Raw genomic sequence first — 56548 nt, 5'->3', positions numbered from 1 at the left:
TCGGTCGTGTTCATGTCATTTCGTGAGTGCAGTAAGACCTGATCCGGCCCCACCCCCCACGCATTCCCCCACAGCCGTGCACCGTTGTGCGGCAACACTCCGCTGGGAGGCGGCACGTGAAGAACCGAACGGTTCGACAGAGATTCACCGGACTGTCCACTGTGGTGCTGGCAGCATGCCTGGGCATAGGCCTGCTCTCCGCACCCAGCCAGGCCGTCGAGCGGCACCCCACCGCATCGACAGCGACCGGTAACACCCGGACCGGCGACGCCGGTCCGGTCCGTACGGGCAGCGGCCCCTCCGCCGAGGCGCTGACCGCACCTGCGGACGACGCCGCCCACGTCGGCCGCAAAGCCCTCAAGGCCGCCGACCGCCCGCCGTTGTCCGCATCCAAGGACGCACTGCGGCGGGACTACGACGACCCCGGCGCCGCGCTCCCGAGCCACTTGGCGCCTTCGATGAAGGCCGACTCCAAGGCCAAGGCCAAGGCCGGCTCCAAGGCCCGGACCGCTGCCGAGTGCAATGTCAGCGACTTCACCAGCCGCACCGGAAGCGACCTGGTCCAGCAGATCAAGTCATCGACGACCGACTGCGTCAACACGCTGTTCCGTGTCAAGGGCAACGACGGCAATCTGGCCTTCCGCGAGGCGCAGATGGTCACTGTCGCCAACGCCCTGCGTGATGGATCGGCCGCCTACCCCGGCGACAGCAGTACCGGCATGCCCCAGCTGGTCCTCTATCTCCGAGCCGGGTACTACGTGCAGTTCTACGACCCCGACACGGTGGGCAGCTACGGGCCGGAGCTGCGTACGGCGATCCAGGGCGGGCTCGACGCGTTCTTCGCCTCCTCGCATGCCTTCGACGTCACCGACGCCAACGGAGAGACCCTGTCCGAGGCCGTCATATTGATCGACAGTGCCGTGGAGAACGCCCGCTACCTGTCTGTCGTCAAGCGGTTGCTGGCCAACTACGACTCCTCGTACAACAGCTCCTGGTACATGGTCAACGCCGTGAACAGCGTGTACACGGTCATGTTCCGGGGCCACCAGATGCCGGAGTTCATCAGTGCCATCGAGGCCGATTCCAGTGTGCTGAACTCCCTGCACGACTTCGCCGCGAACCACCTCGACCTGCTGGGCACCAAGCAGTCGTTCCTGGCCTCCAACGCGGGACTCGAACTCGGCCGCTTCCTCAAGGAGGACTCGCTGCGCGCCAAGGCGAGCCCGCTCGCGGCCGACCTGATGAGCAAGACCTCCATCGACGGCCCCACCGCCCCGCTCTGGGTCAATCTGGCAAAGATGGTCGACGCCTACGACAAGGACAACTGCGCGAACTACGGCGCCTGTGACCTCGCGGAGCGTCTGGAGAAGGCCGTCCTGCCGGTGAAGCACACCTGTAGCGACAGCATCACCATCCGGGCGCAGGACATGACCGCGGAGGAGCTCGAAGCCAGCTGCACCAGCCTGCGCGACCAGGACGCCTACTTCCACGAGGTGGCCCGGGACAACGGCGCGGTCGCCGACGACAACAACAAGACCATCGAGGTCGTGGCCTTCAACTCCAGCACCGACTACCAGACCTACGCCGGAGTGATCTTCGGCATCGACACCAACAACGGTGGCATGTACCTGGAGGGCGACCCCAAGGCCGAGGGCAACCAGCCCCGGTTCATCGCCTACGAGGCCGAGTGGGCCCGCCCCGACTTCCAGATCTGGAACCTCAACCACGAGTACACGCACTACCTCGACGGCCGCTTCAACATGTACGGCGACTTCGCCGCCGGATTGACCACCCCGACCGTCTGGTGGGTGGAGGGCTTCGCGGAGTTCGTCTCGTACTCGTACCGCAAGGTCACCTACGACGACGCCGTCGCCCAGGCCGCCAACCGCACCTACACCCTGCGGACCCTGTTCGACACCACCTACGACAACGCCGACCAGACCCGCGTCTACAACTGGGGCTACCTGGCCGTCCGTTACATGCTCGAATCCCACCGCTCTGACGTCGACACCCTGCTCGGCCTCTACCGCAAGGGCGACTGGGACGGCGCCCGCACCCTGCTCACGTCGACCATCGGCAGCCGTTACGACGCCGACTGGGACACCTGGCTGGCCGCCTGCGCGGCTGGCGCCTGCGGCAGCGGGTCCACCAACCCGCCCGGTGAGATCACTGAGTGCAAGGACACCGACACCAGGCTGCTGGGCCGGAACTGCATGCGCAGCGAGCTGAAGGCCGTCAAGGGCGACTACGCCTACCTGGCCGTCGTCATTCCGGCCGGCACCACCCAGTTGAAGATCACCGCCTCCGGCGGCACGGGTGACGCCGACCTCTACTACAGCGCGAAGGAGTGGGCGACCACCGAGGTCTACACCGACAAGTCCGTCGGGGCGGGCAACGAGCACACCCTGACCGTCAACAACCCGGCGCCGGGCTACCACTTCATCAGCCTCTACGGCACTGAGAAGTTCGACGGCGCCAAGGTCACCACTGAGTTCTGATCCCTACGACCCCCATGGTATCGGCCGGCCGAGTGATGACCCCGCTCGGCCGGCCGGTGCCGCCGTCCGGGCCGCGTCCGCCGGACACGGCCCGGGGCTCACGACAGCCGCAGCCCGCCGGGCGCCGTTCCGTTCGTCAGCGCCTCCACGAGCAGGTCGAACAGGGTCGGTCCCCGCCCCGCCAGCGCCTCGTCCAGCCGCTGCTGGACCGCCGCGCGGTTTGTGGGATGCACCCGGCTCAGGCTCTGCCGCAGCCAGCGCGCCGTCTCCTCATGGCCCAGGGCCTGCGCGGAGGAGGTGTGGTCCCGCCACTCGAAGACGAAGTCGCCGTCGTCGGGCGTGCCCATGCCGCCGCTGAGACAGTCCGCGAGAGCGTCGAGGTTGCGGCCGAAGTACCCGCCGGGGCCGTTCACGGCCTCGCCGATCACTTCCCAGAACTGCTCCAGGCCGGTGACCCGGGAGCCGTCGATCACATAGGTCACGGTCATGGGTGGAGGGTACAAGTCCAGCCGCTTCCGGTGGTCCGTGATCCGCGCCGCAGGTGGGGGGCTACGGCGCGGATCGGCTCGGAGGGCCGGGCTTCAGCAGCCCTGGTCGATCAGGTCGAACGTGGCGTAGTGGTCGCTGGTGTAGTAGTCCTCCTGCACCTCTTCACCCGTGACGATGCGACGCGCACCGCGGGTCGGGGAGCCGGGGGTGATGACCGTGTACTCGTGGTAGTAGCCGGTGCTCTGACCGGGCAGAACGCCTTCACGGTTCTGGAAGACGGCACCGTCTTGCGAGTAGGGGAACGGGCCACCCGCCTCGATCAGGTCGAGGGTGTCGTGCGCCTGGGAGGGCAGCGCCGAGTAACAGATGCTGCCGACCGAGGTGGTGGCGGCGGTAGCGGCCGTGGTGACCGGGCCGCCGACGAAGAGGACGGACAGGAGGGCGGCAGCGCCGCCGAGCGTGGTGATCCGTGGGGGGATTCGCATAGTCATCATGATGACGCGCGTAGACATGGTCCCGTCAACGCCAACCAGTGTGAATTTTTTGGAAGTTAACCGGAAGGGCAGGGATGTGACATCGATGTGTCCGCCGCCCCGGCCGTGCAGCCCGCTCGCTGTTCACTTATTGATGAGTCGACAAGCGTGGCGGCCCGTCTGTGGGGCATGCATCCGGGGACGACGAGAAATCGCGAAGTCGAGAAGGGGGCGATTCACTGTGCGGGCGGGGGAAATGATGGAGCGTCAGGGAGATGCCGATTCCATGGCAGACGGGGCGGCGCACGAGCCGGAGGCGCAGGGACAGCAGCCGGTCCGGCTGCGTCGCAGACTGGCCCACACAGATCTGGCGGCCGTGAGTGAAGTGCGGTGTGCGTTAAGGGAGTTCCTGCGCTACCGGTGGCGGGCCGAGCCGGCCGAGATGGCGGAGCTCCTGCTCAGCGAGCTGGTGACCAATGCGCTGATCCATACGAGGCACGGCGCTGTCGTCACAGTGAGCGTGGCACCCGCGAAACTTCGGGTGGAGGTGCGGGACTTCGTATCCGGAATGCCGCTGTCGTACGTACCGAACGCCGACGACGGTACGCATGGCCGAGGGCTGATCCTGGTGCAGAGCCTCGCGGACGCCTGGGGAGTCAGCGCACACGCGCTGGGCAAGGTCGTCTGGTTCGAGCTGGACGGCGAAAGGCCCTGAGAGCCCGGAAGGGACCGGGCCGTCAGGGCCTTCTGCGGCGGATCAGCCGAACTGCTGCTCCAGATCCTTAAGTTTCCGCTCAAGCGAATCGAGCCGGGGCAGTGCCTGGGTGTCGTCCTCGGCAGTGAGGTCGACGGTGATCGGATCATTCAAGTTCCGGTCTGAGGCGCTGGAGCTCGGACCCGTCACGGCTTGCAGGGATGGCCGGGGGCGCAAGGGCAGTTGTCCCGGCTCGGATATGGCGGGCTCCACGACGGACTGCGTGGAGCCCGTCGCCGGCGCGATGGCCTGGACGTCCACCTGGGTGCCACCCCGGCCGACCCGGCGCCAGGCACGGTTCTGTCGGTTCAGCGCCTTGATGTGGGCCCGGTCCAGCTTCTCCTGGTCCTTCCTGCGGAGACGGTTCTGCTCCTTCTCCCGCCGGTCCTCACGTACCTCGTCGACCGCTTCGTCAAGGGTGCGTACGCCCTCCAGCAGCATCAGCGACCAGGCGCCGAAGGTCTCCCGGGGGGCGCGCAGCCACCGTACGATCCGGATCTGCGGCAGCGGACGGGGCACCAGGCCCTGCTCGCGCAGCGCGGCCCGGCGGGTCTGCTTCAGCGCCCGGTCGAAGAGCACGGCCGCCGAGAGCGACATCCCGGCGAAGAAGTGCGGGGCGCCCGCGTGGTCGATTCCGCGCGGTGCATGCACCCAGTTGAACCAGGCTGCCGCGCCGGCGAACGTCCATACGAGCAGCCGTGATCCGAGCGCCGCGTCACCGTGGCTTGCCTCGCGCACCGCGAGTACGGAACAGAACATCGCGGCCCCGTCGAGGCCGAACGGAACGAGATACTCCCAGCCCCCGGAGAGGCCGAGGTTCTGCTCGCCGAAGCCGACGAGCCCATGGAAGGAGAGGGCGGCGGCGACCGCCGCGCAGCAGAACAGCAGGACGTACGAGGCGCTGGCATACAGCGTCTCCTTGCGTCTGCGACGCTCCTCGCTGCGCTCCCAGCTGTCGTCGGCCGCGGAATTGTCAGCGGCGCGCTTGCCGCGTGCGACCACCGCCATCGCCGCCAGGACCCCCACGAGCAGCACGGCGCCCGGAAGCAGCCAATTCAGCGATATGTCGGTCAGTCTCATGCGCGGTCCCTTGCATCGCGTAGGGCATTTCGGGCGCCATGATTGCCGAAACCCCAACACGCTCAGGGGGTTTCGGGGCAAGAGAACGCCATTGGGTTGGCAAGGCATACGGATAGCCAGGATCTGATCGAATATCCGTACACGGCCAGTGATCTGCGTTCGAATAGTACTACCCGCGCGGACGGTGTGGATCAGTGAGTGGGTGTCAGTTTCCGTACCCGGTCGGCGTCACAGGTGCGCGGGCAGGTGACGCAGGTGTCCTCGGGGCGCAGCGTGTAGAAGAGGCAGCAGCTCGCCCGGTCGCGGGTGGGCAGCGATTCGCCGTTCGGCCCGGTCAGTTCACGGAAGCCCGCCGAGCCGACATACGGCTTCGTGGTGCCCGGCAGGAGCGCCTCCAGCTCGGCCATGGCCCGCCGTTCCTCGCCGAGCAGGTGGGCGATGTACCAGAGGCCCTCGACGACCTCGTCCGTCGCCATGCCCCACAGGGCCCGCCTGCCGCGCCGCATCCGCGGTCCGAAGCCGTCCAGCACCGGACCGAGGTGGTCGGCCACGGCGGCGAGCACCTCGGCCCGCAGCGCCACCTCGTCGGGGACCACTCGGGCGCCCGGCAGCCCGGCCGCCGGATCGTCCGGAAGGCAGGCGAACTCCCGTACGCGGACGGTCAGATGACCCAGCGCCCGCTGGAACGCCACGTCACCGACGGGGATCCGGGGCACCCGCCGGTGCAGGAACCACGGCACCGTCACCAGCAGACAGGCGGGCCAGGCGTACCGGTGCAGCCCGAAGCTGGCGACCACATCGGGGCGGGGCTGCTGCCCGTAGTCCCGCAGCACCTGCGCGTGGTCCCAGGCGAGGAAGGCATCGAGTGCGGCACCACCCGCCGCGAGCTCGTCCGCACCCACCCAGCCGGCACCGCGAGGGGCGGCCTCGCCATCTGTCAGCACCTCTGCGCGCAGCCCGGGGAAGACCTCGGCCAGACGTGTGTACGCGCCCGTCACGGCGGACACGGTGGTGCCGGGGAGCAGGGTGGGGAGTGTCATGCAGGGACCACCGAATCGCGATCGTTTGCAGGTAAGCCTTACCTTACCCGAACGGATCGATGTTTGAACTGCGGCCTCCTCCGCCTATCGTGCACAGGGGCATGGCGCACGCGAGCCGCGCCCACGGCAGGCCGAGGAGGTCCGAGTGGAGCAGGGCAGAGCGCGTGAGCAGGCGCGGCCGTCGTACGCGTCCGTCGCGCCCGCGACCACCCCGGCGTCCGTACGCGTGCCCGAGCAGGCACGCGTCGAGCAGGTACGTGGCGAGCACACCCACAGTGAGCCGCCCGCCCCGCGGCCAGTGGTGCAGCGGCACTCCGTACGCGGCCAGATCCTCGACGCCCTGCGCGCCGCCCTGGTCGACGGCCAGCTGGTCCCGGGGCAGGTCTACTCCGCCCCGGCTCTCGGCGCCCGCTTCGGGGTCTCCGCGACCCCGGTGCGCGAGGCGATGCAGCAGCTGGCCATCGAGGGTGCCGTCGAGGTCGTACCGAACCGCGGTTTCCGGGTCTCCCAGCGGGGCCCACGCGAGCTGGCCGAGCTGGCCGAGGTACGTGCCCTGATCGAGGTCCCCGTCATGCTGCGGCTGGCCCGCACCGTGGCCCCGGCCCGCTGGTGCGCCCTGCGCCCGCTGGCCGACGCCACGGTCGCGGCGGCCGCCGTGGGCGACCGGGCGAGCTACGCCGAGTCCGACCGGGCCTTCCACGGCGCGGTCCTCGCGCTCTGTGGCAACGAGCAGTTGGTGATGGTCGCCGACGATCTGCACCGCCGCTCCCAGTGGCCCCTGGGGAACACCCCCGCCACCCGTCGCGCCGACCTGCTCGCCGACGCCGCCGATCACACCGCCCTGCTCGACGCGCTCATCGCCCAGGACCTGGCCGTCGCGCAGTCGCTCGTACGGGAACACTTCACCGGCGCCGAGAGCTGACGCCTGACCGGCCCATAGAGGCTCAGTTCGCCCCGGCCGTCTCCGGGGGCGGCGGGTCCAGGTGCGGAGCCAGCCACGTGGGTACGCCCCCGAGCAGCCGGAAGAGCCGGCCCGCCTCGGCACGCAGCCGGGTCGCCGCCTCGGGCTCCGGCTCGGAGTCCGCGAGGGCGATGAGGGCCGGAGCCGTGCCGATCAGGTAGCCCAGCTCCTCCCTGATCCGCAGGGACTCGGCGAAACCGTGCCGTGCCTCCGCCAGTTCGCCCTCGCGCAGGGCGAGCAGGGCGAGATGGCGCCAGGTCGAGGAGAGCAGCAGCGCGTCGCCCTGGGCGGTGGCGCCGGCGTGGGCCCTGCGGTACGCAGCACGCGCGGCCTGCGGCGAGTCGGCGATGTTGTGCGCGATCAGGCCCCGGCGGAAGTCCAGCAGCGGGCGGCCCGGCGCGGACGGGGCGAGCAGCGCGGCGGCCCGGCTCAGGGCGACGCTGGCCTCGTCCGCCCGGTCCCGTACGCCGAGAAGCGTCGACGCATACGCCAGATGGCCACGCTCACAGGCGGCCGCGCCGCGTTCGGCGTCGTCGTGGGCCAGTGCCTCGGCGGTGCGCAGGGCGTCCTCGGCGTCGGTCCAGCCCTGCCCGGTGTACAGGCACCGTTCGGTCAGCAGGGCGGTCCGCTGGAGTGCCGCCGCCGGATCGGTCGCGGCGTCGTGTTCGAGCAGCGCGGCGGCGTCCGTCCAGCAGGCGCGTGACCGCAGCCGCCATACCGCTGTCTGGAGCGGCGGATCGTCATCTGCTGTCGTTCCGGAACCAGACATGGCGGTATGCGCCACATTGCCCTCCCCGAGCGCGCCATTGAGCTGTTGGGTCTGGCCGCATCTCAGCACGGAATGGCACGCCGGGCCAAGGGGTCGGGTCAATGTCAGGTGAAATATTTCACAAACAGCCGGACCCGTCAGGAGCCGTGGCAGGGCCCGGAAGTCAGCTCATACGCAGGGCGAGGAAGAAATCGAGCTTGTCCTCCAGGCGCGAAAGGTCACGCCCCGTCAACTGCTCGATTCGCCCGACCCGGTAGCGCAGTGTGTTGACGTGCAGATGGAGCCGGGACGCGCAGCGGGTCCAGGAACCGTCGCAGTCCAGGAACGCCTCCAGCGTCGGGATCAGCTCCGCGCGGTGGCGCCGGTCGTAGTCGCGCAGCGGGTCGAGCAGCCGTGCGGTGAACGCGCGGCGCACGTCGTCGGGGACGAACGGCAGCAGCAGTACGTGCGAGGCCAGTTCGTGGTGCCCGGCCGCGCAGACCCGGCCGGGGCGTGCCGCCGCCACCCGGCGGGCGTGCCGGGCCTCCTCCAGGGCGCCGCGCAGACCTTCGGGGGAATGCACGGCCGCGCTGACACCCAGTGTCAGCCGGCCGTCGTCGGCGAGGCCGGCGGAGAGCGGTTCGCGGACGGCGGCGAGCAGCACATCGGCATGCAGCGCGGGGTCCTCCTCGGCGGTCGCCTCGGCCTGCGCCGCATCGGGGCCGGAGTCGTGGGCCGGTGCGGGCGCGGTGACGGCGGGCAGCGGTACGAGGGCGACGGCCTCGTCGCCCGTGTGGGCGACCGCGATGCGGTCCGCGGAGTCGGGGCCGGTGACCGCGGGGTCGACGAGGATCTCCTCCAGCAGCGCCTGGGCCACCGGACCGCCCGCGACGGCGGAGCCGGAGCCGCCGGCCGGGGTGCCCGTGGTGGCGGAGCCCTCCGCGCCGCCCCACTCGACCCTCGCCACCACGACCTGCCAGTGCGGCGCGGTCCCCAGACCCGGGAGCAGCACCGGGGCGGCGACCCGCAGCCTGGCGGCGATCTCGGCGGGCGGGGCGCCCGTCTGGACCAGTTCGAGGACTTCCTGGGCGAGCCTGCGGCGTACCGTACGGGCCGCGTCGCGCCGGTCGCGTTCGACCGCGATCAGCTGGGTGACGCCCTGGAGCAGGTCCAGCCGGGCGGGCGGCCAGTCGCTCGCGTCCGCCTCGACCGCGAGCAGCCAGTCGGAGAGCACCGACTCGCGCACGTCGCGGGAGGCCGGGACCGCGCCCCGCCCGGCGTTCCGGATCGGGAAGAGCGAATACGTGGTGCCGCCGACCGCGGCCCGGTGCGGGGCCCGGCGGCCGGTGCGGGTGGCGGCCAGATGGTGGCCGGCGAGCGCCGCGCCGACCGGCCCGGCCAGCGGTGCGTCACCGGCGCCCGCGATCTGCCGGCCGGTGGGGGAGAGCACCCAGGCGTGCAGGTCGAGGTCGGAGCCGAGCAGATCGAGAACCACCTCGGGGCCACCGCCCGCCGGGCCCGAGGTCATGAGCCTGCGGTGCCGGTCCACGACCGCGGCCAGATCGCCCGCCCGCTCGCCGGACACCTGGCGCACCACATACTCGGTGATCGTTGCGAACGCGACGGTCTCATGGACGGCGAAGAGCGGCAGCCGGTGCCGCGCACACGCCTCCACCAGATCGCCGGGGATGTCGCCGAGCTCCGCCTCGCCCGCCGCCAGCCCGGCGACGCCGGCGCCCGCCAGGATCCGTACGAACGGCTCCGAGTCCGTCGCGTCCCGGCGCCAGGCCAGGCCCGTCAGGACCAGCTCGCCGCCCGACAGATAGCGGCTGGGATCCCGCAGGTCGGTGGTCATCACGCCGCGGACGGAGCGGTCCAGCTCCTCCTCGCCGCCGAGCAGTCGCAGGCCCAGCGCGTCGGTTTCCAGCAGTGCGCGCAGCCGCATCTCGTCGCCGCCGATCTCTTTCGTTGGTGCGGGTGAAAACTGGGTATTGCGGTGAGGTTACTGATCCCCGCCATTCGTTCGAATCTACAAGACGAGGATGGAGACCAGCCAACTCCTTCATGGTTTCGGTGACTGCACCGCGTGGAGTCCCGGTTGTGTACTGGGCCACACACCGCGTTAACAGCACATGAACAAGCCAATCGAGGGCCGGCCGTCCCCAGCCCCAGCGAACGACCCGAATGAGAAGAAGAGAGCCACTCATGGACTTCCTTCGCCCCGCCAGCTGGGAGGAGGCGCTCGCCGCCAAGGCCGAGCACCCTACGGCTGTGCCCATTGCGGGCGGCACCGATGTGATGGTCGAGATCAACTTCGACCACCGGCGGCCCGAGTACCTCCTGGACCTGAACCGCATCGGTGAGCTGTCCGAGTGGGAGGTGGGCCAGGAGAACGTGCGGCTCGGCGCCTCCGTGCCGTACAGCCACATCATGGAGCACCTGCGGGCCGAGCTGCCCGGACTGGCGCTCGCCTCGCACACCGTCGCCTCGCCGCAGATCCGCAACCGCGGCGGCGTCGGCGGCAACCTGGGCACCGCGTCGCCCGCCGGAGACGCCCACCCGGCGCTGCTCGCCGCGGGCGCCGAGGTCGAGGCCGAATCCGTACGCGGGACCAGGATGATCCCGATCGACGCCTTCTACACCGGCGTCAAGCGCAACGCCCTCGCCCCGGACGAGCTGATCCGGGCCGTGCACATCAAGAAGGCCGACGGGCCGCAGCAGTACTCCAAGGTCGGCACCCGCAACGCGATGGTCATCGCGGTCTGCGCCTTCGGCCTGGCCCTGCACCCGGAGACCCGCACGGTCCGCACCGGCATCGGCTCGGCCGCCCCCACGCCCGTACGGGCGAAGGAGGCCGAGGAATTCCTGAATGCCGCGCTCGAAGAGGGCGGTTTCTGGGACAGCCGCACGATCATCACCCCGTCCATCGCCTCGCAGTTCGCCACGCTCGCCGCCGGTGCCTGCAACCCGATCGACGATGTGCGCGGCACCGCGAGCTATCGCAGGCACGCGGTCGGGATCATGGCCCGCCGCACCCTCGGCTGGACCTGGGAGTCGTACCGCGGCAACGGCCGCAGCACCGAAGGAGCTGCCTGATCATGCGCGTCAATTTCACGGTCAACGGCCGCAGGCACGAGGCGGACGACGTCTGGGAGGGCGAGTCCCTCCTCTATGTGCTGCGTGAGCGGATGGGCCTGCCCGGCTCGAAGAACGCCTGCGAGCAGGGCGAGTGCGGTTCCTGCACGGTCCGTCTGGACGGTGTCCCGGTCTGCTCCTGTCTGGTCGCCGCGGGCCAGGTGGAGGGGCGTGAGGTCGTCACCGTAGAAGGCCTCGCCGACTTCGCCGCCCACCGCTCCCAGGCACACCCCGGCAGCGGCTGCGCCTCCGGCGCCTGTGGCACCGCACTCGACAAGGCCCGGCAGTGGGAGGCCGAGCCGGCCGGCGAGGAGACCCGGGACACCGGTGAACTCTCCCCGATCCAGCAGGCGTTCATCGATGCCGGAGCCGTCCAGTGCGGCTTCTGCACCCCCGGCCTGCTGGTTGCCGCCGACGAACTGCTGGAACGCAACCCGGAACCGTCCGACGCGGACATCCGCGAGGCGCTCTCCGGCAACCTCTGCCGCTGCACCGGCTACGAGAAGATCCTCGACGCGGTCCGCCTCGCGGCCGCCCGCGCGGAAGAAACGGTCTGACGATGGGCGTTACCGGCAACCCCACCAGCATCAACCAGGGCACCCGCACCAAGGGCGGCATCGGCGAGTCCACGCTGCGCCCCGACGGCATCCTGAAGGTCACCGGCGAGTTCGCGTACTCCTCCGACATGTGGCACGAGGACATGCTCTGGGGCCACACGCTGCGCTCGACGGTCGCGCACGCCGAGATCGTCTCCATCGACACCTCGGAAGCGCTCGCCACGTCCGGCGTCTACGCCGTACTCACCTACGACGACCTGCCGACCTCGGTGAAGAACTACGGGCTCGAGATCCAGGACACCCCGGTCCTCGCCCACGGCAAGGTCCGCCACCACGGCGAACCGGTGGCGCTGGTCGCCGCCGACCACCCGGAGACGGCCCGCCGCGCCGCCGCGAAGATCAAGATCGACTATCGCGAGCTGCCCGTCGTCACGGACGAGGCCTCCGCCACCGCCCCCGACGCGCCCCTCATCCACGAGGGCCGCGACGACCACCACGCGGGGCACGTACCGCACCCCAACATCGTCCACCGCCAGCCCATCGTCCGCGGCGACGCGGACGCGGCGGCGGCCCGCGCCGATGTCATCGTGAGCGGCGAGTACGTCTTCGGCATGCAGGACCAGGCATTCCTCGGCCCCGAGTCCGGTCTGGCGGTGCCCGCCGAGGACGGCGGCGTCGATCTGTACGTCGCCACCCAGTGGCTCCACTCCGACCTTCGCCAGATCGCCCCGGTCCTCGGCCTGCCCGAGGACAAGGTCCGCATGACGCTCTCCGGCGTCGGCGGCGCCTTCGGCGGCCGCGAGGACCTGTCGATGCAGATCCACGCCTGCCTGCTCGCCCTGCGCACCGGTAAGCCGGTCAAGATCGTCTACAACCGGTTCGAGTCCTTCTTCGGGCATGTGCACCGTCACCCCGCCAAGCTCTGGTACGAGCACGGCGCCACCCGCGACGGCAAGCTGACCCATATGAAATGTCGCATCGTACTGGACGGTGGAGCCTATGCCTCCGCTTCGCCGGCGGTCGTCGGCAACGCCTCCTCGCTCAGTGTCGGCCCCTACGTCATCGACGACGTCGACATCGAGGCCATCGCGCTCTACACCAACAACCCGCCGTGCGGCGCCATGCGCGGCTTCGGCGCGGTCCAGGCCTGCTTCGCCTACGAGGCCCAGATGGACAAGCTCGCCGCCGAACTCTCCATGGACCCGGTCGAGTTCAGGCAGCTCAACGCCATGGAGCAGGGCGCCCTCCTGCCGACCGGGCAGGTCGTCGACTCGCCCGCCCCGGTCGCCGAACTGCTGCGCCGGGTCAAGGCCAGGCCACTGCCGCCCGAGCGCCAGTGGGAGACGGCCGGCGAACAGGCCGATGTACGGGCCCTGCCCGGCGGACTGTCCAACACCACCCACGGCGAAGGCGTCGTACGCGGAATCGGCTACGCGGTCGGCCTCAAGAACGTCGGCTTCTCCGAGGGCTTCGACGACTACTCCACCGCCCGGGTGCGTATGGAGGTCATCGGCGGCGAACCCGTCGCGACCGTGCATACCGCGATGGCCGAGGTCGGACAGGGCGGCGTCACCGTCCACGCCCAGATCGCCCGCACCGAACTCGGCGTCGCCCAGGTCACCATCCGCCCGGCCGACACCCAGGTCGGCTCGGCCGGCTCCACCTCCGCATCCCGGCAGACGTATGTCACCGGCGGCGCCGTCAAGCACTCCTGCGAGGCCGTCCGCGAGAAGGTCCTGGAGATGGGCCGCCGCAAGTTCGGTACGTACCACCCCGCCTGGGCCACCGCCGAACTGCTCCTGGAGGGCGGCAAGGTCGTCACCGACGGGGGCGAGGTGCTGGCCGATCTGGTCGACGTACTGGAGGGCGAGGCGGTCGACATCGAGCTGGAGTGGCGCCACCGGCCCACCGAGGCGTTCGACCTCCGCACCGGACAGGGCAATGGCCATGTCCAGTACTCCTTCGCCGCCCACCGCGCGGTCGTCGAGGTCGACACCGAACTCGGCCTGGTCAAGGTCATCGAACTGGCCTGCGCCCAGGATGTCGGCAAGGCCCTCAACCCGCTGTCCGTCGAAGGACAGATCCAGGGCGGCACCACCCAGGGCCTGGGCGTCGCCGTCATGGAGGAGATCATCGTCGACCCGAAGACCGCGAAGGTGCGCAACCCGTCCTTCACGGACTATCTGATCCCCACCATCCTCGACACCCCGACCATTCCGGTCGATGTGCTCGAACTCGCCGACGACCACGCCCCGTACGGGCTCCGTGGCATCGGTGAGGCCCCCACCCTCTCGTCCACCCCGGCCGTCCTCGCGGCGATCCGGAACGCGACGGGCCTGGAGCTCAACAGGACGCCGGTGCGACCCGAGCACCTCACCGGCACCTGAGTCGCGGCTCCCTCCTGAACTCTCCGGGCGGTGCGTGCCTCCCAGGAACGTCACACTTCCGCCGCCCGCACCGCCCGGAGAACCCAGTAATACGTGGCATTCCACTCTGCATGAACAGTTCGCCTCGGGCCGTCCCCCGGGTCGTGCCGCCAGCGCAGTCATCCCAAATCCCGCATATCGATTCTTCATCGCGGGTGTCCCTGTGAACCTTGGGAGTCAGGCATCATGACCCAGCAGTCAGTGGAGCCCAGGACCAGTGCGGAGGATGCGGGCCCAGGCTCGCGCGTCCCCGCCGGAAGATCCTGGCTCGACCGGTACTTCCACATCTCCGACCGTGGCTCCACCGTCGTACGCGAAGTGCGCGGTGGCATCACCACCTTCATGGCGATGTGTTACATCCTTCTGCTCAACCCCCTCCTGCTGTCCGGGCCGGACGTGGCGGGCCACCGCCTCAGCCACGCCGGGCTGATCACGGCGACCGCGCTCGCCGCCGCCGTCTCCACCCTGCTGATGGGCTTCATCGGCAAGGTGCCGCTCGCTCTCGCCGCGGGGCTCTCCGTCTCCGGTGTGCTCGCCACCCAGGTGGCACCCCACATGACCTGGCCGCAGGCCATGGGCATGTGTGTGATGTACGGCGCGGTGATCGTGCTGCTGGTCGTCACCGGGCTGCGCGAGATCATCATGAACGCGATACCGCTGGCCCTGAAGCACGGCATCACCATCGGCATCGGCATGTTCATCGCGCTCATCGGCCTGGTCAACGCCGGCTTCGTCGGCAAGGGCGCCCCGGTCACGCTCGGCGTGGGCGGGCAGCTCTCCGGCTGGCCCGTACTGCTCTTCTGCGTCACCCTGCTGCTCATCTTCATGCTGCAGGCCCGCAATGTGCCCGGCGCGATCCTGATCGGCATCGTCGTCGGCACGATCCTCGCCGTCGTCGTCAACGCGGCCGGCGACATCAGCCCCAAGGCATGGGGCGGCAGCGCACCCGAACTGCAGGGCAGCGCCGTCTCGATGCCCGACTTCGGGCTCTTCGGGCATGTCGAGTTCGGCGGCTGGGGCGACATCGGCGTCATGACCGTCGGCATGATCGTCTTCACCCTGGTGCTGGCCGGTTTCTTCGACGCGATGGCGACCATCATCGGCGTCGGTACGGAGGCCGGGCTCGCCGACAGCAAGGGCCGGATGCCGGGCCTGTCCAAGGCGCTGTTCATCGACGGAGCGGGCGGGGCGATCGGCGGTGTCTCCGGAGCCTCCGGTCAGACCGTCTTCATCGAGTCGGCGACCGGCGTCGGAGAGGGGGCCCGCACGGGGCTGTCCTCCGTCGTCACCGGCGTGCTCTTCGCCGCCGGACTGTTCTTCACCCCGCTCGCCCAGATCGTGCCGGGGCCGATCGCCGCCGCCGCGCTGGTCGTCATCGGCGCGATGATGATGCAGAACGCCCGCCATGTCGACTGGAGCGACCGCTCCGTCGCGGTGCCGGTCTTCCTGACCGTGGCCCTGATGCCGTTCACGTACTCCATCACCGCCGGAGTCGGCGCCGGAGTGATTTCCTTCGCCGCGATCAAGGCGGCGCAGGGCAAGTTCCGTGAGGTCGGCGCCTTCATGTGGGTGCTGACCGGCGTGTTCGTCGTGTACTTCGCGCTCAGCCCGATCGAGAGCTGGATCGGCGCCAAGTAGGACCGGCCCGTACAAGGCCCTCCGCCCCTCCGCACACCCGTAGAAGGAGAAACGCCATGCTGGACATCGCCGAAGAGCTCAACCGGTGGGTCGAGCAGGGACGCGACTTCGCCGTGGCCACCGTCGTGGCGGTCGGCGGCAGCGCGCCCCGGCAGCCGGGAGCCGCCCTCGCCGTCGACCGCGAGGGAACGGCGATCGGATCGGTCTCCGGCGGGTGTGTGGAGGGCGCGGTGTACGAACTGTGCGGGCAGGCGCTGGACGACGGCACCACAGTGCGCGAACAGTTCGGCTACAGCGACGAGGACGCCTTCGCCGTCGGACTGACCTGCGGCGGCGTCATCGACATCCTGGTGACACCGGTCCGTGCGGACGATCCCGCACGGGCGGTGTTCGCCGCCGCGCTCGCCGCCTCCTCACGGGGAGAGGCCGCGGCGGTCGCCAGGATCACCGACGGGCCCGCGGAACTCCTCGGCCGCCCCCTGCTCGTCCACCCGGACGGCTCGTACGAGGGCGGGCTCGGCGGACACCCGGAGCTGGACCGCACCGCTGCGGCCGACGCCCGCGCCATGCTGGACGCGGGCCGCACCGACTCCGTCACCATCGGCGCCGAGGGTTCGCGCTGCGGGCAACCGCTCACCCTGCTCGTCGAATCGAGCGTCCCACCGCCCCGGATGATCGTCTTCGGGGCCATCGACTTCGCCTCGGCGCTCGTCCGGGCGGGAAAGTTCCTCGGCTACCACGTCACATTGTGCGATGCCCGCCCCGTCTTCGCCACGAAGGCCCGTTTCCCGGAGGCCGACGAGCTGGTTGTCGACTGGCCGCACCGCTACCTCGCGACGACCGACGTCGACGTGCGCACCGTCCTGTGCGTCCTCACCCACGACGCCAAGTTCGATGTCCCGCTGCTGGAACTGGCGTTGAAGCTGCCGGTGGCGTACGTCGGAGCGATGGGCTCGCGCCGCACCCATCTGGAGCGCAACGACCGGCTGCGCGACGTCGGCGTCACGGAGCTGGAACTGGCCAGGCTGCACTCGCCGATCGGCCTCGACCTCGGCGCCCGTACGCCCGAGGAGACCGCGCTGTCGATCGCCGCCGAAATCGTCGCCGACCGGCGCGGCGGCAGCGGCGTACCGCTCAAGGGCGCACACACCCCGATCCACCACGAGGGCGGCCGGCCGCCGACCGGACTGATCACGTCCGTGGCCTGAACCGTTCCGCGAACCATGATTGTCCGTGGGCGGGTTGCCGCCACGGCGGCTTCACGCCAGGTGTGAACGCAACCGTGGCTGTGGTTTTGCCTTTAGAACAGCTGCATGACATTCACCCCCTCCTCCGCTTCCGGCCGGGCGAGACCCGCTCGTGCGGGACGCAGGGCTCTGCTCATAGCGACTTCGGTCGCCCTGGTGAGCGGCGCACTGCTTCCCGCGGCGGGCTCCGCTTCCGCTTCCGCCGCCGCAGGCCAGTCCAGGCCCGTCGACCGCCAGGCCGCCGATCCCGTCAAGGAGTACGACATCACCCTGCTCACGGGTGATGTCGTGCACTACTCGGACGGCGTCGGCAAGCAGGACACCGTCACCGTGGACCGCCCTGACGGAGCGGTCGGCGGCGTGCATGTCCAGCAGGCCGGTGACGACCTCTACGTTCTGCCCGACGAGGCCAACTCCCTGCTTGCGGCGGGGAAGCTGGACCGCCGGCTGTTCAATGTCTCGGCCCTCGCCAAGATGGGGTACGACGACAAGAAGTCGGGTGGCATCCCGCTGATCGCCACCTACTCGGCGAGCCAGGGCCGTTCGCTCCCCGCCGTCCCTCGTGGCGCGACGAAGATCCGCACCCTGGACAGCATCCACGGCGCCGCGCTGAAGGCCGAGAAGGACACCACCCGGGCCTTCTGGGACGACATCGCCCGCACGCCCACGGCCCGTTCGCTGGACAACGGCATCGCCAAGCTCTGGCTCGACGGCCGGGTGGAGGCCGCGCTCAAGGACTCCGTTCCGCAGGTCAACGCCCCGCAGGCGTGGGCCGAGGGCTACGACGGCAAGGGATCCAAGGTCGCCGTCCTGGACACCGGCATCGACGCGACCCACCCGGACGTCAAGGACCGCATTCTCGAAACAAAGAGCTTCGTGCCGGGCGAGGAGGTCGTCGACAAGAACGGCCACGGCACGCACGTCGCCTCCACGATCGCGGGCTCCGGCGCCGCCTCGGAGGGTGTCAACAAGGGCGTCGCCCCGGGCGCCGGCCTGATCATCGGCAAGGTGCTCAGCAACGCGGGATCCGGCGCGGACTCCGGCATCATCGAAGCCATGGAGTGGGCGAAGGCCGAAGGCGCCGATGTCGTCTCCATGAGCCTCGGCTCCAGCATCCCGGACGACGGCTCCGACCCGATGTCCCAGGCCGTCGACGCCCTTTCCGCCGACGGCGGTCCGCTGTTCGTGATCGCCGCGGGCAACGCCTACGGCGCGGGCACGATCGGCTCGCCCGGCTCGGCGGAGAAGGCGCTCACCATCGCCGCTGTCGACAAGCAGGACAATCGCGCGGACTTCTCCTCGATGGGCCCGCTCGTCAGGTCCTACGGCCTGAAGCCCGACCTGTCCGCACCGGGTGTGGACATCAACGCGGCCGCCTCGCAGTCGGTCCCGGGCATCAGCGGGATGTACCAGTCGATGTCCGGTACGTCGATGGCGACCCCGCATGTCGCGGGCGCCGCAGCCATTCTGAAGCAGCGTCACCCCGACTGGTCCGGTCAGCGGATCAAGGACGCGCTGATGAGCTCGTCGAAGAAGCTCGACGCGTACACCCCGTACGAGCAGGGCACCGGCCGGCTCGATGTGAAGGCGGCGGTCGACACCACGATCGAGGCCACCGGCTCCGTCGCGGTCGCCTCCTACGACTGGCCGCACTCCGCGTCCGACCCGGTCGCCCAGCGGACCATCACGTACCGCAACACCGGTACGAAGGATGTCACGCTCGACCTGGCCACGGACACGGACGCCGACGCCTACACCCTGTCGACGAAGCAGCTGACCGTCCCGGCCGGTTCCACCGCCGAGGCCGTGCTCTCGCTGGACCCGTCGAAGGTCGCGAACGACACCCAGTTCTCCGGTCAGGTCATCGCCAAGGACGCGGCCGGCACCGTTGTCGCGCACACCGGCTTCGCCCTGAACAAGGAGCAGGAGCTGTACGACCTGACGCTCAGGCTCCGTGACCGCGACGGCAAGCCGATGGACGGCCAGGTCGTCCTCGGCGCGCTCGGTGACCCGAACCTGGGCATCGTCCAGGTGTCGGGTGAGACCACGCTGCGGCTGCCGCCGGGCAACTACAGCGCCTGGACGTCCGCGGACATCGCCGGTGACCGCGCCGACTCGAAGGCCCTGGCCTTCCTCGCGGCACCCGAGACGATCCTCGACAAGGCGACCACGGTCACCCTCGACGCGTCCAAGGCCCGCAAGGTCAGCGTGCGGACGCCGCAGGAGACCGAGACCCGGCAGCTGCGATATGACATGGCACGTACCGCACCGGATGGCACCGTCCAGCGCGACGCTTACCAGATCCCGTTGACGTACGACCAGCTGTGGGCCAGCCCCACCAAGAAGGTCACACAGGGCAGCTTCTCCTTCCTGACCCGCTGGCGGCAGGGCGAGAAGCAGCTGGACCTGACGGCCGAGGGCCGTGATGTGCGGGTCGCCGCGCAGGGCGGTGCGGCCATTGCCGAGAACAGTGAGAAGAAGCTGGCCGGTGTCTTCGCGGGCAACGGCGCCGTGGCCGACTACAAGGGCCTGAACGTCAAGGGCAAGGCCGTCGTGATCCGCCGCAGTGACGCGGTCGTTCCCGCCGACCGGCTCGCCAATGCGGTGGCCGCGGGCGCCGAGGCGCTGTTCGTCGTGAACGACGGCGACGGCGTCCTGATGGAGAGCTACACCCCCTACGGAACCAAGGGCACCATCCCGGTCGCCTCGGTCCAGCGCCTGGCGGGCGAGAACCTGATCAAGTCCGTCCAGCACGGTGCGAAGCTGACGATCGATCAGCGTCAGTTCGCCCGTTACATGTACGACCTGGTCGACCGCCACGACGGCGTCATCCCGGACCGCTCGCTGGAGTTCGCCCCTTCGCCCCGTCAGCTGGCGAAGGTGGAGAACACCTTCTACGGCCACAAGGGCGTGCTCGGCGCGGGCTTCCGCTACGACATCCCGGACTACGGGCCCGGCCTCGGCTTCCAGGAGTACGAGAAGTTCCCCGGCACCCGTACCGAGTGGGTGAACCCGCTTCCCGGCGCTTCCTTCTGGTACGAGGACCACTCGATCTTCAACGCCACCGAGACGGACTTCGCGCAGGAGATGCGCAGCGGCGACCTGGACTACACGGCGGGCCGCACCTACCCCGCCGAGTGGTTCGCGCCGATCACCCGTCCGCGTCTGGGCACCGGCTACTGGGGTCCGTTCCGTTCCGTCCGCAACGACATCCAGTTCAACTTCACCCCGTGGACGGACTCGGGTGCGGGCCACTCGGGCTCCATGTACGCGGACGAGTACGAGACCACCACCACCGCCTTCTACCAGGGTGACACCCTGATCAAGAAGGTTGCGGGCCGGGCCGGATACGCCGGGGACGTCTCGCCCGAGAAGCTGCCGTACCGCTTCGTGCTCGATTCCACCCGGGACGGCGATGTGTGGAAGACGTCCACCCGTACGCACACCGAGTGGAACTTCGTCTCGGGTGCCATGGACGAGAACGGCCCGTACCAGGCCGACATGCCGATGCTCCAGCTGGACTACAAGGTCGACACCGACCTCGCCGGTGACGTCGAGGCCGGCCGGTGGACCGAGATCGGTCTCTCCTCCGGTACGCAGGAGTGGCTGGACGGTGCGGTGAAGGCGAAGAAGGCGTCGCTGTCGGTCAGTTACGACGACGGCAAGAGCTGGAGCGCCGTCGATGTGCGCAAGACCTCCGAGGGTAACTGGACCGCCCGGTTCAAGACGCCCGCGAAGGCCGGCGGCTTCGTCTCGATCAAGGCGCACTCCGAGGCCGGGGGCGGTCTCGGCATCGACCAGGAGATCATCCGGGCGTTCGGCCTGAAGTGACCTGCTGAGGTTCGCACTTGAGGCGGCCGTATACCCCTGAGCGGGGCGTGCGGCCGCCACTTCTGGCGACTGGTGCGGCTCCCCGGAATGAAATTGACAGGCCATCACCATGACGTGGACCGGCGGGTATTCCCCCACCCGAGCCGGGGGTTTGCCCCATGGTCGCCGCGGACGCCCGTGGATAGCGTGCGCTGTGCACCGGCCCCGAGTGGGCCGGAGACCAGGCTGATTGGGATCCAGGGGGAGATTCATGCGTCACCGGCTCAGGGCGTTCATGGCGACGACGATGGTGGGAAGCGGTCTGATCGGGCTCGGCGCGTGCGGCCTGATCGACTGGAACACCTTCGAGGACGACGCCCATGTGGCGCAGAAGATCACCTCCGTCCGGCTGGATCTCGGCTCCGGCCGGGTGAATCTGCGGGGCGGGGCAAAGACCACCGAGGTGTCGCTGCACCGCTCGGTCCGCTATCGGGGGGACAAGCCCGAAGGTGCGTCGCACCGGGTCGAGAACGGTGTTCTGGTGCTGGGCGGCTGCGGCCGTCAGTGCTCGGTGTCGTACACCGTCGAGGTGCCCGAGGACATCCCGGTCTCCGGCGGGGCCTCGTCCGGCTCCGTGGTTCTGGCCCGAGTGGGGCCGGTGAACGTGACCACGCACTCCGGACGGATCGAGCTGGACGGAGTGACCGGCCCGGCCGATGTGCACACCTCGAACGGCCGGATCGAGGGGCGCGGCCTGGCCGGTCCCGTCCGGGCCCGGACCTCCAACGGCCGGATCGAACTGACCCCGGTGAACCCGCAGGATGTCCGGGCCAGGACATCCAACGGGGCCATCGTCGTCACTGCGCCGGCGGGCAGGTACGTGGTCGCCGCCAGCACCGACCACGGTCACGAGGACATCGGCATCGCCAATGACCCGGCGGGCGACCACAGGATCGATCTGGCCACTGCCAACGGTTCCATCACGGTCAGGAACGGTTGATCGCGCCGCGCGCCACCGCAGCCGCACACAGCAGCGCAGGGACCGCCGCGACCGCGAAGCAGACGGCCGGCGGCAGGCGGCCCACCAGCAGACCCACGGCCGCGGTGCCCGCCGAGGACCCGGCATTGACCGCGGTGTTGACCCATGCGCCCGCCTGTGTGCGGCTGTCCGCGCCCACGGACTCGTCCGCGACGAGATACGCGGTGGTCAAGGCCGGCGCGACGAAAACCCCGGCGGCCGCGACCACAGCGACCAGCACATACACATGGGGCGACATCCCGGCCACAACCATCGCCACACCGAGGCCGACGGCCGGCACCGGCAGCCGTACCCGGTTCGACGCACGCCAGGAGACCGCACCGTAGGCGAGTCCGCCGACCGCGCTTCCGGCGGAGAGGGCGGCCAGCACCCACGCCACCGCCGCGCCCCGGTGGTGCTGCTCGGTGAACGCCACCACCAACAGGTCCAGCGCACCCAGACACAGCCCCACGGTGGCTGCCACGAGCGCGGCGTGCCGCAGCCCGACAATGCCGAGCAGTCGCTGCCCGCGCGGCCTGTCCTGCGGCGCGGCGGTCTTCTCCGTCGACGGTGTCGCGCCGATTCCGCGCACCGCGGGCGAGGACACCAGCGCCAGCGCGCCCACCAGCACGAGCGCGGCACTGATCGCGACACCTGCCGCGGGGACGGTGAACCTCATCACCAGGCCCACGAGCAACGGCCCGGTGACGAACAGCAGTTCCTCGGCGACACCGTCCAGGCTGTACGCGCGCTGCAACAGCTCCCGTTCTGGGACGAGGCTGCTCCACAGGGTCCGCATCACCGGTCCCAGCGGCGGAGTGCAGGCGCCTGCCGTCACGGCGAGCACCCACAGCAGGAGCGAGGAGGCGCCCGGCCGCCAGGTGATGTATGCCAGGGCGGCGAGCAGCGCGGCGTAGACACCGGCCATCGGCGGCAGGGCCCGGCGCGGCCCGTATCGGTCGATCAGCGCGGCACGGGCGGGGGACAGGAAGACGCTGGCAGCCCCGAACAGAGCCATGACGGCGCCCGCGACGGAGTACGAGCCGGTGGCATCCTTCACCGCCAGCATCAGGGAGAGGGAGACCATCCCGTACGAGAGCCGCCCCAGCAGAGCGGCACCGAAGGTGCGGGAGGCGTGACGGGTACGCAGGACGGTGGCATACGAAGGGGCGCGCGAAGGCGCGGGTGAGGGCGAAAGCATGAGGACGTTCCTCGTGAGGGCAGCGCGGCATACAACGCTGCGGGCATGCGGGGACACCGAAGTGCCGCACCCGGTGGGACGGGGTGCGGTCAGAGCGGGGCCCTACGCACGGGGGAGGAACATGCCCGCCAACTTAGCAGGGCGCGGAATGCGGGTGGAGGGTCGTTCCAGTGCCGCATCGGCCGAAAATTGCTGTGAGGTGTGACATCGGCTCGGGTGGCCTCGGCGCCCATGTCGTCCTCCCCTTCCCGAAATCGCTCTCCCTACGACGCGGTCGAGTGGACTCGGCTCGTCGGCTGGCTCGACATGTAGCGGGCGATCGCCCGCTGGAAGTGCGGTGGGCTTTCGGAAGCGGACGCCCATCGGTCCGTCCTCCCGTCCTCGCCCCACATGGCAGTGGGGGGTGTCATGTCACACCTTCGATGGGCCGAGCACGTCCGGTACGAGGTGGTCCTGGTGGGCCGCCCGGCCGCGGGCGGGTCGTGCTCGGCGGCGGTGACGACGATGTCCACGTCGGAGAAGGGGGGCAGCTCGGCATCGTCCGGCAGGCCGACCGTCGAGCCGCTGAAGTAGGCGCCGCGGAAACCGGGATCGGACCGAGCATGCTCGTTGACCCACCGCACAGCGGCCGCTCGGGCCGTACCAACTCTCACGCCGAGTCCCTTCACCGGGCCCAGGCCACCCACCCGGTCGGAGCGCCGGGCTGATGGAATCCAGGCATGACGAACCTGTTGCGCCGAGTCTTCCAGGCCCTCGATCGCTTCAACGCCGACCACCCCTGGGACCACAACACCCACTACCACCGATGGATCCTGCGGCAGCTCCCCGGCAGATGCGACAGCGCCCTGGACGTCGGTTCCGGCAGCGGAGAACTGGCCCGACTCCTGGCGACACGGGCCAAGGCGGTGCACGGAATCGACTCAGACCCCGACATCGTGGCCCGGGCCCGTGAACTGACCGCCCCGGCCGCCCCGGTGACCTTCACCGTCGCGGACGCGCCGACCGGGATACCGCCCGGCCCGTACGACGTCATCATCTGCGTCGCCACCGTCCACCATTTGCCGTTCACCGATGCTCTCACCCGTTTTCGTGAGCATCTGGCACCAGGTGGAACACTGGTGGTGGTTGGCCTCTCCCGGGAGGCGACCCTCGGCGATCACCTGCTGAGTTTCACCTCCATTCCGCTGAATGCCGTCATGGGCTGGCTCAAGAACAAAGGGCGCAGGGCGCCTCGCCCGGATTCGATGACCGCCAGGACCCGGCCGGCGGAGATGACCTTCTCCGACATCGTTCGCGAGGCGCGTCAGGTGTTGCCGGGTGTGAGGCTGAGCCGTCGGCTGTTCTGGCGCTACACACTCGTATGGCGCGACGGCTGCGGCGAGGGCTGACTGCGACGAGTAGTGAGGACCGGACTGATGAGAAAGATCGTTCTGATGATGTCGATGTCCCTCGACGGCTTCATCGAGGGACCGGACCGTGAGATCGACTGGCACCTGGTCGACGACGAACTGCACAGTCACTTCAACGAGCATCTCAGTACCATGGGCGGCTTCCTGGACGGCCGTGTGACCCATGAGCTCATGGCGGAGTTCTGGCCGACCGCCGACTCCGACCCGTCAAGTACCGGACTCGTGGCGGAGTTTGCCGCCATCTGGCGGAACATGCCCAAGATCGTGTTCTCCCGGACGCTGGAGCGGGCCGACTGGAACACCACCATCATGCGGGAGGTCGACGTCGACGAGATGATGGCTCTCAAGGCGCAGCCCGGCGGAGATCTGTCGCTCGGCGGTGCCGATCTCGCCGAGTCCTTCATGGGGCACGACCTGATCGACGAGTACCGCATCTACGTCCATCCGGTCCTCATCGGACGCGGCAAGCCCCTGTTTCCGGCATCGGATGCCCGGACCGGCCTCCACCTGGCCGAGACCCGGACGTTCGGCAACGGGGTCGTCCTCCTGCGCTACGAGCGCCCCGAGGTCTCTTCACCGGAATAACCGAAATCACCGGAATGAGCCGCCCTTGAGCCGGTGCCGCTCGTTTCGAAGCCGCTGCGCAGAATCAGCAGGAGCCGTTGCGCGTGATCTGCTCCGGTGCTCGCGATGGCGGCCGCGCTCGTCAGGGCGAGGAGATCGTTCGCGGTCAGATCCGGTCTCACCGCATCGACGGCGCGTGCCCTGAGCAGCAGTTTCTCGGCGGTGGCGGTCATCGACGCATGCCATCGGCCGAACAGCTCGCTACGGCGGACGTCCGGCCCCTCCGTGATGGCGAGAGCCAGGGCGCGCCTGGTCGCCACATGCACGACGAAGCTGTCGAGCCATACGAAGAGAGCCTCGGCCGCATCGGGCTCGTCGCGCAGCAGTGCGGCACCCTGCCCGCAGAGCGCGTCCACCTCGTCCGCGTACACAGCGACGAGCAGGTCACCCCGGGTGGGGAAATGCCGGTAGAGGGTCGCGTTGCCGAGGCCGGCCCGGCGGGCCACATCGTCCATCGCGGCCTCGGGGCCGTACTCTCCGAAGATCTCCTTCGCCGCCGAGAGCAGCAGCCCGGCGTTCCGCGCCGCGTCCGCTCTGCGCGGTCGCCCGACGCCGGCCCGCCGGTCTCCCGTGTGCTGCATCGAAGGCTCCAGGTCGTTGTTGAGCGGGGGCGTCCCCGCTACTCTACCCAGTTAAGTGGGGAGCTCCCCACTTAACTGCCGCACCGTCGCGAGAACTCACGAAAGGACTGGCGATGACACTCGGCGCCGAGGACCGTACGGCCATCACGGAACTGATCTCCCTGCACGGGCACCTGGTAGATGACGGTGAACTCGACCGACTGGACGAGCTGTTCACCGCCGACGTCGTCTACGACACCGCGGAGCTGGGCCACGGATCGATGCACGGGCTGGAAGCCTTCCGGGAAGCGGCCAGGGCCATAGGGGAACGCGGCCCCGTCAGTCATCACGTCACCAACATCATCCTCACCGAGGTCGATGACGATCAGGTGCGCGCCCGGTCCAAGGGGATCGGGATCAAGGCGGACGGCACGAGCGGAAGCGTGACGTACGAGGACGTGATCGTGCGCGGTGAGCAGGGATGGCGCATCAGCCGTCGCAAGATCACCGTACGACGCACGCCTCCCGGCGCGGGCAACGCGAATAAGCAGCCTGAATAAGCGGCCCGAATGACATGTCACATGCATCGCAGGTGCCTCCGGTGGATACTGCCGCGTCCATGTCGGTCGACAGCCACGGAGCACCATCCGCACACGGTCAGGCCGCCGAGGCCGCCCGCTTGGGCGCGGCGGTCGGCTCCGGGGCTGGCAGGTCGTCCCGGTGTCTCTCCCTCGTCAGTGAGATGGCGACGGCGCTGATCACGCAGACGCCCGCCAGGAACAGCGAGACGGTGCCGGTGTTCGTGCCGCCGCCCGCCGCGGAGAGCAGGCTGGTGGCGATCAGTGGGGCCAGTCCGGCGCCGAGCGTGGTGGCCAGCTGGTAACCGAGCGAGGCGCCCGTGTAGCGGGCCCGGGTGCCGAACATCTCGCTGATGAAGGCGGCCATCGGCCCGTACATCGACGCCTGGAGCAGCGGGTTGCCGATCAGATAGGCCACGGTGAGCCAGCCGACGGAACCGGAGTTGACCATCCAGAGCAGCGGGTACGCGGCGAGCGCCGAGGCGATGGCGCCCGTGATCATGACCGGCTTGCGGCCGATCCGGTCGGAGAGTGCGGCGAAGGCCGGAATGGTCGCGATGTGCACGGCGGAGGAGATGGCCTGCACGGTCAGCACGGTGGAGCGCTCGAAGCCGATGTCCAGGGCGTGGCTGAGCAGGAACGTGGCCAGCAGGGACTGCAGGACCAGGGCGCCGCAGCCGCCGAAGCAGGCGAGGAGGATGTTCTTGGGGTAGCGGCGCAGTGCGGTCAGCAGCGGGGCCTCGGCAGCCTTGCCCGCGGTCTTCGCCTCTTCGGCGGCTGCGTGCCGGGCGGCCATGAACGCGGGGCTCTCGGTGACCTTCATCCGGATGAAGAGGCCGAGCGCCAGCAGCAGCACGCTCAGCAGGAACGGCACCCGCCAGCCCCAGGAGAGGAACTGGTCCTCGGGCAGTGCGGAGAACACGGCGAAGACGACAGTGGCCAGGACCGCGCCTGCGGGCCCGCCCATGTTCGCGAAGCTCGCCGCGAGGCCCCGCCGGTGCGCCGGTGCGTGCTCCATCGCCATCAGGGCGGCGCCGCCCCACTCACCGCCGACCGCGATGCCCTGCACGAGCCGCACCGCGACCAGCAGGACCGGGGCCCAGATGCCGATGGTGGCGTACGTGGGCAGCACACCGATGATGAAGCTGGCCAGGCCCATCAGGCTCATGGTCAGCACCAGCATCGACTTGCGGCCGACCCGGTCGCCGAAGTGGCCGAAGACGATGCCGCCCAGCGGGCGCGCGACATAGCCGGCCGCGAGGGTGCCGAACGCGGCAATCGTGCCGGTCATCGGGTCGAGGCTGGAGAAGAACAGTTCGTTGAAGACCAGCGAGGCTGCCGCTCCGTAGAGCAGGAAGTCATAGAACTCGATGGCGCTGCCGACAAAGCTCGACAACGCGACTCTGCGGGCCTGGGAGTGACGCACGGCATCGTCGGTGGACATCTGGCGGCTCCGAATCATGGACATCGCGAAGGAGGCCCCTGGCGGCCTCGGTGTGCATATTGCGCACGCTTGCGTGTAGATAACGAACACCATCGGGGTGTCGTGGTGCCCTGTCAAGGGTTGTGGGGCGCGCGGGTGATGCGCGGCACGACACAAGGAGGCGCGAAGCGGCATGCGAAAGGCGGGGCGGCGCGCGATCCGCACCACCCCGCCCCGAGCCCGTGAGGTCTTCGTCAGCGCCCCGCCTGCAGCGCCGCCCAGGTGTCCGCCCCCACGACGCCGTCGGCCGTCAGGCCCCGGCTCGCCTGGTAGCCGCGCACTGCCGTAGCTGTCGTCGGGCCGAAGCTCCCGTCGATGCCGACCGTCGAGCCGAGCGCCGCGGTCAGTGAGCGCTGGAGCCGCTTCACTCCGTCGCCCGAGTGGCCCTGCTTGAGGGGCGTTGCCGGACCGGCCGACAGCAGCGCGGTCCAGGTCCTGTCTCCCACGACGCCGTCGGCCGTCAGTCCATGGGTCGACTGATACGCCATCACCGCATTCTGTGTGGCCGGGCCGAAGCTGCCGTCCACCGCGCCCACCACGTAGCCCTGCTCGCTCAGCAGCTGCTGAACCGCCTTGACCTGGGCGCCCGTCGAGCCGCTCCGCTGGGTCGCGTACGCGGTGAAGCTCAGCCCGTCACGGCTGGTATCGCCACCGGTGTCCCCGCCCACCAACTGCATATAGCGATTCCAGTCCCAGTACGGGCCCGGGTCCGTGTGGTCGTTGCCCGGCGCCTCGCTGTGCCCGATGATGTGCGCCCGGTCCTTCGGAATCCCGTACCGCTCGCACAGATACTTCGTCAGGGCCGCCGAGGAGCGGTACATCGTGTCCGTGAACCACGACGGGTCGTCGATGAATCCCTCGTGCTCGATGCCGAGCGCCGAGGCGTTCGCACTCCGTGCGTGGTACGCGGTGTCGCTGTCGCGCACCATCTGGGTGATCTGACCGTCGGAGGAACGCACCACGTAGTGGGCGCTCACTTCCGCCGTCGGGTTCTGGAACCAGCTGATCGAGCCCGCGTACGAGCCCTGCGTGACATGGATGATCACCTTGTCGATCTTCGCCGACCGGCCCGCGGTGAAGTTGTTCGCATGGGCCGGAACCCACAGCGCCGACGGGTAGTCGGGGCTCTGGGTGAGTACGTCGGCGGTGTCGAGCGACCCCTTCTGTGGTGAGACCGGACGGGCCGTCACCGAGATCTGCTCACCGCCGGGGGCGGTGGCGTAGAGCCCGTGGGCCAGGAAGGTGTACACGGTGTCGGCGTAGAGAGCGGCGGCGCTCCCCGTCGAGCCGCTGTACCGGGCGACGGCCGGGTACCAGGCGTTGACGTCGTTGCGCTCCCGGTCGTCGAGGCCGAGCTTGTCGGCGTAACTGCGCAGCACCGCCGCGCCGCCCAGGATGTTGGCCGCGGTGTCGGTGCGGAGGTCGGCGAGGGGTTCGCCGGTGAGGGCGGCCGCCCGCTCCAGCATCGGGTTGGTGGGGTTGCTCACCAGGTGCATCACTCCGTACCCGTTCGCCTGGCTGGGGCGCCCGGAGTGGCCGTCGAGACGGGTCTCGCCGTACCCGACGGCGGCGAGCAGATCACGTGGTACGTCGAACTTCGCGGCAGCCCGTGCGAACGCCCGGTTCATGGGGTGGTCGTCGGTCGGAGCGGCGAGGGCCGGGGCGCCGGTCGCGGCCAGGACTGTGGCGGTGAGGGCCGCTAGGACGGATGCGCGGAGCTTTGTGTGGGCGGCGGCTCGTCTGGGCATACCTGCTCCTGCTCTGTGGGGGAGAAGAACGGCCCCCGGGCCCGAGTGGGGTGGGCCGAGGGGCCGAAGCCCGCTCAAGGTATCGATGTGTCCAGGGCATGACAATCACTTGAACGCGTGTTGAACCCCCTTTCACCCCAATGCAGTTGAAGCAAAGGTCAGAGCCCTGCTCGGTGACCTATTCGGCGGTCACCGAGCAGGGCTCACAGGCGAACGTCAGACGCGCACCGCACCCCGCTCCCGTTCGGCGACGAGCTGCAGCGCCACATCGATGATCACGTCCTCCTGACCGCCGACGTACCCCGCCTCGCCCACCCTCCGCAGGATCTCGTGCGCCGGTACGCCGTACCGCTCACCGGCCCGCTCCGCATGGAGCAGGAAGCTGGAGTACACGCCCGCGTACCCCTGGGTGATCGCGGCCCGGTCGGTGTACGGCAGCCGCGGGATGAACGGCCGGGCGACCTCCTCGGCGGCGGCCAGCACCTTCTGGGTGTCCACCCCCGTGGGCACGCCCATCTGCTCCAGCACCGGCACCAGGATCTCGGTGGGCGAATTACCCGCCCCCGCGCCCAGCGCGCACAGGGTGCCGTCGATCTGCCGGGCCCCCGCCTCGTACGCCGCAAGGGAGTTCGCGACCCCGAGCGCGAGGTTCTGATGGGCGTGGATGCCGACCTGGGCGTCGTCGCCGAGCTCGGCGACCAGCGCCGCCGCCCGGTCCCGGGCCTGGTCCGGCAGCAGCGCCCCGGCCGAGTCGACGACGTACACGCACTGGCAGCCGGCGTCGGCCATGATCCGGGCCTGCCCGGCGAGTGCCTCGGGACCGATGCGGTGCGACAGCATCAGGAAGCCGACCGTCTCCATGCCGAGTTCGCGTGCGGCCCCGAAGTGCTGCACGCTCACATCGGCCTCGGTGCAGTGCGTGGCGATACGGGCCACGCGCGCGCCCGCGTCGTGCGCCTGCTTCAGTTCGTGGACGGTGCCGACGCCCGGCAGCAGCAGGACCGCGATCTTGGCCCGGGTCGCCTCGTCGGCCGCCGCGGCGACCAGCTTCATCTCATCCGTGCCGGAGAAGCCGTAGTTGAAGGAGGAGCCGCCCAGGCCGTCACCGTGGCTGACCTCAAGCACCTCCACACCTGCGTCGTCGAGGGCACGGACCACGGACCGCACCTGCTCGACGGTGAACCGGTGGCGCATGGCGTGACTGCCGTCGCGCAGGGTCGAGTCCGTCAGCCGGACCGGGGGGAGACTGCTGTCGACAGAACTCATGCTCGCGCCTTCACCTTCCGCTGTGCCAGCAGGTCGCCGACCCGGGCGGCGGCCGCTGTCATGATGTCGAGGTTGCCTGCCCACTCGGGCAGGTAGTCGCCGTTGCCGCGTACTTCGAGGAAGACCGCGACGCGGGCGCTGCCGCCCCACTCCTCGCGGGCCTCGTCGTACTGCGGCTCGGCGCGCAGGGCATAGCCCGGCACATAGGCCCGGACCTCGGCGACCCGCTTCAGGATCGAGGCGGTGATCGCGGCCCGGTCGGCGTCTGCGGGGATGGCGCAGTACACCGTGTCCCGCATGATCATCGGCGGGTCCACCGGGTTCAGGACGATGATCGCCTTGCCCTTCTCCGCGCCGCCCACCCGCTCCAGCGCCGCGGCGGTCGTCTCGGTGAACTCGTCGATGTTGGCGCGCGTCCCCGGACCGGCCGAGCGGGAGGCGATCGAGGCGACGATCTCCGCGTAACGCACCGGCACGACGTCCGCGACGGCCCGCACGATCGGGGTGGTGGCCTGGCCTCCGCAGGTGATCATGTTGACGTTGGGCGTGTCCAGGTGTTCGTAGCCGTTCACCACCGGGCAGACGTAGGGACCGACGGCGGCGGGGGTCAGGTCCACGGCCCGGATCCCGGCCTCGCGGTAGCGTGGCGCGTTCGCCAGATGCGGCCTGGCGGCGGTCGCCTCGAAGACGATGTCCGGCAGCTCGGAGCGGGACAGCAGCCAGTCGACCCCCTCGGCGGAGGTCTCCAGACCCTTGGCGGCAGCCCGCTTCAGGCCGTCCGACGCCGGGTCGACGCCGATCATGTAGCGCGGCTCGATGTGCTCGCTGCGCAGCAGCTTGGCCAGCAGGTCGGTCCCGATGTTGCCGGGTCCGACGATGGCCGCGACAGCCTTCTTCGCCATCAGCGGCTCACCTCCTCAGTGCGGTGTACGGGTGCGAAGTCCGCGGTCACGGAGCCCAGTCGGTCGAAGTGGGCAGTCACGGTGTCGCCGGGGGCGACGGGCAGTGCGGCGGTCAGCGAGCCGGGCAGGACGACCTCGCCGGCCTGAAGCGTCACGCCCAGCGGGCCGAGCGTGTTGGCCAGCCAGACCAGGGCGTTCAGCGGCGAACCGAGCACCGCGCCGCCCGCACCGGTGTCCTCGATCCGGCCGTTCCTCAGCAGCAGGCACCCGGTCAGCGCCAGGTCGACGTCGGCCGGCCGCGTCGGCCGGCTGCCCAGCACGATGCCGCCGCAGGACGCGTTGTCCGCGATGGTGTCGGCGAGCGTGATCCGCCAGTCGGCGATCCGGGAGTCGATGATCTCCAGGGCGGGCAGCACATACTCCACCGCGGCCGCCGCCTCGGCCGCCGTCACACCGGGACCGCTCAGCGGCCTGCCGAGGACGAACGCGATCTCCGGCTCGGCCTTGGGCTGCAGGAACCGCCCGGTGTCGATGGGGGTGTGCTCGGGGTGGAAGTGGGTGTCCAGCAGGTGCCCGTAATCGGGTTCGCCGACGCCGAGCTGACGCTGCATCGGGCGGGCGGTGAGGCCGACCTTGTGGCCGGCGATCCGGCGCCCGGCCTCGGTCCAGGTGCGGACCTGACGCAGCTGGATGTCGTACGCGTCCGAGACGGTCAGCCCCGGCTCCAGCTCGCTGAGCGGGGCGACGGGCTTGCCCGTGCCGTACGCGTCGAGCAGCAGCCGGGCGGCCTCCGCACGCCGGGAGTCGTCCAGGGCGGCGGCGCTCACTTCTGCTCTCCGTTCGATGCGAGGAAGTCCAGCACCAGGTCGTTGAAGACGGCGGCCTGCTCCCACTGCGGCCAGTGGCCTGCGCCGGTGACCAACTGGAAGCGGGCGCCGGTGATCTTCTCCGCCATCTCCAGGCCCGCCTTCGCGGGTCCCGAAGGGTCGTCGGAGGTCCACACCACGAGCGTCGGGGCCCGGACGGCCGCCAGATCCTCGTCGGTGACCATGTTGCGGCGGCGGATCTCCGGGTCCTGGAGGCACAGGATGAAGCGCGCCGATTCGGCGTACCCGGGACGGCCGTAGTGACCGGCGCGGATGGCGACGAGCTCGTCGGTGACGGTGGCCTTGTCGGCCATCAGCCACTCCAGCCGGGCCCGCACCCGATGGGCGGACGGGTCGTCGGCGGCGGCCTGGGAGAGCGTACGCAGCCGCTCCATCACCTCGGGCCTGGCCATCGTCCCGCCCGGCGTGTTCAGTACGGTCCTCAGCACCCGGTCCGGGTACCGGGCGGCGAACTTGATGGCGACCCAGCCGCCGAGCGACTCACCGTTGAGGTGCGCCTTCTCGATGCCCAGGATGTCCAGGAGATCGCGCAAGTGGCTGACATAGGTGGGGAGTTCGACGTCCTCGGTGGCGTGCGTGGTGCCCGCGTGGCCGGGGAAGTCGTACGCGATGACGCGGTAGCCGGCCCCGGCGAGGGCGGCGACGTTCTGCGCGTACGCCTCCAGGTGCCCGCCGGTGCCGTGCATCAGGACGAGCGCCTCACCGTCCTCGGGGCCCGCGGTGAGCACGCGGGTGTTCCAGTCGCCGACCTGGAGGTGCTGGAGGCGGAAGTCGGTGGCGGCGAAGCCGAGCCAGACGGAGGGGTGGAGAGTCATGGTGCGGTGTCCTTTTCGGGTCTCAAGGGAGGGGGAGCGCGGTGGTCACGGCGAATCCCGCGATCCAGGCCTCGATCGCCTCGTAGTAGCGGCTTTCCATGCGGTACGGGCCTGCGGCCGACAGTGCCGCGTACGCGGCGATCCAGGTGCGGACCTCGTGCGCGGAGTTGCCCGCCTGCGCGGCGAACCAGTCGGTGCTCCACGCGTCGACCTTGCCGATGTCGCCCGCGGCGAAGGTGTCGAGCACCAGGTTGTCCCAGGCCGGATTGAGCGGATGGAGTCCGCCGCCGCCCGTGGTGAACGCCTGGGCCGCGGCGATGGTGCGGGCCTCGCGAGCGGCACGGGCCTCGGGCGAGGGATTACGGTTGTCGATCAGCTTCGCGATCTTCTCCTCGGTGTCGGCGTCCGCCATGCGCGGGACCGGCGGATCGTGGGAGAGGCCGCCCGAGCCGACGAACAGCACCCTCTTGTCGAGATCACGGGCGGCCCGGCCGAGGGCCTCGCCGAACTGCCGGATGCGGGAGACGGGTGCGAACGGCGCTGCGACCGAGTTGATGAACACCGGTACGACCGGGCGCCTGTCGATGCCGCCGAGCAGAATGTCCAGCGGCTGCGAGAACCCGTGGTCGACGATCATCCGCTCGGAGAGCGCCACATCGATCCCGGCGTCCAGCGCGGCGGAGGTGAGCGTCAGCGCCGCGTCGTGGTCGACGGAGAGCGGACCCGCAGGGGTACTGAAGTCGCCGACGGCCTCGGCCCGGCCGCCCACGCAGAACGGCGGCATCATGTCGTAGAAGAAGCCGTTGTAGTGGTCCGGCGCGAAGATCACGACCAGTTCCGGGTCGTACGTGGTGACGAAGTCACGGGCACCGGCGAGTGCTTCGTCGACCCGGGCCCGTACCTCAGACGACGGGTGTACGAACTCCATCAGCGGTGAGTGCGACAGGCAGCACAGGGCGAGGGACATCAAAGCCTCCGGGAATCAGGTGGAGCGCCTCGGCGAGGCGGCGGGTCAGGGCCGAGGCCTGCTGGGCAAGGGCGGCACCGGCGACGAAGCGGTCGGGCCGGAGCACGACGAACGACTCGGGGCGCCGGTCGAACCAGGCCTTGAGCCGACCGGTGTGGTCACCGACGACGTCGAGTCCTTCGGCGTCCAACTGCTCGATGGGGCCCTCCCAGTGGAGCTGCTCCATGGGCCGTGCCTCGACGAAGCGGGCGCCCAGCCTGCGCCAGGTCTCGCGGGCCTCGTCGTCCAGCAGCGAGAGCGGGTTGTTGTTCCAGGCGAGGACGGTGAACCAGGGGCCGATGACCTCGTCGAGCAGCGGCTGTGCGCCGTCCAGGGTGGTGACCTCCGGCTGGATGAAGAGCCTTCCCACACAGGGCGCGGCGTTCCTGGCGAGCGCGGTGGGGTGGACGACCGCCCCGGTCTCGTAGAACGGCATCGGCTTGAACTTCATCTGGGTGACGTAGTCCTTGGCCGCGGGTACGGCCCCGAGTCCGCGCAGCACCGCGTCGCGGGCACCGGCCAGCCAGCGGTTGGTGGGGGAGATGACTCGGCCCACCTTGTCCGAGAGATCGACCATCGCGGCGGCGTGCGGGCGGCGCTCGGTGTCGTAACTGTCCAGCAGGCGCTCGCTCGCGCCGCCGTGCAGCACACAGGCGAGCTTCCAGCCGAGGTTCACGGCGTCGCGGATGCCGCTGTTGAAGCCCTGCCCCTGCCAGACCGGCATCAGATGGGCGGCGTCGCCCGCCACCATGATGCGGCCCTTGCGGAAGGTGCCCGCGACCCGGGAGCTGTGGGTGTAGGCGCGGCGCCGGATGATGTCGGCGCGGGCCGGGTCGGGGATGAGCGGGGCCAGCATCCGGTGCAGCTGCGTGTCGTCCTCGACGAAGGTCTCGTCCTCCTCGGGGCGCAGCATGAACTCGAAGCGCCGGATGCCGTGCGGCAGCCCGATGGAGACATAGGGGCGCGAAGGGTCGCAGCCCATATAGGCGTTGGGGCTGCCGAGCGGGTCGTTGCGCAGATCGACGACGAGCCAGCGGCTCGGTTCCGTACGCCCCTCGAAGGGCAGACCGAGCAGTTTGCGGGTCTGTGACCTGCCTCCGTCGGCGCCCACGAGGTAGCGGGAGCGGACGGTGAGCGGGGAGCCCCCGGGGCCGGTCAGATCGACGTCGACACCGTCGGCGCGCTCGGCGAAGCCCTCCATGCGGTGGCCGAAGCGGACCTCGACCGTGCCGAACCTGCGGGCGCCCTTGAGGAGTTCGGCATCGACGAGCGGCTGGATGAAGCCGTTGCGGCGGGGCCAGCCGAACTCGTCGGTACGGGGGTCGAGTTCGGCCAGCAGCGTGCCGCTGCCGTTCACGAACCGCATGATCTGGTTCGGGATGGTGTGCCGGCGGATCTCGTCGACGAGGGATATCTGCTGGAAGGCGCGGAGACTCTCGTCGTCCATACCGACGCCGCGCGGATAGTCGATGAGCTGATCGCCCGCCTCGACCAGCAGCGTACGGATACCGCAGAGACCGAGCTGATTGGCGAGGGTGAGCCCGACGGGCCCGGCGCCGACGATCGTGACGTCGACGGACTCGACGGACTCGACGGACTCGGCTGCATCGCGGCTCGGCTCGGAGTGGAGGTGGGACATACGCGACTCCCTTGTCGTAACAGGGCCGACCCGGTGTGTTCATTTAACGGTCACGGCCGTGCGTTATTTGCATCGTCAAGGGTGTGGGGTGCCGCTGTCAAGACCCTCCGGGCGGGAAAGCGGTATGAGAAAGGCCCCTCGCGCTACTGCGCAAGGGGCCGGGGTCGATCGGATACGAGCAGGTCAGACGCTTGCGGAGATCTCCTTGGCGGCCGCCACCATGCCCGGGACCGAGGCGCGCGCCACGTCCTCGCGGGTGGTGATCAGATTGACGCACAGCTGCATCGCCGGATCGGCCAGCCGCAGCGGTACGGCGACTCCGAAGGCCCCCGGCTCCACCTGCCCGAACGTCGTCGCGTACCCCTGTTCGCGTACCTCCACGAGCTCCGCCGGATCATCCGCCGACGGTGCCCGCAACGAGGCCAGCGCCAGACCGGCCGCGCCGACACCGATGGGGTTGCGGCTGCCGACCCGGTAGGAGAGGTGGTAGTCCACCGACTGCGGCTCCACCACCGCGACCGCCACCGCGTCGTCGCCCTCCGCGGCGATCAGCGCGACCGTGGCCCTGAGCTCGTCGGCGGTCCGCCGCAGCACCGGAAGCGCGGCCTCCCTGACCCCCGCCGCATAACCGCGCGCCAGCGCCGCCGTACCCGACCCCGCCCGGTAACGACCGTCCGTCCCCCGGAACACCAGCCGGAATTCCGCCAGGGTGGTGAGGATGCGGTACGCGATGGTGCGGTGCACGCCCAGCCGGTCCGCCACCTCCTGGACCGCGAGCCCCTGCGGCGTCTCGGCCACCAGCCCGAGCGCGGAAAGACCACGGGCCAGGGTCTGGGATCCGCTGGCGCGGGGGGACGTCTTGTCAGGAACCGGCTTCTCGCTCACCGGGCAATCCTATGGGGGAGCCGGACGAGGCCACCTTTCGGGCGCCTGCCCGTCCCCGACGAGCCACAGCTCGTGACCGTCGTCGACCACCGGTCGGCCCGGACCCCGCTGAACACCCGGGGGCCGGGCCGGGGCGCCGTTCTACCAGCGGTCGCGATGGATGACGTCCGCCACCGGACGGCGCCGGACCGGGCCGAAGTTGCCCTGCGGCCACCCGACCGGAATGGCGGCGAAGGTGTGCATGTCCTCGGGGATGCCGAGGGCCGCCTTCCACTCCTGCTCCAGCATCAGGTGCCAGATGGTGATGTTCGCCGCGAGCCCCAGCGCCCGTGCTGCAAGAAGGATGTTCTGCACGCCCGGATAGACGCAGGAACCCTCGGCGAGCGCCTGGAAACGTGTCTGCGTGTTCATCATGTGCTCGGTCCCGGCCGGGCCGAGCGCCTGCGCGGAGGCCAGCAGCCCCTCCTCGTCCAGGCGCGGCTCCGGGAACCGGTAGCAGGGCACGATCAGCGCGGGCGTATCGGCGAAGTGGTCGCGCTGGTACTCGATCGCGGCGACCATCCGGCCGTACGCCGCGTCGTCCATGCCCTTCGGCGCGTACTTCCCGGTCGTCGCCAGATAGGCGTCCACGCACCGCTTCCACAGCGGAGCGAGGCGCGCCATCACCTCGCGGTCGGTCACCACCACGTACTCGTAACACTGCATGTTGCCGCCACTGGGGCCCCAGACGGCGGCCTGTACGAGCTGCTCCAGCGTCTCGTCGGGCACCGGTTCCGGCTTGAGGCGGCGCATGGCGCGCATGGTGGACATCGTAGGGAAGAGCGCGGGTCCGTCGGTCCCGGGTATATCCATCGGCATATCCGTAGTCATGATCGCGGAGTGTACGGGCGAAGCCCCGACGGCGGGAGGCCTGTTGACCGGCCGCTGGGCGACGGCTCGCACGGTCCGCCCCGCCGTCGCGCCGATCGGCACGGACCAGAGGATTCGTACACCTGGACTGACCGCCTCCGCACGGGGGAACGCGGACCGGAGTCCCCTTCACGAAGGCGTATAAAGGGTTCCTCCGGACCAGCCGGCGTCCCCCGAACGGCACTCACACCTCACGCGGCAGGGCGTCACCGCGTACGAGAGCGCAGGAGTGCCGCATGAGCACGGCAGAAGAGATCAACACCTTGCTGGTGGCGAACTTCGGAACCGATCCCCTCGCCATCCGGCCCGAGGTGCCACTCCGTCAACTCAGGCTGGATTCACTGGCTCTGGAGGAACTCCGGCTCCTCATCGAGGACCGGATGGGCGTCGATCTGGACGACGTCCAGCTGACCTCGCGGGACACCGTCGAGGAACTCGTGGCCGCCGTGCACCGCAAGGCCGCCGCGTGACGGCCGGCCCGCAGCGCCCCGCGCCGTTCGCCGCCGCCGTCACCGGGACCGGTCTTGTCACCGCGGCTGGGGTGGGGACCGAAGCCAACTGGCGCACGGTCTCCGAGGCCGCCACCGCACCCTCGGTGCTGCAGCGGCCCGAACTCCACGACCTGCCGTGTGACTTCATGTACACCATCACCGGCCTCGACACGACGGCCCTGCTCGGGGTGGCCGCCGCGCGGCTGATGGACCGCTTCTCGCAGCTGGCCGTCCTCGCGGCCCGCGAGGCCGTCGCCGACGCCGGTCTCGACCCCGCGGTCTGGGACAGCGGACGGGTCGCCGTCGTCATCGGCTCCGCACACGGCGGACTGCCCTTCTACGACGAACAGCACGCCGTCCTCGCCGAGCGCGGCGCACGCCGCGTCTCCCCGAAACTCGCCCCGCTCACCGTCGTCAACGGAGCGGCCAGCAGCGTCGCCACCGACCTCGGCGCCCGCGGCCCGAGCCAGGCCGTCTCCACCGCCTGTTCATCCGGCACCGTCGCCATCGGCACCGCCCACCAGATGCTCCGCACCGGGGCCTGCGACATCGTCATCGCGGGCGGCGCCGAATCGGTCTGCTCCCGTCTGCTGATCGCCAGCGCCTGCCAGCTGAAGGCCGTCTCCACCCGGCGCGACGACCCCGAGACGGCCTGCCGCCCGTTCGACACCCACCGGGACGGCTTCGTCGTCGGCGAGGGTGCCGGGCTCCTCGTACTGGAACGGCCGGAACACGCCCGCGCCCGCGGCGCCACCGTCCGCGCGCACATCGCCGGATACGGGGCCTCCAGCGACGCCTACTCCGTCGTCGCCCCGGATCCCGAGGGCCTGGGCATCGAGCGGGCGCTGCGCACCGCGCTCGCGGACGCCGGAATCGGTGCCTCGGACATCGGCCATGTCAACGCCCATGGCACCTCGACCGTCTCCAACGATCTCATCGAGGCGACGATGCTGCGCCGGGTCCTCGGCGAGCACCCCCTGGTCACCTCGACGAAGGCGATGACCGGACACACCCTCGGTGCCGCGGGCGGCATCGAGACCGCACTGACCGTACTGGCGCTGCAGCACCAACTCGTGCCGCCCACCGTGAATCTCGATGCTCCCGACCCCGAGATCCCCATCGAAGTGGTGCGCAAGGAGGCCCGGCCGGGAGCGTTCGACGCGGCCGTCAAGACCTCGCTCGGTTTCGGCGGCCACAACGCCGCACTCGTCCTCACCAGGGCCTGACCCGGAAGCGAGGACCATCATGGCCGAGGAGACCATCCGGACCCTGTCGGTGCACGGGCTGCGCTACGGCTACCGGATCCTGCGGCAGCCCTCGCCGCGCACCGAGCCGGTCATCGTCCTGGGCGGCGCGCTCCAGGGGATGTACGGCTGGCCCCAGATGGACGACCACCTGGGGCCGCTCGCCTCCGTCGTCACCGCCGACCTGCCCGGCATGGGCGGCGCGGACCCGCTCCCGCCCGGCACGGGGGACGACATCCTGCACGCCGCCGTCGCCGGAATCATCGACGACCTGGACGTGCCCAGGGTCAACCTCTTCGGGTTCTCCTACGGCACATCGATCGCCTTCGGCTGCGCGCAGCAGCACCCCGGCCGCATCGCCCGGCTGATCCTCGGCGGCGTACCGGCCCACATCAGCGACTCCCAGCGGACCCAGTGGGGCCGTGCCGTCGACCGGCTGGCAGCCGCTGACATGGAGGGGCTCGCCACCCTGGCCGCCGCGGCGCTGATGTGCCTGGACCCGGAACGCAAGGTCCACCGCAGGGAGTTGGCGCGGCGCTACGTCCGGCGTTCGTTCCTGTACGCCCTCACCCATTCCCCGCACGCCGCGCAATCGCTGCACCGGGCGCTGGGGCACCGGCCGGACTTCTCCGGCGGACTGACCGGCGTACCGGCCCTCGTCTTCGCGGGCGAGCACGACACAGTGACCTCGCCCGAGCGGCAGCGCGCTTTCGCCGCCACGATCGAGGGCAGCAGGTTCGTCACGATCGGGGAGTCCGACCACTGGGTCGTCCTGGAGCGCCCGGACGATGTCGCGGACCTGGTGGCCCGTTTCTTCACGGACCGCCCGCTGGAGCCGGCGCCGGGACCGACCGCACTCCCGCGCCAGTCGGCGGGCGTGCATCCGGTGCGGAGGGCATGAGAGGGCTCCAGCGGGTCAGCGGGGATCAGTGCCTGCCGTGGCCCGGGGCGTTGACGTCCACCCGCACGATCTGCGGGTCGTGGTCGCTCGCCTGGTCGGCGAACTCCGCGTTGATGTGCACCACGTCGTAGTCGAACCGGCGCACGCCGGGGCTGGTCAGGATGTGGTCCAGCGTCTGCGAGTTGCCCTCGTACACATAGCTGTACTGCTCGCCGGCAGGCAGCGTGGTGATCAGCGGTTTGAGCACCTTGCCGCCGGTCAGCGCGTCCATCGTCGGCGAGAACGCGAAGTCGTTGAGGTCCCCGAGTGTGATGACCCGTGCCGACTTGTCCGCCGCCAGCAGCGACTTGACGAAAGTGTTGACCTCCGTCGCCTGCTTGACGCGCTTCGTCTCCGAGCTGCGCGTCGGCTCCTGGTACCGGCCGTGCAGGGGCTGGTCACCGCCCTTGGAGGTGAAGTGGTTGCCGATGACGAAGACCGGCTTCCCATGGAAGCGGAACTCGCCGACGAGCGGCTTGCGGCTGTCGTCCCAGGCGTCGCTGGTCGGGGCGATCCGGCCGGGCGAGGCCGACAGGGTGACGCCCTTCCTCGTCTTCACGGCGGCCACCGCGGTGGTCGCATTGCCGCCCGGACGGTCCACGAAGTCGACCCGCTCGGGGTTGAAGAGGAAGACGTTACGGATGTTGCCGCCGGGCTCGCCGCCGTCCTTGCCGTTCTCCGGGGCGATGTAGCGCCATGCGTACCGTGGGCCGCCCGCCGCGACGATCGCGTCGGTGAACCGCTTGAGCGTCGCGTCGGAGCCGACCGTGCCGTCGTTCACCGCACCGTTGTCGTCCTGGATCTCCTCCAGCGACACGATGTCCGGGGAGGAGAGGTTGACCGCGACGCCCTCGGCGAGGGTGTCGAACTTGGCCTGCTCGTCGAGCGCGTCCAGGTTCTCCACGTTGTACGTGGCGACCGCGAGCTCCTTGCCCTTCTGCTTCCGGGTGACTTCGCGCCGCAGGTGGTGGTCGGTGAGCGTGCCGAGCTCGGTGGCCTGGAGGTTGTAGCCGCCGAAGGAGTCGTAGTCCAGGACACCGGTGGTGGTGCCGGACAGCACGTCGCCCACGTTCGCGACGGGGACGGGCCGGGCCGCGTCGAGCGACATCACCTTGATACGGCCGGTGTTCCGGTCGGTGTACGAGGAGTACAGCGTGCCGCCGCGCCGGGTCGGGTTCTCGTTCGGCTTGACGGTCACCCAGACCTCGTCGTACGCGCTCGTCGCACCCGTGACCCGGGTGTCGGCGATCTCGACTCGGGTGCCTTCGAGCGACTCGTAGAGGTCGAGGGCGTACGCCGACGGGTCGAGGGCCAGCGCGTCGATCGATCCGCCGTCCGCCGCTGGGACGTACATGTCCGGCACCGAGGCCGCGTCGAGCACGACCGGGGCCGGCAGCGCGCTGCCCGAGGACAGGACCGTCGTCTTCGGGGCGGTGATCTCGGTGATCGACTGGGTGGTGGCCGACGGGTAGTACTCGTCCACCTTGCCGCTGACCAGCACCGAGTCGCCCACGGCAACGGCCGGTGCGGCGGAGCCGGTGTAGACGAAGACCCCTTCGCCCGTACGGGGGTCCGCGTCCGGCGCGACGTCCTGGATCCAGAAGCCGCGCGAACCGCTGGTCCGCACGCCGGTGACGATGCCGGGGACGCCGGTCACCGACTGGCCGTCCAGCGGCGAGACGCGGGTGGTGCCCTGGATGTCGTGGATCCGGACGGTGCCGGGTTCGGTCGGGCCGCCGGGGTCCTCCGGGCCGGAGCCACCGGATGTCTCACCGGCCGAGTTGACCGGTGCCGGGGTGCCCGCGGTGAGGTCGGCGGCGTTGTCGTCGGTGTCGACGAGGGAGGTACCGCGCGCCACCGAGGAGGTGTTCGACGCCCCCGCCGCCGGGCCGCTGCCCTCCCGTACGACGGCGGAGCCATAGCCGACGAGGTCCACGATCCGTGTGTCGGCCGCGCAGTCGGCAGCCGTCTTGCAGGTCAGCGGGGTCGTGCCGGAGACGAGCGCGACGGTTCCGCCGCCGGCCGCCATCGCGACCGTGCCGGTGGCGTCCGACGTCGGCAGGGCGACGGTGCCGCCGGTGCCCGCGGCCTCGGCGACGAGGTAGCGGCCGCCGGGGGCGACGGACCCGCTCAGTGCGGAGACCTGCCACAGCGAACCGGCGGAGGGAGAGGCCGGCAGATACTGCACGCTGAAACCGGACAGGTCGTACGCGGCGGAGCCGGCATTGGCCAGCTCGATGAAGTCGCGGGTGAGTGTCGCACCCGAGTTGCCCCCGCCGCCGTACACCTCGGAGATCACGGCGGTCGAGGACGGAGCCGCGAAGGCGGCGGGCAGCGCGGTGGCCGAGAGCGTCACGGCGACGGCGCCGGCGAGCAGGACGGAACGGGGTCTGGATATGTGCACGGTGGGCTGCTCCCGAAGTGTGGTGAGGGCAAAAGCTATGCGCGTAGAACCAGTCGTGACAAGACATCAGAAGTTAATTCCAGAAATCGTTCCGGCGGCCTGGAAGCGATGGGGGAGAGGAGCGCGGAGGCGCGGTGGGGGTGCCTTCGGGCCGGTACCGGGCCGCTCCGCGCGACATGCAACCAGAAGGTTGCCTATGGTGGAAGGGGGCAGCGAACACGAACAGGCGATGGTGACCGTGATGGCGGCGATGGACCCGATATTCAAGGCGCTCGCCGATCCGAGCCGCAGGGAACTCCTCGACCGGCTCAACGCGCGGGGTGGCCAGACCCTGCGCGAGCTGGGCGAGGGCCTGGACATGAGCCGGCAGGCGGTGAGCAAACACCTGGCGGTGCTGGAATCGGCGCTGCTGGTCACCGCCGTGCGCCAGGGCCGGGAGAAGCTGCACTACCTCAACCCGGTGCCCCTCCAGGAGGTCGCCGACCGCTGGATCGGCCGGTACGAACGCCACCGCCTGACCGCGCTGTCCCACCTCAAGCAGACCCTGGAAGGAACGGTCATGGACAAGCCCGAGTTCGTCTACGTCATCTACATCCAGACCACCGCCGAGAAGCTCTATCAGGCGCTGACCGACCCCGAGTTCATCAAGATCTACATGGGCGGCTACGGCCCCGAGTCGACCTGGAAGACCGGCGCGCCGGTCCGCTGGAAGATGGACCCGGACGGCGAGTTCGAGGAGGTCGGCCAGCGGGTCCTGGAGGCGGAGCCCGGCAAGCGGCTCTCGTACACCTGGCACACCCTGCAGCCCATGCACCGCCAGATGTTCGACTTCGCCTCGGACGAGGAGTGGGACAAGGCCGTCCGGGAGCGGTCGAAGGTCACCTTCGACATCGAGCCGGCCGAGGAGCCCGAGATGGGCATCAAGCTGACGATCACCCACGACGGGTTCGACAGCCCGGACAGCAAGATGCTGGAGGGCGTCAGCGGCGGCTGGGCCATGATCCTCTCGTCGCTCAAAACCCTTCTGGAGGGCGGGAAGTTCCTCGACGAGCCGGCCTGACGGCGGGGCGGTCCGGCGCCGGCCTCGGGGCGGCGCCGTACGCCCGCCACGACACCGCAATACGCGGGCAGCACCCGACAGGCGCACGCATGTCCAGGGTCCACCAAGCTCTGGGACAGCTGGGCGGACGGCGCCGTCATCGCCGACAAGGAACGCGGAGTCCATGCCCTCGCCGGGCGTCTCCGGCGCATCGGACACAGCGGTGAGTTCTTCCGCGTCGAGGGGGCGCTCAACGTACAACGCCCGCCGCAGGGAGACCTCTTGCTCGTGCAGGCCGGGTCCGGCGAGGACGGGAAGGAGTTCGTGGCGCGCTACACGGAGGCGGTGTTCACCGCGCAGCAGACCCTGGAGAAGGGCATCGCCTTCTACAAGGACGTCAAGCAGCGCGCCGAAGTCATCGGCCGCGACCCGGAAGGCATCAAGATCCTCCCCGGCATCGTGCCCGTGATCGGCGAAACCGAGGCGCAGGCACGGGAGTTGGATGCCGAGCTGGAGAACCGCATCGTCCCCGAGTACGCCAATCGTCAGCTTGCCGAGGGGCTGAAGATCGCGCCCGACGACCTCGATCTCGACGTGTAACTGCCCGAGGACAATCCCACCGAGGACGACCCTGCGTGGCCACTACGGACTCCCGCGCCCCGCCAACCGGCTGTTCGAGACCGTCGACCGTAGCGACGGCCACCTCGGCATCGGGCCGGCGGAGCTCGGGTACCGGCCGCCTCCTGCCCTCGGCTCAGGCTCCGGGCACCCGGTCGAGGAAGCCGCTGACCGAAGTGATGCGTCCGTCGTCGGCGAGGGTGAGCACGTCCGACCCGGCGACGGGCGCCGAGCCGTCCGCGGTGGAGACCAGGTCCCAGCTGAAGCGGACGATGTCATGGTGCCCGTCCGGGGTGCCGGTCAGCCGGAACTCGAAGCCGGGGAACTGCTGATGGGCCCCGCTGATCGTGGCCGCGAGCCCCTCGTGGCCACGCACGTCGGCCAGCGGGTCGGTGTAGGTGGCGGTCTCGGTGAAGGCGGCCGCGACAGCCTTCTCCAGTTCCTCGGGGGTGGCCGCGTTCCAGGCGACGAAGTAGCGCTGAACGGCGTCCTCGTGTGCGGTCATCGTGCTGTCCTCTCCTCGCGTCCCGGCCCCTGGGGCCGGGCTCCCGTGTGCTCGTGAGGAACACGATGTCCGATGGCGCGGAAGGCGTCGATTACCTCCGAGGTCATGGACGGAGCGCCGCCGGTGAGATGTCACATCGTAGTAAAGTGGAAGTAAAGACTTCCCCGTGTCGATGGCTTCCCGGTGTCGATGCAGGAGGAAGAAGCGCCTCCTCACGCACGGCTGTCCGGGACGACATGCATGGCGGCCTCCTCGGCCGATGCTGCCGCTCCGTCGATCCCGACGTCCTCGGCCGCCAGGGTGTCCGGCTCGTTGATGTCCAGCTGCCGGGTGAGGCGGCCGGCGCGTACCGTGCCGACCTCCGCGTCCCAGAGTTCGCCATCACCGCCGGACAGATCCCCCAGATCGTCGCCGGCGGCTTCGGTGATCTCGGGCAGTTCCCGTGCCAGACGGTTCTCCAGCGGCTCGCCGCTGTGCTGTTCGGCGGCTGTGGTGCCCTGGTCCTCCACCGCCCACGGCCGCTCGGGCGGCGAGTAGCCCTCGTCGAGCAGGTCGGTCAGCCCCGCCCGGTTGTCCAGGGTGTCCTCGATGTCGAGCTGCTCGGTCAGGTCGGAGGCCTCAGGCTGTTGGGGCTGGTAGACGTCGTCTCCCATATCGGCATCCTTCATGGTGTGTCCCTTCCCGTGTTTCGGGGATCCCGGTCGTGCATGCCGCACACACGACCTGGGAGAAAGGGGGCATATCTTCGGTATGCGCCCGAGTGCCGTCGAACCGCCCGTATGAGTTCAGGATAAGTGGCCAGGGTATGAGCCCGCAGCCGTGGGCCGCTGCCCGGGCGCGGCAGGCCCGTCCGGGGGACGATGGAAGATGCAGGCGGAGCATGCCCTGCCCCATCCGTATCGGGAGTACCGCCATGGATTACCCGGAGAGCTACCAGTTGGTATTTCAGGCGTCCGCCGTGGAGGACGACACGGTGATCGTCCGGCGTACGGCGCAGTCGGGGGCCGGTGGATACCCGATCTACGAGGACGAGACCGGAATCGTGCGCGCGGAGATCAGCGACCGGGGAGAGGTGCGCATGATGGCCAGCGGCGGACACCAGGTGCTCGGCACCCCGCTGGTGGTGCGGGAGCCGAGTGTGTGAACGAGCCAGGGGCCCGTCCGGCGGGTCATGACCGGACGGGCCCCTGGCACTACAGCAAGGCGGGACGGTTGCGGGCCGCCCCCGTCAGCCCTCGGTCCAGCCGTGGTTCTTGGCGAACTGCAGCAACCCGCTCCGGACCTGGAGGATCTGAGCCCCCGTCAGCGACGGTGCCGACTCCAGCAGGATGTCGGTCACCTCCTTGGTGTACTCGGCTGCACTGAGCACATCGCACAAGGTGTCGTCGTCCGCCGACCCGGAAACGTTGACCGCAACGGGCCTCGGAGGGGTCAGCGGCTTCCCGTCAGGACCCTCGGCCAGCCGGACGGACGACGCCTTCAGCCCGCGGTCACCGTCCTCGATCTCGAACTCGACCGCTGTCCCCGTATGTACGTAGGACTCCGGGATCAACATGTCGTTCACATGGAGAAACACATCCTCACCGCCGTGATCGGGTGAGATGAAGCCATAACCCCGTGTGCCGTCGAACCGCACCACTCGACCAGAAACCACACCAACCCCCAAGAAAGAACCGGGCCCCTTGCCCGTTTGCCACACATGGCTCGACCGGAGAATAGCCCTGCGCGGCCGGGCGGCGCGACCCGATCGCGGGAATTCGCCCCGGGCCGGGGCGCGGGCTTCCGGCAGGGCAGCACCGGCTCACCTGAGCTTGCGTGCGGGCGGGGGCGCGGTTCCGGACGCAAGCGGGGAGCGCGCCAGCTCGATGCAGCCCATCGTGATCAGGGCGAGCGCGACCAGCTCGGGCAGTACCCACCACCCGGTGCGCAGATCCTCGCCGAACAATGTCACCCCGTACAGGACACTGATCAGCGCGTCACCGAGGGTCAGCGGCGGCTGGACGGCGACCAGCATGCCCGCCTGGAGGGCGTTCTGGAGGAGGAACAGCGCACCCACTCCGGCCGCGGCGGTGGCGTACAGCTGCCAGGACGTCAAGAGCGCCACCACTCCGCCGCCCCCTTCGAGCCGTGCCATGGCGTCCTTCATGAGCGCCGCCGTGAGCGCGTACCCGCACGCGGCGGCGAGGCCGAGCAGTGCGCCCCGGGGATTGCCGCGCGTGCTCAGGGCCGCGCCGATCAGTGCGGCCTCGACGATTCCGGTCAGGATCAGCGCCGTGATCCAGGCCGCTCCCCGCACGGACGTGCTGCCGCCGCCCGGGGCCGCGGAGGCCATGCCCAGGGCCAGCCCCAGGGTCATGGCCGCCACCGCGTACCAGAGCTGCCGGGGGAGCCGGACCCGCATGGCGAACCCGGCCATCAGCAGGGTGGCCGGCAGTTCGATCACAAAGATCGGCTGGACCAGGGCGATCGGTCCGGTGGCCAGCGCCACGGCCTGGCAGACGGCTGCGACGATCACCAGGCCGATCCCGGCGAGCCACAGCCGTTGGCGCAGCAGATGCCCGATCAGCGACAGACGCATCGCCTCGCTGTCGGGGACGGTGCGGGCGGCGCGGCGCTGGAGAACGGAGGCGGCGCCGTTGCTGATCGCGGTCAGGATGGCGAACAGGACACTGATCACCAACCCATGATGCGGGCGGCGGGCCCACGATCCGGGGTCCTGCGGGGCGGCGGCATGGCGGAGCGTACGGATCGGAGCGCGGCACCCGATGAGGACCGAAGGTGTCCGCAAGTCCGCGTAGCGTGCCGTCCATGGCCGCGAAGAAGAACCCCGCCGCACCCGCCGCGCTCTCCCCGCGCGCGCTGGGCCGCGCCACGCTGGAACGTCAGCTGTTGCTGCGCCGGACCGCGATGTCCGCGAAGGACGCCGTCGGGCATCTGGTCGGCCTCCAGGCGCAGAACACCAAGCCGCCGTACTACCAGCTCTTCGCCCGCCTCGACGGCTTCGGCCCGGCCGAACTCGCGGGGCTGATGGAGTCCCGCGAGGTGGTCCGTATCGTCACCATGCGCTCCACCATCCACCTGCACACCGCCGCCGACGCGCTCACCCTGCGCCCGCTCGTCCAGGCGGCGCGCGACCGGGAACTCAAGACGTTCCGCAAGGGGCTCGTCGGGGTGGACCTGGACCGGCTCGGGGCGCTCGGCAGGGAGCTCGTCGAGGACCGGCCCCGCACCCCCAAGGAGATCCGCGAGGCGCTGCTCGCCCAGTGGCCCGACGCCGACCCGCCGGCGCTGGGCGTGGCCGCCCGCTGTCTGCTGCCACTGGTCCAGGTCACCCCGCGCGGGGTGTGGGGAAAGAGCGGCCGCGTCGCGCTGACCACCGCCGAACACTGGCTCGGCCGCCCGTCGGAGCCGGTCCCCGCACCCGATGCCACCGTGCTGCGTTATCTCGGCGCCTTCGGGCCTGCCTCCGTGCAGGACATGCAGACGTGGGCCGGACTGACCCGGCTGCGGGAGGTCTTCGAGCGGCTGCGGCCGCGGCTCCTCACCTTCCGGGACGAGAACGGCGTCGAGCTCTTCGACCTGCCGGAGGCCCCGCGCCCCGACGAGGACACCCCCGCCCCGCCGCGCTTCCTGCCCGAGTTCGACAATGTGCTGCTCGGCCATGCGGACCGTACGCGTGTCATTCCGCCGCAGTACCGGGGGCGCAACGGGAACGGCAATCAGACATACGGCACGGTGCTGGTCGACGGATTCCTCGCGGCGGTCTGGCGGCTCGGCGACGGCACCGGGACAGGTTCCGGTGCCGGTGCCGGTTCCGGGGCGACGACTCTCACCGTGCAGCCGCTCGGCAGGCTGAGCCGGGCCGATCGCGACGCCGTCACGGAAGAGGCCGTACGGATGCTCTCCACCATGACGACGGCGGTCACCGACGCGAACGGATACGACATCCGGTTCGCGACGTTCGTCGACTTCGAACGGTGAGCTCCCGCCGTCGCGTTACGGCAGCAGTCCCGCCCGCCGTGCCGCCACCACCGCCTCCAGACGTGTGTGCGCACCCAGCTTGCGCATCGCCGAACGCAGATACCCCTTCACCGTCTCCGGCCGCAGCCCCAGCCGCTCCGCTGCCAGCGCGTTCGTCGTCCCCGCCGCCACACAGGCCAGCACGTCCACCTCGCGCGGCGCCAGGTGCACCCCGCAAGGCCTCGGCGTACGGGCCCCGGCCGCCGAGGCGAGCCGCTCGCACACCGAGAGCAACTCGTCGCGCAGCGCCGGGTCGACGACCTTCGTGACCAGGGCGCGCAGCTCGCGATGGGCCTCGCGGACGTCCTCCCACGCCTCCGGCGCGGCCCTCGGGTCCGTGACCTGTTCCCGGGTCACGGCCAGGAGCTGCTGCACCTCGTCCCGTACGACCAGGGCCTGTTCCACATCGCGGGCAGCGGCGACCGCCGCGTCGAATGTACGGTCCCCGAGCGTGACCGGTTCGCGCAGCGCCCCGTACAGGACGCCGCGCACCTTGCGCCGTACGACGACGGGCACCGCGACCACCGAGCGCAGGCCCTCCGCCGCCACCGCCATGTCGTACTCGTGACTGATGTGGCGCGAGGAGCGGTAGTCGGTCACCGCACACGGCCGGGACAGGGCGATCGACTTGCCGCCGAGCCCGCTGCCGGCCGAGATGACAAGACCGCGCAAGGCCGTGGTCTGCGCCCCGTTCAGCTCGGCGATCCGGGCATGCCGGGCATCCGAGAGCAGCCCGCCGAAGGCCACGGGCAGCCCGCTTGTCCGGCGCAGCCGCAACAGCGCTGCCTGCATCTCGACCACATCGACGGATTCAGGCACGATGACGCCTCTCTGCCCGGCTCCGGAGGCTCGGCAGCCCCGCTTGCTTGCACCCCCGTTCGGGGGTGGTGAGACCTGGGTCACTGTTTACATGATGTTAAGCGACCGGTCCGGTCCGCAATGAGGAGGGCACATGTCGGCAATCAGCGCGACGGAAACGTTCCGGGCCGCCCGGGACTTTCTGCTGCAGCACCGCGAGGACTACCACGCGGCCTACGAGGGCTTCCGCTGGCCCCGGACCGACCATTTCAACTGGGCACTCGACTGGTTCGACGCCATCGCCGAGAACAACGACCGCACCGCCCTGCACATCGTGGAGGAGGACGGCGGCCGCATCGAGGTGTCCTTCGCCCGGATGTCCTCCCGCTCCAACCAGGCCGCGAACTGGCTGCGGGCCCAGGGGGTACGGGCCGGGGACCGGATCCTCGTCATGCTCGGCAACCAGGTCGAGCTGTGGGAGACGGCGCTCGCCGCGATGAAGCTGCGCGCCGTCGTCATCCCCGCCACCCCGCTCCTCGGGCCGGTCGATCTGCGCGACCGGGTGGAACGCGGCCGGGTCCGGCACGTCCTGGTGCGGGACACCGACACCGCCAAGTTCGACGAGGTGCCCGGCGATTACACCCGGATCTCGGTCGGCGCGGACGTACCCGGCTGGCTGTCGTACACCGGCGCCGACGACCAGCCGGAGACCTTCGGGGCGGACCGGGAGACCGACGCCGACGAGCCGCTGATGCTCTACTTCACCTCCGGTACGACCGCCAGCCCCAAGCTCGTCGAGCACACCCATGTCTCCTACCCCGTGGGCCACTTGTCGACGATGTACTGGATCGGCCTGAAGCCCGGGGACGTCCACCTCAACATCTCCTCGCCCGGCTGGGCCAAGCACGCCTGGTCGAATCTCTTCGCGCCCTGGAGCGCCGAGGCGACCGTCTTCATCTTCAACTACACGCGCTTCGACGCGGGCCGTCTGATGGCCGAGATGGACCGCTCGGGCGTCACCAGCTTCTGCGCCCCGCCCACCGTCTGGCGGATGCTGATCCAGGCCGACCTCTCCCAGCTGAAGACTCCGCCGCGTGAGGTCGTCGCGGCCGGTGAGCCGCTGAACCCGGAGGTCATCGAGACGGTGCGGCGCACCTGGGGCGTCACCATCCGGGACGGCTTCGGCCAGACCGAGACCGCAGTCCAGGTCGCCAACACCCCTGGCCAGCTGCTGAAGGCCGGTTCGATGGGACGGCCCAGCCCCGGCTTCAAGGTCGAGCTCCTCGACCCGGTCACCGGCGAGCCCGGTGCGGCCGAGGGCGAGATCTCCCTCGATCTGTCGGAACGCCCGGTGGGTCTGATGACCGGCTACCACGGCGACCCCGACCGGACCGCCGAGGCCATGGCGGGCGGCTACTACCGCACCGGTGACATCGGCTCCCGCGACGAGGACGGCTACATCACCTATGTCGGCCGCGCCGACGACGTCTTCAAGGCATCCGACTACAAGATCTCGCCGTTCGAGCTGGAGAGCGCACTGCTGGAGCACGAAGCGGTCGCCGAGGCCGCCGTCGTCCCGGCCCCCGATCCGGTACGGCTCGCCGTTCCGAAGGCGTACGTCGTGCTCGCGGAGGGCTGGGAGCCCGGCCCGGACACGGCGAAGGTGCTTTTCGAGCACTCCCGGGCGGTCCTCGCCCCGTACAAGCGGGTCCGCCGGCTGGAGTTCGCCGAGCTGCCCAAGACCGTCTCCGGCAAGATCCGCCGCATCGAGCTGCGGGAGCGCACGGCCCGGGGCACCGGCACCGAGTACGACGAGGGGGATCTGCGATGAGCGAGTTGTCCTACGCGCACGGCACCGGCACCACGGCGCTGCTCGGCGACACCATCGGACGCAATCTCGACCGCGCGGTCGAGGCGTTCGGTGAGCGCGAGGCGCTCGTCGACGTCGCATCGGGGCGACGCTGGACGTATGCCGAATTCGGCACGGCGGTCGACGAGTTGGCCCGCGCGCTGATGGCTTCGGGGGTGGCCAAGGGGGACCGGGTCGGGATCTGGGCGATCAACTGCCCCGAGTGGGTGCTCGTGCAGTACGCCACCGCCCGCATCGGCGCCGTCATGGTCAACATCAACCCGGCCTACCGGGCGCACGAGCTGGAGTACGTGCTGAAGCAGGCCGGGATCTCACTCCTGGTCTCCTCGCTCTCGCACCGCACCAGTGACTACCGCGCCCTGGTCGACCGGGTCCGCGCGGGCTGCCCCGCCCTGCGCGCCGTGCACTACATCGGCGACCCGTCCTGGGACGAGCTGCTGGCCGTTTCCGGATCCGTCACGGCCAAGCAACTCGCTGCCAGGGAAGCCGAGTTGTCCTGCGACGACCCGATCAACATCCAGTACACCTCCGGCACCACCGGCTTCCCCAAGGGCGCCACCCTCTCCCACCACAACATCCTCAACAACGGCTACTTCGTGGGGGAGCTGGTCGCCTACACCGAACAGGACCGGGTCTGTCTGCCCGTCCCCTTCTACCACTGCTTCGGCATGGTCATGGGCAATCTCGGCATCACCTCGCACGGCGCCTGCATCGTGATCCCGGCCCCCGCCTTCGAGGCCGCCGCCGTGCTCGCCGCCGTTCAACAGGAGCGGTGCACCTCGCTCTACGGCGTCCCCACCATGTTCATCGCGGAGCTGAACCTCCCCGACTTCGCCTCGTACGACCTCTCCTCGCTGCGCACCGGCATCATGGCCGGATCGCCCTGCCCGGTCGAGGTGATGAAGCGGGTCGTCGCCGAGATGCACATGGACGAGGTGTCCATCTGCTACGGCATGACGGAGACCTCGCCGGTCTCCACCCAGACCCGCCGCGACGACGACCTGGAGCGCCGCACCGGCACCGTCGGCCGCGTCATGCCGCACATCGAGGTCAAGGTCGTCGACCCGGTGACCGGGGTGACCCTGGAGCGCGGTGCGGCGGGCGAACTCCGCACCCGCGGCTACAGCGTGATGCTCGGCTACTGGGAGCAGCCCGAGCGCACCGCGGAAGCGATCGACGCGGGGCGCTGGATGCACACCGGGGACCTTGCGGTGATGCGGGAGGACGGCTACGTACAGATCGTCGGCCGGATCAAGGACATGATCATCCGCGGCGGTGAGAACGTGTATCCGCGGGAGATCGAGGAGTTCCTCTACAGCCACCCGAAGATCGCGGATGTGCAGGTGGTGGGCGTACCGGACGACACCTACGGCGAGGAGATCCTGGCCTGCGTCATCCCGAAGGACCCGGCGAACCCGCCGAACCTGGACGAGGTGACGGGCTACTGCCGCGAACAGCTGGCGCACTACAAGATCCCGCGACGGCTGCAGATCCTGGAGACCTTCCCGATGACGGTCAGCGGGAAGGTCCGGAAGATCGAACTGCGGGAGGGCTACGGCCAGTAGGACCGGATCACCCCGGGCGTTGTCAGGCGGCCTCGATGATGTCGCCGGCAACGTCCCGGGTCGCGGCCGCCCATTCGATCAGCAGCACCTCGTAGGCGGCGGACTCCACGGAGGACCAGTCCTGTCCGGCACGCGCGTCGACCAGGGCCCGTATCGCCTCATTCGCCTCGGCGGCGGACGCGGGCGTCGGTCGGGTCGTGTGCGGCGGGTCGACAGGTGGTGTATGCCGTGGAGTTAAAACCATGTGCCCTACCTTAAGGCCCGCCACTGACAACCGACCGAACATTTGTGGCCCCCGGCTCGAACGTGACCGATTGCACTCACTGTTGTCGGTCGGTTCCGCTGAGGTGCGGGTCGTGTCCGGCATGCGGGATTTCGCGCCGCATGCAGACCCTCGGCCAGCGGTCCAGGCCGTGTTCCGCCTCCTCCGCCCTGATCTTCCGCAGCCCGTCGGTGAGTTCGGCGTCAGTGAGGGTGCGGAAGCCCAGACGGGCGTAGTACGGAGCGTTCCACGGGACGTGGGAGAAGGTCGTCAGCGTGAGCGCGCCCAGCTGCCGCTCGCGCGCCCACCCGGCGAGGTGGTCGATGAGCGTGCTGCCCAGACCGCGCCGTGCGGCGGACGGATGGACGGAGACCTGTTCGATGTGGGCCGCGTCGTCGACCGGGTCGGCGATCAGGTAGCCGACCGGGCGGTCGTCGGCGTCCGCGGCCACCCAGGCGCGCCCGGCCCGGCGGTAGTCGTCCAGCAGGTCGAGCGGCGGAGGGTCGTCGTCCGCGATGGCGGACATACCGAGCGCGCGGAACGGTTCGCCGGCGGCGCGCTCGATGTCCTGAAGCAGCGGAAGATCGGAGCGGCGGGCGGTACGGATACGCATACGGCCAGTATGGCGGTCCGGACAGGGCGCAGACCGACCGGCACATGGGGGCGGCGTCAGGCGCCGGTGCTGATCAGCTCGTCCGCGGGGCTGTTGACCGGCTGCGGCGTTCCCGTGAGGTCCATGCGGAAGAGCGGGATGCCGAGGCCGTCCGCGCGCGCTTCGGCGTCCTGCGTGTACCCCGCGAGCGAGAAGAACACGCTCGTGACGGACGCGCTCAGCGCGTTCAGCCAGAGGCACTCGACGTCGCGCAGGGTGGTCGGGCGGGTGACCGCGTCGACCTGGGCGATCAGCCCGGTGGCCCGCAGATCGATCCGCGCGGGGGAATGCTCCGCCGGCTGTACGACATCGCGGTAGCCCAGCCACTTCAGATACAGGGCGGCGCTCGCGACCGCGTCGCGTGCGGTACGGATCGGCAGGGGCTGGAACACCGGCCGGGGCGGCGGCGCCGTACGCGGCAGCGGAATGTGGGCCGGCCGGCCGGGCCGGGCCCCGTCGGCGGTGCCGTCGGTCTCCGTCACCGGCCGGACCGGTATCCGCAGCACCGTCCCGCACGGGCAGCACAGCTCCGGCTGAGGCCACTGGTCGTGGCGCCCGCAGGTGCGACAGCGCACCGTCACCCAGTCGTCGTTCCAGGTGCGGTGCGTGATGGGTACGACCGGGGCGCCGCGCAGCACGGGTGGGGCGGTCGGCGCACCGCACGGGCAGGGATAGACCGGGGTGCTGTACGCATGGTCGCGGCGGCAGGCCGGGCAGCGTACCGGCACCGACTCCACCATGAACTCCCTCCGGCCCCGGTGTGTGCCCCGGCGACGGGGCCACCTCGACGCACCGGAACGCGCCGGCGCCGACCGATACGGGCCGACTCCGCTCCGTACCCCCATGGTCCACCAAGAGCGAGGTCGTGGGGAGTGACTTGGCGTACTTCGTGGACCGGTGCGCGCATCGGCCGCCCCACGCTCGCTCTCTTGACGGTCGCCCGGCCGCACTTTAGATTGACTTCCGTATACCAGAATCAAGTTTCCGTAATGCGGAATTGGTGCTCTCAGGTGGCGCGACAGAGCCCGACTCCACCAGGTCCGAGCAGGAGCACTCAATGCCTCGAATGACCGCTGCCCGAGCGGCAGTTGAGATCCTCAAGCGCGAAGGCGTCAGCAACGCGTTCGGTGTGCCGGGCGCGGCGATCAACCCCTTCTACGCGGCCCTCAAGGCCTCCGGCGGGGTTCATCACACGCTCGCCCGCCACGTCGAGGGCGCCTCCCACATGGCGGAGGGCTACACCCGGGCACGCCCGGGCAACATCGGTGTCTGCATCGGCACGTCGGGACCGGCCGGCACCGACATGATCACTGGCCTCTACTCCGCCATCGCCGACTCGATCCCGATCCTCTGCATCACCGGACAGGCCCCGACCGCCGTGCTCCACAAGGAGGACTTCCAGGCGGTCGACATCGCCTCGATCGCGGCGCCCGTCACCAAGGCCGCGACGACCGTCCTCGAAGCCGCCCAGGTCCCGGGCGTCTTCCAGCAGGCCTTCCATCTGATGCGCACCGGCCGGCCCGGCCCGGTCCTCATTGACCTGCCCATCGATGTCCAGCTCACCGAGATCGAGTTCGACCCCGAACTGTACGAGCCGCTGCCGGTGCACAAGCCCGCCGCGACCCGCAAGCAGATCGAGCGGGCCCTGGAGATGCTGAACGCCTCCGAGCGTCCGCTGCTCGTCGCGGGCGGCGGCATCATCAACGCCGACGCGTCCGGACTCCTGGTGGAATTCGCCGAGTCGATTGGCGTCCCGGTCGTCCCGACCCTGATGGGCTGGGGCATCATCGCCGACGACCACGCGCTGAACGCGGGCATGGTCGGCCTGCAGACCTCGCACCGCTACGGCAACGCGAACTTCCTGGAGTCCGACTTCGTCCTCGGCATCGGCAACCGCTGGGCCAACCGCCACACCGGCAAGCTGGACGTCTACACCCGGGGCCGCACCTTCGTCCATGTGGACATCGAGCCCACCCAGCTCGGCAAGATCTTCGCCCCCGACCTCGGCATCGCCTCCGACGCCAAGGCCGCGCTGGAACTGTTCGTCGAGGTGGCGCGCGAGCTGAAGGCCGCCGGAAAGCTCAAGGACCGCTCGGAGTGGGCCGCGTCCACCCAGGAGCGCCGGGCCACGCTGCAGCGCCGCACGCACTTCGACAACGTGCCGCTGAAGCCGCAGCGGGTGTACGAGGAGATGAACCGGGCCTTCGGCCCCGAGACCCGGTACGTCACCACGATCGGCCTCTCCCAGATCGCCGGTGCGCAGATGCTGCACGTCTACCGGCCGCGCCACTGGATCAACTGCGGCCAGGCGGGCCCGCTCGGCTGGACCATCCCGGCCGCGCTGGGCGTCGCCA

General features: G+C 70.1%; 51 protein-coding genes (1 of these 51 only partly in view). 24 read left to right on the top strand and 27 right to left on the bottom strand.

Annotated elements, in window-relative coordinates; translation table 11 throughout:
- The first annotated feature begins 116 nt into the window (after nucleotides 1-116).
- Nucleotides 117-2498, top strand: coding sequence for a M9 family metallopeptidase (locus tag ACGFU7_RS21385; protein WP_393697578.1), 2382 nt, complete (start codon nucleotides 117-119; stop codon nucleotides 2496-2498).
- A gap of 98 nt (nucleotides 2499-2596) precedes the next feature.
- Here ACGFU7_RS21385 and ACGFU7_RS21380 read toward each other — a convergent pair whose 3' ends face one another.
- Together ACGFU7_RS21380 and ACGFU7_RS21375 are read right to left on the bottom strand one after the other, a co-directional pair.
- Complete coding sequence (locus ACGFU7_RS21380; protein WP_393697577.1) at nucleotides 2597-2986, bottom strand: barstar family protein; 390 nt, start codon at nucleotides 2984-2986, stop codon at nucleotides 2597-2599.
- 93 nt (nucleotides 2987-3079) lie between these two features.
- Nucleotides 3080-3472, bottom strand: a complete 393-nt coding sequence (locus ACGFU7_RS21375) for a ribonuclease domain-containing protein (protein WP_393697576.1) — start codon at nucleotides 3470-3472, stop codon at nucleotides 3080-3082.
- A 340-nt stretch (nucleotides 3473-3812) separates the two neighbouring features.
- Here ACGFU7_RS21375 and ACGFU7_RS21370 point away from each other — a divergent pair, with 340 nt between their 5' ends.
- A complete protein-coding gene (locus ACGFU7_RS21370) occupies nucleotides 3813-4175 on the top strand; it encodes an ATP-binding protein (RefSeq protein WP_393697620.1) in 363 nt (120 codons plus the stop codon).
- Between the two features lie 42 nt (nucleotides 4176-4217).
- On the opposite strand, the gene ACGFU7_RS21365 is transcribed toward ACGFU7_RS21370, so the two are convergent.
- Nucleotides 4218-5294, bottom strand: coding sequence for a DUF2637 domain-containing protein (locus ACGFU7_RS21365; RefSeq protein WP_393697575.1), 1077 nt, complete (start codon nucleotides 5292-5294; stop codon nucleotides 4218-4220).
- A 191-nt stretch (nucleotides 5295-5485) separates the two neighbouring features.
- Complete coding sequence (locus tag ACGFU7_RS21360) at nucleotides 5486-6334, bottom strand: (2Fe-2S)-binding protein (protein WP_393697574.1); 849 nt, start codon at nucleotides 6332-6334, stop codon at nucleotides 5486-5488.
- A 145-nt stretch (nucleotides 6335-6479) separates the two neighbouring features.
- On the opposite strand from ACGFU7_RS21360, the gene ACGFU7_RS21355 reads away from it, so the two are divergent.
- Nucleotides 6480-7256, top strand: coding sequence for a GntR family transcriptional regulator (locus ACGFU7_RS21355; RefSeq protein ID WP_393697573.1), 777 nt, complete (start codon nucleotides 6480-6482; stop codon nucleotides 7254-7256).
- A 22-nt stretch (nucleotides 7257-7278) separates the two neighbouring features.
- Here ACGFU7_RS21355 and ACGFU7_RS21350 read toward each other — a convergent pair whose 3' ends face one another.
- Entirely contained in the window at nucleotides 7279-8064 is a 786-nt protein-coding gene (locus ACGFU7_RS21350) for a hypothetical protein (protein WP_393697572.1), read from the bottom strand.
- Between the two features lie 163 nt (nucleotides 8065-8227).
- A complete protein-coding gene (locus ACGFU7_RS21345) occupies nucleotides 8228-9988 on the bottom strand; it encodes a PucR family transcriptional regulator (RefSeq protein ID WP_393697571.1) in 1761 nt (586 codons plus the stop codon).
- A 260-nt stretch (nucleotides 9989-10248) separates the two neighbouring features.
- Between ACGFU7_RS21345 and ACGFU7_RS21340 the strand changes: the two genes are divergently transcribed.
- From ACGFU7_RS21340 to ACGFU7_RS21310, 7 genes are all read left to right on the top strand, one after another.
- Nucleotides 10249-11139: an FAD binding domain-containing protein gene (locus ACGFU7_RS21340; RefSeq protein ID WP_393697570.1), complete on the top strand. Its 891-nt coding sequence runs from the start codon at nucleotides 10249-10251 to the stop codon at nucleotides 11137-11139.
- 2 nt (nucleotides 11140-11141) lie between these two features.
- On the top strand, nucleotides 11142-11735 hold the full coding sequence (locus ACGFU7_RS21335) for a (2Fe-2S)-binding protein (protein ID WP_393697569.1): 594 nt from the start codon (nucleotides 11142-11144) through the stop codon (nucleotides 11733-11735).
- A gap of 2 nt (nucleotides 11736-11737) precedes the next feature.
- Entirely contained in the window at nucleotides 11738-14122 is a 2385-nt protein-coding gene (locus ACGFU7_RS21330; protein ID WP_393697568.1) for a xanthine dehydrogenase family protein molybdopterin-binding subunit, read from the top strand.
- Nucleotides 14123-14347: 225 nt separating this feature from the next.
- Nucleotides 14348-15799 (top strand): NCS2 family permease, encoded by a 1452-nt coding sequence (locus ACGFU7_RS21325; RefSeq protein WP_393697567.1) that lies wholly within the window; start codon nucleotides 14348-14350, stop codon nucleotides 15797-15799.
- A gap of 56 nt (nucleotides 15800-15855) precedes the next feature.
- Nucleotides 15856-17007 (top strand): XdhC family protein, encoded by a 1152-nt coding sequence (locus tag ACGFU7_RS21320; protein WP_393697566.1) that lies wholly within the window; start codon nucleotides 15856-15858, stop codon nucleotides 17005-17007.
- 105 nt (nucleotides 17008-17112) lie between these two features.
- Nucleotides 17113-20877, top strand: a complete 3765-nt coding sequence (locus ACGFU7_RS21315; protein ID WP_393697565.1) for a S8 family serine peptidase — start codon at nucleotides 17113-17115, stop codon at nucleotides 20875-20877.
- Nucleotides 20878-21127: 250 nt separating this feature from the next.
- Nucleotides 21128-21856 (top strand): DUF4097 domain-containing protein, encoded by a 729-nt coding sequence (locus ACGFU7_RS21310; RefSeq protein ID WP_393697564.1) that lies wholly within the window; start codon nucleotides 21128-21130, stop codon nucleotides 21854-21856.
- Here the strand turns inward: ACGFU7_RS21310 and ACGFU7_RS21305 are convergent.
- Entirely contained in the window at nucleotides 21843-23075 is a 1233-nt protein-coding gene (locus ACGFU7_RS21305; RefSeq protein ID WP_393697563.1) for an MFS transporter, read from the bottom strand. The genes ACGFU7_RS21310 and ACGFU7_RS21305 overlap by 14 nt on opposite strands.
- 318 nt (nucleotides 23076-23393) lie before the next feature.
- Between ACGFU7_RS21305 and ACGFU7_RS21300 the strand changes: the two genes are divergently transcribed.
- From ACGFU7_RS21300 to ACGFU7_RS21290, 3 genes are all read left to right on the top strand, one after another.
- Nucleotides 23394-23648: a DUF664 domain-containing protein gene (locus ACGFU7_RS21300; protein WP_393697619.1), complete on the top strand. Its 255-nt coding sequence runs from the start codon at nucleotides 23394-23396 to the stop codon at nucleotides 23646-23648.
- Between the two features lie 146 nt (nucleotides 23649-23794).
- Entirely contained in the window at nucleotides 23795-24463 is a 669-nt protein-coding gene (locus tag ACGFU7_RS21295) for a class I SAM-dependent methyltransferase (protein ID WP_393697562.1), read from the top strand.
- 27 nt (nucleotides 24464-24490) lie between these two features.
- On the top strand, nucleotides 24491-25069 hold the full coding sequence (locus ACGFU7_RS21290; RefSeq protein WP_393697561.1) for a dihydrofolate reductase family protein: 579 nt from the start codon (nucleotides 24491-24493) through the stop codon (nucleotides 25067-25069).
- Here the strand turns inward: ACGFU7_RS21290 and ACGFU7_RS21285 are convergent.
- Entirely contained in the window at nucleotides 25036-25689 is a 654-nt protein-coding gene (locus ACGFU7_RS21285; RefSeq protein ID WP_393697560.1) for a TetR/AcrR family transcriptional regulator, read from the bottom strand. The genes ACGFU7_RS21290 and ACGFU7_RS21285 overlap by 34 nt on opposite strands.
- Before the next feature lie 113 nt (nucleotides 25690-25802).
- Here ACGFU7_RS21285 and ACGFU7_RS21280 point away from each other — a divergent pair, with 113 nt between their 5' ends.
- Nucleotides 25803-26228 carry a nuclear transport factor 2 family protein gene (locus ACGFU7_RS21280; protein WP_393697559.1) on the top strand — a complete coding sequence of 142 codons (426 nt, stop codon included), beginning with the start codon at nucleotides 25803-25805 and terminating at the stop codon, nucleotides 26226-26228.
- A 97-nt stretch (nucleotides 26229-26325) separates the two neighbouring features.
- Here ACGFU7_RS21280 and ACGFU7_RS21275 read toward each other — a convergent pair whose 3' ends face one another.
- The 10 genes from ACGFU7_RS21275 to ACGFU7_RS21230 all read right to left on the bottom strand — a co-directional run bounded on the left by ACGFU7_RS21275 (nucleotide 26326) and on the right by ACGFU7_RS21230 (nucleotide 37747).
- The gene (locus ACGFU7_RS21275; RefSeq protein WP_393697558.1) at nucleotides 26326-27690 is read right to left on the bottom strand and encodes an MFS transporter; all 1365 of its coding nucleotides are present in this window, start codon (nucleotides 27688-27690) and stop codon (nucleotides 26326-26328) included.
- Between the two features lie 233 nt (nucleotides 27691-27923).
- Nucleotides 27924-29477, bottom strand: coding sequence for a peptidoglycan-binding protein (locus ACGFU7_RS21270; RefSeq protein WP_393697557.1), 1554 nt, complete (start codon nucleotides 29475-29477; stop codon nucleotides 27924-27926).
- Between the two features lie 216 nt (nucleotides 29478-29693).
- Entirely contained in the window at nucleotides 29694-30743 is a 1050-nt protein-coding gene (gene dmpG, locus ACGFU7_RS21265; protein ID WP_393697556.1) for a 4-hydroxy-2-oxovalerate aldolase, read from the bottom strand.
- Nucleotides 30740-31645 (bottom strand): acetaldehyde dehydrogenase (acetylating), encoded by a 906-nt coding sequence (locus ACGFU7_RS21260; RefSeq protein WP_393697555.1) that lies wholly within the window; start codon nucleotides 31643-31645, stop codon nucleotides 30740-30742. The genes dmpG and ACGFU7_RS21260 overlap by 4 nt, the downstream gene beginning before the upstream one ends.
- Complete coding sequence (locus tag ACGFU7_RS21255; RefSeq protein ID WP_393697554.1) at nucleotides 31645-32472, bottom strand: 2-keto-4-pentenoate hydratase; 828 nt, start codon at nucleotides 32470-32472, stop codon at nucleotides 31645-31647. Before ACGFU7_RS21255 ends, ACGFU7_RS21260 begins: the two co-directional genes overlap by 1 nt.
- Nucleotides 32469-33347 carry an alpha/beta fold hydrolase gene (locus ACGFU7_RS21250; protein ID WP_393697553.1) on the bottom strand — a complete coding sequence of 293 codons (879 nt, stop codon included), beginning with the start codon at nucleotides 33345-33347 and terminating at the stop codon, nucleotides 32469-32471. Before ACGFU7_RS21250 ends, ACGFU7_RS21255 begins: the two co-directional genes overlap by 4 nt.
- 22 nt (nucleotides 33348-33369) lie before the next feature.
- The gene (locus ACGFU7_RS21245; RefSeq protein WP_393697552.1) at nucleotides 33370-34275 is read right to left on the bottom strand and encodes a 3-carboxyethylcatechol 2,3-dioxygenase; all 906 of its coding nucleotides are present in this window, start codon (nucleotides 34273-34275) and stop codon (nucleotides 33370-33372) included.
- Complete coding sequence (locus ACGFU7_RS21240) at nucleotides 34250-35992, bottom strand: bifunctional 3-(3-hydroxy-phenyl)propionate/3-hydroxycinnamic acid hydroxylase (protein WP_393697551.1); 1743 nt, start codon at nucleotides 35990-35992, stop codon at nucleotides 34250-34252. Before ACGFU7_RS21240 ends, ACGFU7_RS21245 begins: the two co-directional genes overlap by 26 nt.
- Before the next feature lie 183 nt (nucleotides 35993-36175).
- Nucleotides 36176-36877, bottom strand: a complete 702-nt coding sequence (locus ACGFU7_RS21235) for an IclR family transcriptional regulator (protein WP_393697550.1) — start codon at nucleotides 36875-36877, stop codon at nucleotides 36176-36178.
- Nucleotides 36878-37018: 141 nt separating this feature from the next.
- A complete protein-coding gene (locus tag ACGFU7_RS21230; protein ID WP_393697549.1) occupies nucleotides 37019-37747 on the bottom strand; it encodes a nitroreductase family protein in 729 nt (242 codons plus the stop codon).
- A 275-nt stretch (nucleotides 37748-38022) separates the two neighbouring features.
- Between ACGFU7_RS21230 and ACGFU7_RS21225 the strand changes: the two genes are divergently transcribed.
- From ACGFU7_RS21225 to ACGFU7_RS21215, 3 genes are read left to right on the top strand one after another with little or no spacing between them, the layout of a single operon-like run.
- Nucleotides 38023-38256, top strand: a complete 234-nt coding sequence (locus ACGFU7_RS21225; RefSeq protein ID WP_393697548.1) for an acyl carrier protein — start codon at nucleotides 38023-38025, stop codon at nucleotides 38254-38256.
- Nucleotides 38253-39503: a beta-ketoacyl-[acyl-carrier-protein] synthase family protein gene (locus tag ACGFU7_RS21220; protein WP_393697547.1), complete on the top strand. Its 1251-nt coding sequence runs from the start codon at nucleotides 38253-38255 to the stop codon at nucleotides 39501-39503. Before ACGFU7_RS21225 ends, ACGFU7_RS21220 begins: the two co-directional genes overlap by 4 nt.
- Before the next feature lie 19 nt (nucleotides 39504-39522).
- Nucleotides 39523-40422 carry an alpha/beta fold hydrolase gene (locus ACGFU7_RS21215; protein ID WP_393697546.1) on the top strand — a complete coding sequence of 300 codons (900 nt, stop codon included), beginning with the start codon at nucleotides 39523-39525 and terminating at the stop codon, nucleotides 40420-40422.
- A gap of 25 nt (nucleotides 40423-40447) precedes the next feature.
- Here ACGFU7_RS21215 and ACGFU7_RS21210 read toward each other — a convergent pair whose 3' ends face one another.
- Nucleotides 40448-42865, bottom strand: coding sequence for an endonuclease/exonuclease/phosphatase family protein (locus tag ACGFU7_RS21210; RefSeq protein ID WP_393697545.1), 2418 nt, complete (start codon nucleotides 42863-42865; stop codon nucleotides 40448-40450).
- Nucleotides 42866-43115: 250 nt separating this feature from the next.
- On the opposite strand from ACGFU7_RS21210, the gene ACGFU7_RS21205 reads away from it, so the two are divergent.
- Both ACGFU7_RS21205 and ACGFU7_RS21200 read left to right on the top strand, forming a co-directional pair.
- A complete protein-coding gene (locus tag ACGFU7_RS21205; protein WP_393697618.1) occupies nucleotides 43116-43925 on the top strand; it encodes an ArsR/SmtB family transcription factor in 810 nt (269 codons plus the stop codon).
- A gap of 138 nt (nucleotides 43926-44063) precedes the next feature.
- Nucleotides 44064-44504: an LLM class flavin-dependent oxidoreductase gene (locus ACGFU7_RS21200; RefSeq protein WP_393697617.1), complete on the top strand. Its 441-nt coding sequence runs from the start codon at nucleotides 44064-44066 to the stop codon at nucleotides 44502-44504.
- A 154-nt stretch (nucleotides 44505-44658) separates the two neighbouring features.
- Here the strand turns inward: ACGFU7_RS21200 and ACGFU7_RS21195 are convergent, their stop codons facing one another.
- Together ACGFU7_RS21195 and ACGFU7_RS21190 are read right to left on the bottom strand one after the other, a co-directional pair.
- Nucleotides 44659-45027 carry a nuclear transport factor 2 family protein gene (locus tag ACGFU7_RS21195; RefSeq protein ID WP_393697544.1) on the bottom strand — a complete coding sequence of 123 codons (369 nt, stop codon included), beginning with the start codon at nucleotides 45025-45027 and terminating at the stop codon, nucleotides 44659-44661.
- Nucleotides 45028-45239: 212 nt separating this feature from the next.
- A complete protein-coding gene (locus tag ACGFU7_RS21190) occupies nucleotides 45240-45695 on the bottom strand; it encodes a DUF5709 domain-containing protein (RefSeq protein WP_393697543.1) in 456 nt (151 codons plus the stop codon).
- 245 nt (nucleotides 45696-45940) lie between these two features.
- Between ACGFU7_RS21190 and ACGFU7_RS21185 the strand changes: the two genes are divergently transcribed.
- On the top strand, nucleotides 45941-46171 hold the full coding sequence (locus ACGFU7_RS21185) for a DUF6296 family protein (RefSeq protein WP_393697542.1): 231 nt from the start codon (nucleotides 45941-45943) through the stop codon (nucleotides 46169-46171).
- An 84-nt stretch (nucleotides 46172-46255) separates the two neighbouring features.
- Here the strand turns inward: ACGFU7_RS21185 and ACGFU7_RS21180 are convergent, their stop codons facing one another.
- Both ACGFU7_RS21180 and ACGFU7_RS21175 read right to left on the bottom strand, forming a co-directional pair.
- Nucleotides 46256-46681 carry a cold-shock protein gene (locus tag ACGFU7_RS21180; protein ID WP_393697541.1) on the bottom strand — a complete coding sequence of 142 codons (426 nt, stop codon included), beginning with the start codon at nucleotides 46679-46681 and terminating at the stop codon, nucleotides 46256-46258.
- Nucleotides 46682-46828: 147 nt separating this feature from the next.
- Nucleotides 46829-47704, bottom strand: coding sequence for a DMT family transporter (locus ACGFU7_RS21175; RefSeq protein ID WP_393697540.1), 876 nt, complete (start codon nucleotides 47702-47704; stop codon nucleotides 46829-46831).
- Between the two features lie 131 nt (nucleotides 47705-47835).
- Between ACGFU7_RS21175 and ACGFU7_RS21170 the strand changes: the two genes are divergently transcribed.
- Complete coding sequence (locus ACGFU7_RS21170; protein WP_393697539.1) at nucleotides 47836-49008, top strand: winged helix DNA-binding domain-containing protein; 1173 nt, start codon at nucleotides 47836-47838, stop codon at nucleotides 49006-49008.
- A gap of 15 nt (nucleotides 49009-49023) precedes the next feature.
- Here the strand turns inward: ACGFU7_RS21170 and ACGFU7_RS21165 are convergent, their stop codons facing one another.
- Nucleotides 49024-49866 (bottom strand): response regulator transcription factor, encoded by an 843-nt coding sequence (locus ACGFU7_RS21165; protein ID WP_393697538.1) that lies wholly within the window; start codon nucleotides 49864-49866, stop codon nucleotides 49024-49026.
- Nucleotides 49867-49999: 133 nt separating this feature from the next.
- On the opposite strand from ACGFU7_RS21165, the gene ACGFU7_RS21160 reads away from it, so the two are divergent.
- Together ACGFU7_RS21160 and ACGFU7_RS21155 are read left to right on the top strand one after the other, a co-directional pair.
- Nucleotides 50000-51676, top strand: coding sequence for an AMP-binding protein (locus ACGFU7_RS21160; RefSeq protein WP_393697537.1), 1677 nt, complete (start codon nucleotides 50000-50002; stop codon nucleotides 51674-51676).
- Nucleotides 51673-53280: an AMP-binding protein gene (locus ACGFU7_RS21155; RefSeq protein WP_393697536.1), complete on the top strand. Its 1608-nt coding sequence runs from the start codon at nucleotides 51673-51675 to the stop codon at nucleotides 53278-53280. The genes ACGFU7_RS21160 and ACGFU7_RS21155 overlap by 4 nt, the downstream gene beginning before the upstream one ends.
- 22 nt (nucleotides 53281-53302) lie before the next feature.
- Here the strand turns inward: ACGFU7_RS21155 and ACGFU7_RS21150 are convergent, their stop codons facing one another.
- From ACGFU7_RS21150 to ACGFU7_RS21140, 3 genes are all read right to left on the bottom strand, one after another.
- The gene (locus tag ACGFU7_RS21150) at nucleotides 53303-53524 is read right to left on the bottom strand and encodes a hypothetical protein (RefSeq protein WP_393697535.1); all 222 of its coding nucleotides are present in this window, start codon (nucleotides 53522-53524) and stop codon (nucleotides 53303-53305) included.
- 76 nt (nucleotides 53525-53600) lie between these two features.
- Complete coding sequence (locus ACGFU7_RS21145; protein ID WP_393697534.1) at nucleotides 53601-54155, bottom strand: GNAT family N-acetyltransferase; 555 nt, start codon at nucleotides 54153-54155, stop codon at nucleotides 53601-53603.
- A gap of 56 nt (nucleotides 54156-54211) precedes the next feature.
- Nucleotides 54212-54931, bottom strand: a complete 720-nt coding sequence (locus ACGFU7_RS21140) for a hypothetical protein (protein WP_393697616.1) — start codon at nucleotides 54929-54931, stop codon at nucleotides 54212-54214.
- Between the two features lie 329 nt (nucleotides 54932-55260).
- On the opposite strand from ACGFU7_RS21140, the gene gcl reads away from it, so the two are divergent.
- A protein-coding gene (gene gcl / locus ACGFU7_RS21135) for a glyoxylate carboligase (RefSeq protein WP_393697533.1) crosses the window boundary here: on the top strand, nucleotides 55261-56548 show its 5' portion. It continues 488 nt past the right edge of the window; 1288 of the gene's 1776 nt are visible here — the first part of the coding sequence; its start codon is at nucleotides 55261-55263; its stop codon lies off the right edge, out of view.

Origin of the sequence: Streptomyces sp. NPDC048473, from assembly GCF_043200155.1 — a bacterium.
GTDB lineage: Bacteria > Actinomycetota > Actinomycetes > Streptomycetales > Streptomycetaceae > Streptomyces.
Note: the sequence above shows the minus strand (reverse complement) of the source record. Positions and strands in the feature narration are given on the sequence as shown.

What these genes read in the sequence shown, in the direction of transcription:
- ACGFU7_RS21240 (WP_393697551.1), bottom strand. Translation starts at nt 35,992, where the DNA reads ATGTCCCACCTCCACTCCGAGCCGAGCCGCGATGCAGCCGAGTCCGTC.
- ACGFU7_RS21275 (WP_393697558.1), bottom strand. Translation starts at nt 27,690, where the DNA reads ATGTCCACCGACGATGCCGTGCGTCACTCCCAGGCCCGCAGAGTCGCG.
- ACGFU7_RS21195 (WP_393697544.1), bottom strand. Translation starts at nt 45,027, where the DNA reads ATGACCGCACACGAGGACGCCGTTCAGCGCTACTTCGTCGCCTGGAAC.
- ACGFU7_RS21205 (WP_393697618.1), top strand. Translation starts at nt 43,116, where the DNA reads ATGGACCCGATATTCAAGGCGCTCGCCGATCCGAGCCGCAGGGAACTC.
- ACGFU7_RS21190 (WP_393697543.1), bottom strand. Translation starts at nt 45,695, where the DNA reads ATGAAGGATGCCGATATGGGAGACGACGTCTACCAGCCCCAACAGCCT.
- ACGFU7_RS21365 (WP_393697575.1), bottom strand. Translation starts at nt 5,294, where the DNA reads ATGAGACTGACCGACATATCGCTGAATTGGCTGCTTCCGGGCGCCGTG.
- ACGFU7_RS21215 (WP_393697546.1), top strand. Translation starts at nt 39,523, where the DNA reads ATGGCCGAGGAGACCATCCGGACCCTGTCGGTGCACGGGCTGCGCTAC.
- ACGFU7_RS21185 (WP_393697542.1), top strand. Translation starts at nt 45,941, where the DNA reads ATGGATTACCCGGAGAGCTACCAGTTGGTATTTCAGGCGTCCGCCGTG.
- ACGFU7_RS21160 (WP_393697537.1), top strand. Translation starts at nt 50,000, where the DNA reads ATGTCGGCAATCAGCGCGACGGAAACGTTCCGGGCCGCCCGGGACTTT.
- ACGFU7_RS21295 (WP_393697562.1), top strand. Translation starts at nt 23,795, where the DNA reads ATGACGAACCTGTTGCGCCGAGTCTTCCAGGCCCTCGATCGCTTCAAC.
- ACGFU7_RS21260 (WP_393697555.1), bottom strand. Translation starts at nt 31,645, where the DNA reads ATGGCGAAGAAGGCTGTCGCGGCCATCGTCGGACCCGGCAACATCGGG.
- ACGFU7_RS21335 (WP_393697569.1), top strand. Translation starts at nt 11,142, where the DNA reads ATGCGCGTCAATTTCACGGTCAACGGCCGCAGGCACGAGGCGGACGAC.
- ACGFU7_RS21245 (WP_393697552.1), bottom strand. Translation starts at nt 34,275, where the DNA reads ATGGAGTTCGTACACCCGTCGTCTGAGGTACGGGCCCGGGTCGACGAA.
- ACGFU7_RS21360 (WP_393697574.1), bottom strand. Translation starts at nt 6,334, where the DNA reads ATGACACTCCCCACCCTGCTCCCCGGCACCACCGTGTCCGCCGTGACG.
- ACGFU7_RS21310 (WP_393697564.1), top strand. Translation starts at nt 21,128, where the DNA reads ATGCGTCACCGGCTCAGGGCGTTCATGGCGACGACGATGGTGGGAAGC.
- ACGFU7_RS21375 (WP_393697576.1), bottom strand. Translation starts at nt 3,472, where the DNA reads ATGCGAATCCCCCCACGGATCACCACGCTCGGCGGCGCTGCCGCCCTC.
- dmpG (WP_393697556.1), bottom strand. Translation starts at nt 30,743, where the DNA reads ATGAGTTCTGTCGACAGCAGTCTCCCCCCGGTCCGGCTGACGGACTCG.
- ACGFU7_RS21285 (WP_393697560.1), bottom strand. Translation starts at nt 25,689, where the DNA reads ATGCAGCACACGGGAGACCGGCGGGCCGGCGTCGGGCGACCGCGCAGA.
- ACGFU7_RS21230 (WP_393697549.1), bottom strand. Translation starts at nt 37,747, where the DNA reads ATGACTACGGATATGCCGATGGATATACCCGGGACCGACGGACCCGCG.
- ACGFU7_RS21330 (WP_393697568.1), top strand. Translation starts at nt 11,738, where the DNA reads ATGGGCGTTACCGGCAACCCCACCAGCATCAACCAGGGCACCCGCACC.
- ACGFU7_RS21290 (WP_393697561.1), top strand. Translation starts at nt 24,491, where the DNA reads ATGAGAAAGATCGTTCTGATGATGTCGATGTCCCTCGACGGCTTCATC.
- ACGFU7_RS21325 (WP_393697567.1), top strand. Translation starts at nt 14,348, where the DNA reads ATGACCCAGCAGTCAGTGGAGCCCAGGACCAGTGCGGAGGATGCGGGC.
- ACGFU7_RS21345 (WP_393697571.1), bottom strand. Translation starts at nt 9,988, where the DNA reads ATGCGGCTGCGCGCACTGCTGGAAACCGACGCGCTGGGCCTGCGACTG.
- ACGFU7_RS21250 (WP_393697553.1), bottom strand. Translation starts at nt 33,347, where the DNA reads ATGACTCTCCACCCCTCCGTCTGGCTCGGCTTCGCCGCCACCGACTTC.
- ACGFU7_RS21155 (WP_393697536.1), top strand. Translation starts at nt 51,673, where the DNA reads ATGAGCGAGTTGTCCTACGCGCACGGCACCGGCACCACGGCGCTGCTC.
- ACGFU7_RS21150 (WP_393697535.1), bottom strand. Translation starts at nt 53,524, where the DNA reads ATGGTTTTAACTCCACGGCATACACCACCTGTCGACCCGCCGCACACG.
- ACGFU7_RS21350 (WP_393697572.1), bottom strand. Translation starts at nt 8,064, where the DNA reads ATGTCTGGTTCCGGAACGACAGCAGATGACGATCCGCCGCTCCAGACA.
- ACGFU7_RS21320 (WP_393697566.1), top strand. Translation starts at nt 15,856, where the DNA reads ATGCTGGACATCGCCGAAGAGCTCAACCGGTGGGTCGAGCAGGGACGC.
- ACGFU7_RS21380 (WP_393697577.1), bottom strand. Translation starts at nt 2,986, where the DNA reads ATGACCGTGACCTATGTGATCGACGGCTCCCGGGTCACCGGCCTGGAG.
- ACGFU7_RS21270 (WP_393697557.1), bottom strand. Translation starts at nt 29,477, where the DNA reads ATGCCCAGACGAGCCGCCGCCCACACAAAGCTCCGCGCATCCGTCCTA.
- ACGFU7_RS21315 (WP_393697565.1), top strand. Translation starts at nt 17,113, where the DNA reads ATGACATTCACCCCCTCCTCCGCTTCCGGCCGGGCGAGACCCGCTCGT.
- ACGFU7_RS21170 (WP_393697539.1), top strand. Translation starts at nt 47,836, where the DNA reads ATGGCCGCGAAGAAGAACCCCGCCGCACCCGCCGCGCTCTCCCCGCGC.
- ACGFU7_RS21305 (WP_393697563.1), bottom strand. Translation starts at nt 23,075, where the DNA reads ATGCTTTCGCCCTCACCCGCGCCTTCGCGCGCCCCTTCGTATGCCACC.
- ACGFU7_RS21225 (WP_393697548.1), top strand. Translation starts at nt 38,023, where the DNA reads ATGAGCACGGCAGAAGAGATCAACACCTTGCTGGTGGCGAACTTCGGA.
- ACGFU7_RS21280 (WP_393697559.1), top strand. Translation starts at nt 25,803, where the DNA reads ATGACACTCGGCGCCGAGGACCGTACGGCCATCACGGAACTGATCTCC.
- ACGFU7_RS21340 (WP_393697570.1), top strand. Translation starts at nt 10,249, where the DNA reads ATGGACTTCCTTCGCCCCGCCAGCTGGGAGGAGGCGCTCGCCGCCAAG.
- ACGFU7_RS21145 (WP_393697534.1), bottom strand. Translation starts at nt 54,155, where the DNA reads ATGCGTATCCGTACCGCCCGCCGCTCCGATCTTCCGCTGCTTCAGGAC.